The sequence below is a fragment of the Pollutimonas nitritireducens genome (genome assembly GCF_002849615.1).
GTDB classification, from domain to species: domain Bacteria; phylum Pseudomonadota; class Gammaproteobacteria; order Burkholderiales; family Burkholderiaceae_B; genus Pollutimonas; species Pollutimonas nitritireducens.
In genome coordinates this window covers 1-56319 of the sequence record NZ_PDNV01000014.1, presented here as the reverse complement: position 1 = coordinate 56319, position 56319 = coordinate 1, and the positions used below count along the sequence as shown (strand labels likewise).

General features: G+C 56.6%; 56 protein-coding genes and 1 pseudogene (1 of these 57 only partly in view). 25 read left to right on the top strand and 32 right to left on the bottom strand.

Going from position 1 to position 56319, the window contains the following annotated elements:
- Positions 1-219: the 3' end of a tripartite tricarboxylate transporter substrate binding protein gene (locus tag CR155_RS18820; protein ID WP_102071583.1), read on the top strand. 777 nt of this gene lie to the left of the window's left edge; only the last 219 of its 996 coding nucleotides appear in the window; its start codon lies beyond the left edge, outside the window; it ends in the stop codon at positions 217-219.
- Between the two features lie 148 nt (positions 220-367).
- On the opposite strand, the gene bdcA is transcribed toward CR155_RS18820, so the two are convergent.
- Positions 368-1081, bottom strand: coding sequence for an SDR family oxidoreductase (gene bdcA, locus CR155_RS18815; protein WP_102071582.1), 714 nt, complete (start codon positions 1079-1081; stop codon positions 368-370).
- A 77-nt stretch (positions 1082-1158) separates the two neighbouring features.
- On the opposite strand from bdcA, the gene CR155_RS18810 reads away from it, so the two are divergent.
- From CR155_RS18810 to groL, 3 genes are all read left to right on the top strand, one after another.
- On the top strand, positions 1159-1749 hold the full coding sequence (locus CR155_RS18810; RefSeq protein ID WP_102071581.1) for a TetR/AcrR family transcriptional regulator: 591 nt from the start codon (positions 1159-1161) through the stop codon (positions 1747-1749).
- A gap of 305 nt (positions 1750-2054) precedes the next feature.
- Positions 2055-2342 (top strand): co-chaperone GroES, encoded by a 288-nt coding sequence (locus tag CR155_RS18805; protein WP_102071580.1) that lies wholly within the window; start codon positions 2055-2057, stop codon positions 2340-2342.
- Between the two features lie 30 nt (positions 2343-2372).
- Positions 2373-4022, top strand: coding sequence for a chaperonin GroEL (gene groL / locus CR155_RS18800; RefSeq protein WP_102071579.1), 1650 nt, complete (start codon positions 2373-2375; stop codon positions 4020-4022).
- Positions 4023-4316: 294 nt separating this feature from the next.
- Here groL and CR155_RS18795 read toward each other — a convergent pair whose 3' ends face one another.
- Both CR155_RS18795 and CR155_RS18790 read right to left on the bottom strand, forming a co-directional pair.
- Positions 4317-5282 (bottom strand): Bug family tripartite tricarboxylate transporter substrate binding protein, encoded by a 966-nt coding sequence (locus CR155_RS18795; protein WP_102071578.1) that lies wholly within the window; start codon positions 5280-5282, stop codon positions 4317-4319.
- Positions 5283-5390: 108 nt separating this feature from the next.
- The gene (locus CR155_RS18790) at positions 5391-6407 is read right to left on the bottom strand and encodes a LacI family DNA-binding transcriptional regulator (protein WP_102071577.1); all 1017 of its coding nucleotides are present in this window, start codon (positions 6405-6407) and stop codon (positions 5391-5393) included.
- 93 nt (positions 6408-6500) lie between these two features.
- On the opposite strand from CR155_RS18790, the gene CR155_RS18785 reads away from it, so the two are divergent.
- Both CR155_RS18785 and pyrF read left to right on the top strand, forming a co-directional pair.
- Positions 6501-6905, top strand: coding sequence for a diacylglycerol kinase (locus tag CR155_RS18785; RefSeq protein WP_102071576.1), 405 nt, complete (start codon positions 6501-6503; stop codon positions 6903-6905).
- 29 nt (positions 6906-6934) lie between these two features.
- Positions 6935-7750, top strand: a complete 816-nt coding sequence (gene pyrF / locus CR155_RS18780; RefSeq protein WP_102071575.1) for an orotidine-5'-phosphate decarboxylase — start codon at positions 6935-6937, stop codon at positions 7748-7750.
- Here pyrF and CR155_RS18775 read toward each other — a convergent pair.
- The 6 genes from CR155_RS18775 to ribBA are packed head-to-tail and all read right to left on the bottom strand — an operon-like array spanning position 7734 to position 12012.
- Positions 7734-8240 (bottom strand): CinA family protein, encoded by a 507-nt coding sequence (locus CR155_RS18775; RefSeq protein ID WP_102071574.1) that lies wholly within the window; start codon positions 8238-8240, stop codon positions 7734-7736. The genes pyrF and CR155_RS18775 overlap by 17 nt on opposite strands.
- Entirely contained in the window at positions 8237-8761 is a 525-nt protein-coding gene (locus CR155_RS18770) for a phosphatidylglycerophosphatase A family protein (RefSeq protein WP_102071573.1), read from the bottom strand. Before CR155_RS18770 ends, CR155_RS18775 begins: the two co-directional genes overlap by 4 nt.
- A 30-nt stretch (positions 8762-8791) precedes the next feature.
- Entirely contained in the window at positions 8792-9751 is a 960-nt protein-coding gene (gene thiL / locus CR155_RS18765) for a thiamine-phosphate kinase (protein WP_233214417.1), read from the bottom strand.
- A gap of 31 nt (positions 9752-9782) precedes the next feature.
- Entirely contained in the window at positions 9783-10277 is a 495-nt protein-coding gene (gene nusB / locus CR155_RS18760; protein ID WP_439650465.1) for a transcription antitermination factor NusB, read from the bottom strand.
- Complete coding sequence (gene ribH, locus CR155_RS18755) at positions 10270-10827, bottom strand: 6,7-dimethyl-8-ribityllumazine synthase (protein WP_102071570.1); 558 nt, start codon at positions 10825-10827, stop codon at positions 10270-10272. The genes nusB and ribH overlap by 8 nt, the downstream gene beginning before the upstream one ends.
- 15 nt (positions 10828-10842) lie before the next feature.
- Entirely contained in the window at positions 10843-12012 is a 1170-nt protein-coding gene (gene ribBA, locus CR155_RS18750) for a bifunctional 3,4-dihydroxy-2-butanone-4-phosphate synthase/GTP cyclohydrolase II (RefSeq protein ID WP_102071569.1), read from the bottom strand.
- Between the two features lie 99 nt (positions 12013-12111).
- Between ribBA and CR155_RS18745 the strand changes: the two genes are divergently transcribed.
- From CR155_RS18745 to CR155_RS18720, 6 genes are all read left to right on the top strand, one after another.
- Positions 12112-12930 (top strand): IclR family transcriptional regulator, encoded by an 819-nt coding sequence (locus CR155_RS18745; RefSeq protein WP_102071568.1) that lies wholly within the window; start codon positions 12112-12114, stop codon positions 12928-12930.
- A gap of 115 nt (positions 12931-13045) precedes the next feature.
- Complete coding sequence (gene phnD / locus CR155_RS18740) at positions 13046-14041, top strand: phosphate/phosphite/phosphonate ABC transporter substrate-binding protein (protein ID WP_102071567.1); 996 nt, start codon at positions 13046-13048, stop codon at positions 14039-14041.
- A 5-nt stretch (positions 14042-14046) separates the two neighbouring features.
- A complete protein-coding gene (phnC, locus tag CR155_RS18735) occupies positions 14047-14817 on the top strand; it encodes a phosphonate ABC transporter ATP-binding protein (protein ID WP_102071566.1) in 771 nt (256 codons plus the stop codon).
- The gene (gene phnE / locus CR155_RS18730; protein ID WP_102071565.1) at positions 14805-15683 is read left to right on the top strand and encodes a phosphonate ABC transporter, permease protein PhnE; all 879 of its coding nucleotides are present in this window, start codon (positions 14805-14807) and stop codon (positions 15681-15683) included. Before phnC ends, phnE (CR155_RS18730) begins: the two co-directional genes overlap by 13 nt.
- A complete protein-coding gene (phnE, locus tag CR155_RS18725; RefSeq protein WP_102071564.1) occupies positions 15680-16498 on the top strand; it encodes a phosphonate ABC transporter, permease protein PhnE in 819 nt (272 codons plus the stop codon). The genes phnE (CR155_RS18730) and phnE (CR155_RS18725) overlap by 4 nt, the downstream gene beginning before the upstream one ends.
- A gap of 112 nt (positions 16499-16610) precedes the next feature.
- Positions 16611-18131, top strand: a complete 1521-nt coding sequence (locus CR155_RS18720; protein ID WP_102071563.1) for a CYTH and CHAD domain-containing protein — start codon at positions 16611-16613, stop codon at positions 18129-18131.
- A gap of 12 nt (positions 18132-18143) precedes the next feature.
- On the opposite strand, the gene ftsY is transcribed toward CR155_RS18720, so the two are convergent.
- Positions 18144-19460, bottom strand: coding sequence for a signal recognition particle-docking protein FtsY (gene ftsY / locus CR155_RS18715; protein WP_102071631.1), 1317 nt, complete (start codon positions 19458-19460; stop codon positions 18144-18146).
- 58 nt (positions 19461-19518) lie between these two features.
- Between ftsY and rsmD the strand changes: the two genes are divergently transcribed.
- From rsmD to CR155_RS18700, 3 genes are all read left to right on the top strand, one after another.
- Positions 19519-20181: a 16S rRNA (guanine(966)-N(2))-methyltransferase RsmD gene (gene rsmD, locus CR155_RS18710; protein ID WP_102071562.1), complete on the top strand. Its 663-nt coding sequence runs from the start codon at positions 19519-19521 to the stop codon at positions 20179-20181.
- Positions 20178-20690, top strand: coding sequence for a pantetheine-phosphate adenylyltransferase (gene coaD, locus CR155_RS18705; protein ID WP_102071561.1), 513 nt, complete (start codon positions 20178-20180; stop codon positions 20688-20690). Before rsmD ends, coaD begins: the two co-directional genes overlap by 4 nt.
- A gap of 99 nt (positions 20691-20789) precedes the next feature.
- Complete coding sequence (locus CR155_RS18700) at positions 20790-21041, top strand: YfhL family 4Fe-4S dicluster ferredoxin (RefSeq protein ID WP_102071560.1); 252 nt, start codon at positions 20790-20792, stop codon at positions 21039-21041.
- A 21-nt stretch (positions 21042-21062) separates the two neighbouring features.
- Here CR155_RS18700 and CR155_RS18695 read toward each other — a convergent pair whose 3' ends face one another.
- Positions 21063-21452, bottom strand: a complete 390-nt coding sequence (locus CR155_RS18695) for an MOSC N-terminal beta barrel domain-containing protein (RefSeq protein WP_102071559.1) — start codon at positions 21450-21452, stop codon at positions 21063-21065.
- Entirely contained in the window at positions 21449-24085 is a 2637-nt protein-coding gene (locus CR155_RS18690) for an AsmA family protein (RefSeq protein WP_102071558.1), read from the bottom strand. The genes CR155_RS18695 and CR155_RS18690 overlap by 4 nt, the downstream gene beginning before the upstream one ends.
- A gap of 259 nt (positions 24086-24344) precedes the next feature.
- Between CR155_RS18690 and CR155_RS18685 the strand changes: the two genes are divergently transcribed.
- On the top strand, positions 24345-25622 hold the full coding sequence (locus tag CR155_RS18685; protein WP_102071557.1) for a bifunctional O-acetylhomoserine aminocarboxypropyltransferase/cysteine synthase: 1278 nt from the start codon (positions 24345-24347) through the stop codon (positions 25620-25622).
- 41 nt (positions 25623-25663) lie between these two features.
- Here CR155_RS18685 and CR155_RS18680 read toward each other — a convergent pair whose 3' ends face one another.
- Complete coding sequence (locus CR155_RS18680; RefSeq protein WP_102071556.1) at positions 25664-26077, bottom strand: YidB family protein; 414 nt, start codon at positions 26075-26077, stop codon at positions 25664-25666.
- Between the two features lie 128 nt (positions 26078-26205).
- Here CR155_RS18680 and CR155_RS18675 point away from each other — a divergent pair, with 128 nt between their 5' ends.
- The 3 genes from CR155_RS18675 to CR155_RS18665 are packed head-to-tail and all read left to right on the top strand — an operon-like array spanning position 26206 to position 29068.
- Positions 26206-27324: a Re/Si-specific NAD(P)(+) transhydrogenase subunit alpha gene (locus CR155_RS18675; RefSeq protein ID WP_102071555.1), complete on the top strand. Its 1119-nt coding sequence runs from the start codon at positions 26206-26208 to the stop codon at positions 27322-27324.
- Entirely contained in the window at positions 27324-27635 is a 312-nt protein-coding gene (locus tag CR155_RS18670; RefSeq protein ID WP_102071554.1) for an NAD(P) transhydrogenase subunit alpha part 2, read from the top strand. The genes CR155_RS18675 and CR155_RS18670 overlap by 1 nt, the downstream gene beginning before the upstream one ends.
- Positions 27632-29068, top strand: coding sequence for an NAD(P)(+) transhydrogenase (Re/Si-specific) subunit beta (locus tag CR155_RS18665; RefSeq protein WP_102071553.1), 1437 nt, complete (start codon positions 27632-27634; stop codon positions 29066-29068). Before CR155_RS18670 ends, CR155_RS18665 begins: the two co-directional genes overlap by 4 nt.
- Before the next feature lie 18 nt (positions 29069-29086).
- Here the strand turns inward: CR155_RS18665 and amaB are convergent, their stop codons facing one another.
- Positions 29087-30592 (bottom strand): L-piperidine-6-carboxylate dehydrogenase, encoded by a 1506-nt coding sequence (gene amaB / locus CR155_RS18660; RefSeq protein ID WP_102071552.1) that lies wholly within the window; start codon positions 30590-30592, stop codon positions 29087-29089.
- Between the two features lie 116 nt (positions 30593-30708).
- Here amaB and lhpI point away from each other — a divergent pair, with 116 nt between their 5' ends.
- From lhpI to CR155_RS18640, 4 genes are all read left to right on the top strand, one after another.
- Positions 30709-31626 carry a bifunctional Delta(1)-pyrroline-2-carboxylate/Delta(1)-piperideine-2-carboxylate reductase gene (lhpI, locus tag CR155_RS18655; protein ID WP_102071551.1) on the top strand — a complete coding sequence of 306 codons (918 nt, stop codon included), beginning with the start codon at positions 30709-30711 and terminating at the stop codon, positions 31624-31626.
- A 77-nt stretch (positions 31627-31703) separates the two neighbouring features.
- Entirely contained in the window at positions 31704-32465 is a 762-nt protein-coding gene (locus CR155_RS18650; RefSeq protein WP_102071550.1) for a flagellar brake protein, read from the top strand.
- Between the two features lie 203 nt (positions 32466-32668).
- Positions 32669-34672, top strand: a complete 2004-nt coding sequence (ftsH, locus tag CR155_RS18645) for an ATP-dependent zinc metalloprotease FtsH (protein ID WP_102071549.1) — start codon at positions 32669-32671, stop codon at positions 34670-34672.
- A 123-nt stretch (positions 34673-34795) separates the two neighbouring features.
- On the top strand, positions 34796-35287 hold the full coding sequence (locus CR155_RS18640; RefSeq protein WP_102071548.1) for a DUF2703 domain-containing protein: 492 nt from the start codon (positions 34796-34798) through the stop codon (positions 35285-35287).
- Between the two features lie 675 nt (positions 35288-35962).
- Here CR155_RS18640 and CR155_RS18635 read toward each other — a convergent pair.
- The 18 genes and pseudogenes from CR155_RS18635 to CR155_RS18550 form a co-directional block, all read right to left on the bottom strand.
- Positions 35963-36679: a TetR/AcrR family transcriptional regulator gene (locus tag CR155_RS18635; RefSeq protein ID WP_102071547.1), complete on the bottom strand. Its 717-nt coding sequence runs from the start codon at positions 36677-36679 to the stop codon at positions 35963-35965.
- A gap of 27 nt (positions 36680-36706) precedes the next feature.
- Positions 36707-38107, bottom strand: a complete 1401-nt coding sequence (gene lpdA / locus CR155_RS18630) for a dihydrolipoyl dehydrogenase (protein WP_102071546.1) — start codon at positions 38105-38107, stop codon at positions 36707-36709.
- Entirely contained in the window at positions 38100-39482 is a 1383-nt protein-coding gene (locus CR155_RS18625; protein WP_102071545.1) for an MmgE/PrpD family protein, read from the bottom strand. The genes lpdA and CR155_RS18625 overlap by 8 nt, the downstream gene beginning before the upstream one ends.
- 28 nt (positions 39483-39510) lie before the next feature.
- Entirely contained in the window at positions 39511-41004 is a 1494-nt protein-coding gene (locus tag CR155_RS18620) for an AMP-binding protein (RefSeq protein ID WP_102071544.1), read from the bottom strand.
- 73 nt (positions 41005-41077) lie between these two features.
- Positions 41078-42250, bottom strand: a complete 1173-nt coding sequence (locus CR155_RS18615; protein ID WP_102071543.1) for an acyl-CoA dehydrogenase family protein — start codon at positions 42248-42250, stop codon at positions 41078-41080.
- Between the two features lie 20 nt (positions 42251-42270).
- The gene (locus CR155_RS18610; RefSeq protein ID WP_102071542.1) at positions 42271-43509 is read right to left on the bottom strand and encodes a dihydrolipoamide acetyltransferase family protein; all 1239 of its coding nucleotides are present in this window, start codon (positions 43507-43509) and stop codon (positions 42271-42273) included.
- Between the two features lie 3 nt (positions 43510-43512).
- Positions 43513-44298 carry an enoyl-CoA hydratase/isomerase family protein gene (locus tag CR155_RS18605; protein WP_199171824.1) on the bottom strand — a complete coding sequence of 262 codons (786 nt, stop codon included), beginning with the start codon at positions 44296-44298 and terminating at the stop codon, positions 43513-43515.
- Positions 44299-44312: 14 nt separating this feature from the next.
- On the bottom strand, positions 44313-45284 hold the full coding sequence (locus tag CR155_RS18600) for an alpha-ketoacid dehydrogenase subunit beta (protein WP_102071540.1): 972 nt from the start codon (positions 45282-45284) through the stop codon (positions 44313-44315).
- Between the two features lie 5 nt (positions 45285-45289).
- Positions 45290-46261, bottom strand: coding sequence for a thiamine pyrophosphate-dependent dehydrogenase E1 component subunit alpha (locus CR155_RS18595; protein ID WP_102071539.1), 972 nt, complete (start codon positions 46259-46261; stop codon positions 45290-45292).
- 39 nt (positions 46262-46300) lie between these two features.
- Entirely contained in the window at positions 46301-47014 is a 714-nt protein-coding gene (locus tag CR155_RS18590) for an ABC transporter ATP-binding protein (protein WP_102071538.1), read from the bottom strand.
- Positions 47011-47766: an ABC transporter ATP-binding protein gene (locus CR155_RS18585; protein ID WP_102071537.1), complete on the bottom strand. Its 756-nt coding sequence runs from the start codon at positions 47764-47766 to the stop codon at positions 47011-47013. Before CR155_RS18585 ends, CR155_RS18590 begins: the two co-directional genes overlap by 4 nt.
- A gap of 13 nt (positions 47767-47779) precedes the next feature.
- A complete protein-coding gene (locus tag CR155_RS18580) occupies positions 47780-48586 on the bottom strand; it encodes an SDR family NAD(P)-dependent oxidoreductase (protein ID WP_102071536.1) in 807 nt (268 codons plus the stop codon).
- Entirely contained in the window at positions 48583-49596 is a 1014-nt protein-coding gene (locus CR155_RS18575) for a branched-chain amino acid ABC transporter permease (RefSeq protein WP_102071535.1), read from the bottom strand. The genes CR155_RS18580 and CR155_RS18575 overlap by 4 nt, the downstream gene beginning before the upstream one ends.
- A complete protein-coding gene (locus CR155_RS18570; protein ID WP_233214415.1) occupies positions 49593-50447 on the bottom strand; it encodes a branched-chain amino acid ABC transporter permease in 855 nt (284 codons plus the stop codon). Before CR155_RS18570 ends, CR155_RS18575 begins: the two co-directional genes overlap by 4 nt.
- 125 nt (positions 50448-50572) lie before the next feature.
- Positions 50573-51853: an ABC transporter substrate-binding protein gene (locus CR155_RS18565; RefSeq protein ID WP_102071533.1), complete on the bottom strand. Its 1281-nt coding sequence runs from the start codon at positions 51851-51853 to the stop codon at positions 50573-50575.
- A gap of 66 nt (positions 51854-51919) precedes the next feature.
- Positions 51920-52591: an EthD family reductase gene (locus tag CR155_RS18560; RefSeq protein ID WP_102071532.1), complete on the bottom strand. Its 672-nt coding sequence runs from the start codon at positions 52589-52591 to the stop codon at positions 51920-51922.
- Between the two features lie 110 nt (positions 52592-52701).
- Positions 52702-53877, bottom strand: coding sequence for an NADH:flavin oxidoreductase/NADH oxidase (locus CR155_RS18555; protein ID WP_102071531.1), 1176 nt, complete (start codon positions 53875-53877; stop codon positions 52702-52704).
- Between the two features lie 303 nt (positions 53878-54180).
- A pseudogene (locus CR155_RS18550) lies at positions 54181-54953 on the bottom strand (IclR family transcriptional regulator).
- An 89-nt stretch (positions 54954-55042) separates the two neighbouring features.
- Here CR155_RS18550 and CR155_RS18545 point away from each other — a divergent pair.
- Positions 55043-55387, top strand: a complete 345-nt coding sequence (locus tag CR155_RS18545) for a hypothetical protein (protein ID WP_143705217.1) — start codon at positions 55043-55045, stop codon at positions 55385-55387.
- Positions 55388-55556: 169 nt separating this feature from the next.
- Positions 55557-56117, top strand: a complete 561-nt coding sequence (locus CR155_RS18540; protein ID WP_102071529.1) for a hypothetical protein — start codon at positions 55557-55559, stop codon at positions 56115-56117.
- The last annotated feature ends 202 nt before the right edge of the window (positions 56118-56319 follow it).

Genomic DNA, 56319 nt, shown 5'->3' with positions numbered 1-56319 from the left:
TGGTCTGGTGTCTTTGTTCCAGCAGACGCTCCCCAATCAGTCGTCGATACCCTGAACAATAGCTTGAACAAGATAGCGGCCAACCCTGCTTTCGCGAAAACCATGCTCGGTATCGGTAGCCCGCTGGACTACTTGGACGCAGCAAAGTTCGATGCCTACTGGAAGCTGGACTCTACATCGATCGCTCAAGCCGTTAATAAAATGGGTAAGATCGAATAGCCAGGATGGTTCCACAGTCGTGAAGATCGGGATTGCGCGCTTCGTCGATGCAATCCCGATTTTGCTATTTGCGTGTGTGGAAATCAGCATATGGCATCACCGAACTTCCGCTACGCTTTACATAACGGCGAGCGCATTGGGTCATCCGTCAAGCTCCGAATCCCCCGTCTATCGTGTGCATCGCCCCAGTCACGAAGCCGGCCTCGGGACCCGCCAGCCATGCCACCATTGCCGCGACCTCTCCTGGCTGGCCGTGGCGCTTGATGGCCATGAATCCATGCAACAAGTCTTTCATCGGCCCATCGGCTGGATTAGCGTCCGTGTCGATGGGGCCCGGCTGAACGACGTTCACGGTGATGCCGCGCGGACCGAAGTCGCGCGCCAGGCCTCTGGCCAATCCCTGCAGAGCTGACTTGCTGAGTGCATACGCTGCCATGCCAGGCACGGGCATCCGGTCTCCGTTCACCGATCCGATGACGATGATTCGGCCACCTTGGGGCATACGGCGCGCCGCCTCGACAGACGCGTGATATGGCGCATGCACATTGATTTTGAACAGCCGATCCACGGCATCCGGATCAAGTTCGAGCGCGTCGCCGAACATTGCAATTCCGGCATTCACTACCAACACATCTAGTGGGCCGCTGTCGCGCACCTGTGCGATGACCGCGGCCCGGTCAGCGCTGTCCGTTTGGACTGCCTTGCTGGTCGTTTCAGCAGCAAGCTCCTCAGCCGCCGCCTGGGAGCCTGAGTAGGTGAACGTTACGTTTGCGCCATCCGCAACAAAGCGCCGCACAATTGCCGCTCCAATTCCACGGCTTCCGCCCAGCACCAGCACAGACTTCTTGTCGAACATAGCCATCAAACACCTCTGGATTAAATATGTAGGATTGACTACAATAAACGAATTGACGATGATGTCAATCTATTTTTATAGTGATGACTAAAAAACTAATTCGACCTCGAGGTCGCCCTCGCAAATTCGATGTTGATGAGGCCATCGCGACTGCTCAGCGCCTGTTCCATTCCCGGGGCTATGAAGCTGTCAGCGTGTCGGACGTGACCGACGCGCTGGGCATCAACACACCCAGTTTCTATTCGGCCTTCCAAAGCAAAGCCGGTCTTTATGAGCGCGTCATCAACCGGTATGCCGACCACGGAGCCATCCCGCTTGCAGATATCCTGCGCCCCGACCGCCCGGTAGTGGAGTGCATCACCGCAATGCTTGAAGAAGCGGCACGCCGATATGCCACCGACCCCGCCGCCACTGGATGCATAGTGCTGGAGGGATGCCGGTGCAGCGACGAAGAGGCCCGTGCTGTTGCACGCGCTGCGCATGTTGCTGCCGTCGAAGTCATTCGCACCTACATCGCTGCTCGACACTCCTTAGATGCACCGCAACTTACGGAGTACATCAGCACGCTGATGATTGGCCTTTCCGCACAGGCGCGCGCCGGAAAGGGACAGGACACCCTTCTTGAAACCGTACGCATAGCCAGCCTTGCCGTCGCATCCACCCTTCGCGCGTGACCCCCGCCGCCATCTCGGCTCAGTACCAGGAAGACCCAAACCGAGTCCAACTGTAGATTTGGAACGAGCCGTGTCTGTGGCGTCCGCTTTGGATCGGCTTTGGGCATTGACATTTGGCTTCGGAAGGCGAACGTTCCTGTCTTACTCTTGGTAAGACGACGACAATCGACATATATCTCGAAATGTAACAAACATACCAGCCCCCTTGAAGATATCCATATCGTCCTTATAATTAGCACTCGTAGCGGTGGAGTGCTAACACGCCACCCTAACCCGATTTTTATCAATAACACAGGAGTTCCTTCATGGCACTGCGTCCTTTGCACGATCGCGTGATCGTCAAACGTCTGGACAACGAGCGCACTACAGCCTCGGGTATTGTTATCCCTGAGAGCGCCGCTGAAAAGCCCGATCAGGGTGAAGTCATTGCAGTCGGTCCCGGTAAAAAAACCGAAGACGGCAAAATTCTTCCTGTTGACCTGAAAGCGGGCGACAAAGTTCTGTTTGGCAAATACGCCGGCCAGTCTGTCAAGATCGATGGCGAAGAATTGCTCGTCATCCGCGAGGATGAAATCCTCGCCGTGGTCCTGTAATTACAAACGAATCAAGTAAGGAATTCTACAATGGCTGCTAAGCAAGTTCTATTTGGTGATGACGCACGCGTACGTATCGTCCGTGGCGTCAACATTCTCGCCAATGCTGTTAAAACGACGTTGGGTCCCAAGGGCCGCAACGTTGTCCTCGATCGCTCCTTCGGCTCCCCAACCGTAACGAAAGACGGTGTGTCGGTTGCCAAAGAAATCGAACTCAAAGACAAATACGAAAACATTGGTGCGCAGCTGGTCAAGGAAGTCGCTTCCAAGACATCCGATGCCGCTGGCGACGGTACCACAACCGCAACGGTATTGGCTCAATCCATCGTTGAAGAAGGCCTCAAGTACGTTGCAGCCGGCATCAACCCAATGGACTTGAAGCGCGGTATCGACAAAGCGGTTGCCGTTGCTGTCGAAGAACTCAAGAAGTTGTCCAAGCCTTGCACCACCAGCAAGGAAATCGCTCAAGTCGGTTCCATTTCGGCTAACAGCGACGCTTCGATCGGGGAAATCATTGCCAACGCCATGGACAAGGTCGGCAAAGAAGGCGTTATTACCGTCGAAGACGGCAAGTCGCTGGAAAACGAACTCGACGTCGTCGAAGGCATGCAATTCGACCGCGGCTACCTGTCGCCTTACTTCATCAACAACCCCGACAAGCAAGTCTCGGTTCTTGAAGATCCGTATGTCCTGATATTCGACAAGAAAATCAGCAACATCCGCGACCTGCTTCCTATCCTGGAACAAGTTGCCAAATCCAGCCGTCCTCTGCTGATCGTTGCTGAAGATGTCGAAGGCGAAGCCTTGGCTACGCTGGTTGTCAACAACATCCGCGGCATCCTCAAGACGACCGCTGTCAAGGCACCTGGTTTCGGCGATCGTCGCAAAGCCATGCTGGAAGACATCGCCATCCTGACGGGCGGCACTGTTATTTCGGAAGAAACCGGCATGTCGCTTGAAAAAGCGACTCTGGAAGAGCTGGGTCAGGCAAAGCGCATCGAAGTGGCTAAAGAAAACACCACGATCATCGATGGCGGTGGCGACGGCAAATCCATCGAAGCGCGCGTCAAGCAGATCCGCGTCCAGATCGAAGAAGCCACTTCCGACTACGATCGCGAAAAACTGCAAGAACGCGTTGCCAAGCTGGCTGGCGGTGTAGCAGTGATTCGTGTCGGTGCTGCTACCGAAATCGAAATGAAAGAAAAGAAAGCACGCGTTGAAGATGCTCTGCATGCAACACGCGCCGCTGTTGAAGAAGGCATTGTTCCTGGCGGTGGTGTAGCCTTGATCCGTACACGTGCCGCTGTTGCTTTGGTCAAGGGCGACAACCCTGACCAGCAAGCCGGCATCAAGCTCGTTCTGCGCGCTATCGAATCGCCTTTGCGCACCATTGTGGCCAACGCTGGCGACGAGCCCAGCGTAGTCGTCAACAATGTGGCCAACGGCACAGGCAACTACGGTTACAACGCTGCAACTGGCGAGTACGGTGACCTGGTCGAGCAAGGCGTTCTGGACCCCACCAAGGTAACCCGCACTGCATTGCAAAATGCAGCATCGATTGCCAGCCTGTTGCTCACGACAGAGGTCGCAGTGGCCGAAATCGTCGAAGACAAACCTGCGGGTGGCGGTATGCCCGATATGGGTGGCATGGGCGGTATGGGCGGAATGGGCGGCTTCTAAGCCAGTTTATTCCCTACCTTCTGCCGGCCCGGGTCTTGTGCCCGGGTCGATCAGGCCGAGTTCTGTATTGCACAGAACCCGGCCTTTTTCATATGAGCCGAGGAGCTCGAACCAATCAGTGGTTCGCTGATGCCAGGGACGGCCCCGCATGCATTGTCACATTGGCTTCGACGATTGCCATGACGTTGAAGAAACTGAAAGACGCCGCGCTTTTTCATGAAAAAACCCCGGCATTGAACATCAACGCTGGGGCTATTCTTTGTAACCGGACTTGGTGCTGCCCGGAGCAGCGGATCAGTTCGCGGCGATACCGGCGGTATCGATCACCTTCTTCCAGCGGGCCAATTCTTGAGCCTGGAATTTCTCGAACTCTTCGGGCGTATTCCCTACGATTTCGAACCCGACACCCAGAAGATTGGGCTTGACCGCGGGGTCGTTCAGGGCCTCGACAATGCCATCGCGCAGCTTGTTACGGATATCCGTGGGCAGGCCTTTGGGGGCTGCCACCGCTTGCCAGGAATTCACCACCACGTTCTTGATGCCGGCTTCTTCCATCGTTGGTACATCCGGAAGCAATGGCGAACGTTTTTCGCTGGTGACCGCCAGCGCCTTCATCTTGCCGCCGCGAATGTGGCCGATGACCGCATTGATGTTTTGAAAGGAGTAGGCAACCTGCCCGCCCATCAGGTCGGCCTGGGCAGGCGCGCCGCCCTTGTATGGCACATTGACGCCTTTGGTGCCGGTTTCCTGCCAGAACAATTCTGCGGTCAGGTGATCCGATGACCCATTGCCCGACGTGGCGAACGTGACTTCGTCGGGGTGCTGCTTCATGTATTTGACGATATCCGCGACGGTGTCGCCGCCCTTGGCGGCCGGGCCGGCGACCAGGACGTTGGGGGCCTGAACCGCTACGGTGATCAGGTCGAGATCTTTCGTGGGATTATATTGCAGGGTCTTTTGCAGATGCGGGTTCACCACAAACACAGACAACGATGAAACCAGCAACGTGTACCCGTCGGGCGCGGCACGTGAAACTTGAGTAGCGCCGATCGCCCCTGTCGCGCCTGGCTTGTTTTCGATAGGAAAAGCTTGTCCGAACTTGGTGGCCAACTTTGCACCGATGATGCGGCCGATATTATCGGTGGAACCGCCCGGTGGGAATGGCACGACAATGGTCACGGGGCGCGCGGGATAATCAGCCGCCTGCGCAAAAGTCGTGACTGATAACAGTGCCGCAGCCACTATATATTTAAACTTCATCACCCTGTCTCCTCGACTGTTAACGTTAACATTTTTGCCATCATAACGTAAGGCTTGAACGCGGCACTAAAATATCAGATCGTGGTTTACCCGTATAGCACGAAGCAACTAGGTACTTTCCCGTTCCATGATCGAGAAGCCAATGTCAACAATACGTAGCCCCGGATCGAGACCGTTGGCACGCGCGATGATGAAATCCGCCGCTTTCGCACCTATTGCGCTGCCGTCGATACGCACCGTCGTCAACGCCGGGTACAGGCTGGCCGCGAAATCGAGGTCGCCAAACCCGACAACCGCCAATTGTTGAGGTACTCGCAGGCCTCGTGCCTGCGCCTCTGTCAATACGCCCAATGCAAGCATATCGGAGCTACAGAATACGCTGTCGACCTCCGGGAACTCTCGCATCAGTTGCGATAATCCGGACCGCCCGATGGCGAGTGTCGTGGGGGCGGGTAGTTTAAGGTGCCGCACAGGCTCCATGCCCAACTCGGTTGCCCGCTGTATAAAGGCCATGCTGCGTCGGGTCGCACGAACGTCCTGTGCGGAGAGCAGCGCGGGAAAACGAAAACCCCGCTGATGAAAAAACTCACACACCTTTATGCCGACTTGTTCGTGCGAGAATCCCACCAGCATGTCTATCGGCGCATTGCTGAGATCCCATGTTTCGACGACCGGGATGCCCGCTGCCCGCAAGCGCCTGCAACCCTGATCGGAATGCATTACACCGGTCAGCACGATGCCGTCGGGGCGTCGGCCTATCAAGGCATTCAACAAGGCGTCTTCCTGCAGTTCGCCGTCGTAGCCGCTTTGCCCGAGTATGAGTTGGTAGCCGTGAGTCGTAAGCGTTTGCGTCAGCGCCTGTATCGTTTCGGAAAAAACAGGACCGGAGAGCGTAGGGATCAATGCCGCGACCAACCTCGCGCTTTTCTTTGCATTCAGGCCCTTGGCCAACAGGTTAGGCACATATCCTGTCTGCTCCACCGCCTGCAAAACCCGGGCAAGTGTCGAGGCGGACAACTGGCCTGGATTATTCAATGCGCGTGATACCGTGATCGCCGAGACATTGGCGACGCGGGCCACATCGTGGACGGTCACGCTGTTCGAGCTTATGGAGTGTCGTGTCATCGAAGGGCCGGTAATGGTTTAGCAGGCATAATATCGATTGTACCGACCGGGGCACATTAGCCCCTGTGGCAGGCAGTATCTTTTCGTGGCGCCATGACTTCCAGCAATTCATCCTATAAAAGTAAAGGCGGCGTAGGCCGCCTTTTCAAGGCCTTGCGCTATTCCGTGCAGGGATTTGGTGCCGCCTTCAAGCACGAGGCCGCATTTCGACAAGAGCTGCTACTGATCGTGTTGCTGGCACCCGTGGCCTTATGGATCAGCCGCAGTGTGGGCGAAATGCTGCTTCTGATCGGGTCGATGTTGTTCGTCCTGATCATCGAGATTCTGAATTCCGCCCTGGAGGCGCTTGCCGACAGCATCACTGTAGAGCATCACCCGATGATAGGGAGGGCGAAAGACCTCGGCAGCGCAGCGGTTATGCTGTCAATCGGGCTGTGCATCCTGGTCTGGCTGTGCGTCATCGGCGCCCATATGTCTGGCGGCAGCCTCATATCCTAGTAATACTTACTAAAACTTGCGACGCATTCATGATCTTCACACAGAAACTCGAACACGCCTGGGCGACTTCCAACTCCATGCTGATGGTTGGACTCGACCCGGATCCACAGCGCTTTCCCGCTGAACTGCAAGGACACCCGAATGCCATTTTCGAGTTCTGTCGCGCCATCGTCGACGTAACCGCCCCGTATGCCTGTGGCATAAAACCGCAGATTGCCTACTTCTCGGCCACGCGCGCCGAAGCACAGCTGGAAGCACTCTGCGAATATATCCACGAAAACCATCCCGGCCTCCCTATTGTGCTTGACGCCAAACGGGGCGATATCGGGTCCACAGCCGAACAGTACGCTCGCGAGGCTTACGAGCGCTACCAGGCGGACGCCGTGACCGTCAGTCCCTATATGGGCTTCGACACGATACAGCCTTATCTGGCCTGGAACAGCAAAGGCGTCATCGTACTTTGCCGAACATCCAACAAAGGCGGTTCCGATCTCCAGTTCATCGAATCCAAGGACGACACTCCTTTATACCTTCATGTCGCCGGACTGGTTGCTGATCATTGGAATACCAACGGTCAATGTGCCCTGGTTGTCGGCGCCACATTCCCGGAAGAAATTGCGAGAGTCCGCGAGCGTGTGGGCGACATGCCCTTGCTCGTGCCCGGCATCGGTGCGCAGGGCGGCGACATCCCGTCTACCGTGAAGGCCGGCATCGATAGCAAGGGTACCGGTATGATGATCAACTCATCGCGGGCCATTTTGTATGCCAGTGGTGGCGACGACTGGCGCGAAGCAGCGGCACTGGCCGCCAAGAACACCCGGGATGCGATCAACGCTGCCCGATAAGGCCGATGGCGGTTTCCAGTGCGAAAGCGACCGACGCGTTGCGTATCTGCCTGCGGTCCCCTTCAAAAACCTTGGTCATGGCGCGCGTGACAATACCCTGGGACGTGCGCCGGGCGAATCCAAAACACACCATACCCACGGGCTTGCCCGGCGTGCCGCCATCGGGCCCGGCGATGCCAGTGGTCGAGATGGCAATATGTGCAGGCGTGGCAACCGTAAGCACGCCGGACGCCATCTCCATGGCGGTTTCTTCGCTGACCGCACCGAAACGCTCCAGCGTATCGACGCTGACCTGCAGTTCCTCGGCCTTGGCGGCATTGCTGTAGGTGACGAAGCCACGGTCAAACCATTGGCTGGACCCTGGTGTATCGGTCATCGCTGCCGCCAGCAATCCGCCAGTGCATGATTCAGCGCAAGCAAACATCAAGCCTTGATCGAGCAAGAGCTGCCCGAGAACGGGCGCATAGGACAACGTTTCGTGATTGCTCATGGGAAAACCTCAAGTCTGACGAGAATGGCAATTACCAGCAAACTGTAGACCGCCGCCACGATATCGTCCCACATCACGCCAAAGCCGTTCTTGAAATGGCGATCGAAGAAGCTGATGGGAGGCGGCTTGATGATATCGAAAAACCGAAACACGACAAAAGCCAGCATTTGAGCCATAAGGACGTCAGGCGTCAGCCATAATACAAGCCAGAAGGCCACCACTTCGTCCCATACCATGCCGCCGTCGTCCGCCTTACCCATTTCCTTGCCGACTCGATGACAGGTCCAGCAGCCCAATGCAAAAGCCGCTAGCAGCACGACAGCAATGTAGGTATCAGACAAGCGTGACACCCCCCCTACCCACAACAGCCAACCCAGCAACGTGCCCCACGTGCCCGGGGCGGGACGGATCAGTCCGCTGCCCAGCCCGAATGAAATGATGCGCGGAAAGGACCGGAACACCCAGGCGGCGCTGGGCTTGAAAGCAGGTTCAGCACGAGCATCAGTGTCGAAGGCCGGCATACGAAGGTCTAATAGAATCCGAAAGAAACGTCAGGAAAAATGATCGAAACCAGCCTGCTTCGTTACGATGAAGGTTGAACCCGGACCCTTGATGCGCAAGCCCGGCTGGGCCACGATCGAGCCGACGCGCGTGACCTGGATCGAGGCACCCTGCGCCAAGGCTTCGATACTCGCCCTGACATCTGTCGGAGCGGTGAAACATAGTTGATACACATCGCCGCCTGAGAGGACAGCATCTTGCACCAGCTCATCGTCCAGACCGTGCAGCGCCGCTGCGACGGGCAGCGCATTGTAGACGAGCTCCGCGCCGCAGTCACTAGCTTTCAGGATATGACCGAGGTCTTGCATTAGGCCGTCGGAGATATCCAGGGCGGCATGCGCGATGCCTGGCAGTTGCTGTGCAAAGTGCCAGGGCGGGAGCGGTCGTTCCAGGGCGTGCCGCGTCGCAGCCAGCAAAGAGGGATTGACCGGAAGCCGGTTCTGCAGCAGACGCAAGGCGATATCGGCGGCACCCAGCGTCCCCGTGATCCAGATATCGTCGCCCACCCGCGCAGCGCTTCTGCGCAAGGCAAGCTGCGGCTTGACCTGGCCCATGACAGTTACGCTGATAACAATGCCGGATAAACTTTTTACGGTGTCGCCGCCAACGAGGGGGCAGGCAGAAGCTTGCGCCAGCGCGTGAAACCCATCGGCAAAACGCTGCAACCAATTATCGTCGATCTTGGGAATGGACAGGCTTAGCAGGCAAGCCAGCGGCTGTGCGCCCATTGCGGCAAGATCGGACAGATTGACCGCCAGCGACTTGTGTCCCAGTGCAGCCGGGTCGACATCGGCAAAAAAATGCCGACCTTCTATCAAGAGGTCGGTGCTGGTGGCGAGATGGTGACCCGCCGCCACCGGAAGCAAGGCACAGTCATCGCCCACGCCAAGAAAACCCGGCGGCGCAGGCCGCGTGAAGTAACGTGCTATCAGGCCGAACTCGGAATTCAACACGCCCTCCAAGGCATTTAGCGGTGTCCGGCTAGCGCCGCGGAGCCGCCTGGACTTCAGCCGGGCGAACATCGGCGGCCATTCTGTCGAGCACGCCATTGACGAATTTGAATCCGTCTGTGCCACCAAAAGACTTGGCCAGTTCCACCGCTTCGTTGATCGCAACCTTGTAAGGTACTTCGGTATGATGGATAAGCTCGAAGCTGCCTATCAGCAGTATGCCGTGTTCGATAGGAGAAAGTTCAGCAAGTGGCCGGTCGATGTAAGGCTGGAAGCTTTCGCGCAAAGCCGGCGCCTCGCGCAACACGCCATGCAACAGAGTCTTGAACCATGTCGCATCGGCTTCCTGGAACTCCTCGTCGTCGCGAATGTGCGCATCGATGGCGCCCGCTTCCTGTAATCCGGTGTCGCCATGCAGCAGCCATGAGTAGACACCTTGCAGTGCAAACTCGCGCGCACGTCGCCGCGCGCTGCGACTATTGGCCCGGGGGGAAGCGCCTGACGACGCACCCGGCGTGTTATTTATCGTCAAAATCTTCGTCCTCGTCCTCGATATCGTCTTCGTCGTCCTCGTCGTCTTCGTCGTCTTCGTCGTCATCCAGGTCGTCTTCGGATTCGGGCTCGAGGGCCGCGACAAGGTTAGCCATCTCGACAGCGCTCCGCGCGCAATCACGCCCCTTTTCCGTTGCACGAGATTGTGCCTGCTCGTCGGTATCGGTCGTCAGCACGCCGTTGGCCACCGGGATGCCGGTTTCGAGCGCAACGCGGCTGATGGCTGCGGCGCTTTCATTGCTGACGATTTCAAAGTGATAGGTGTCGCCACGTATGACCGCACCCAAGGCGATCAGCGCATCGAATTCAAATGTTTCTGCCATTTGTGCCAGTGCGACACCGAGCTCGAGCGCGCCGGGCACCGAGACCAGCATGACATCGCGTTCGTCAACGCCCAATTCGGCCAGTTCGGCCAGGCAGGATTCAAGCTCGGCTTGCCCGACCGGCTCGTTGAAGCGAGCCCGCACAATGCCTATATGCAGACCCTCTCCATTCAGATCGGGAGACAAAGTATATGGGTTCATAGTCAGAAATTCCTGTTATTGGGTGGAAAGAGGTTCGCTATCGTAACCCGTTACGGCCAGGGAAAACCCTGCCATACTGGGCATTTTTCGGGGTCGGGCCAACAGGCGTGCACGGCCAACGTTCAGGTCGCGCATGATTTGAGCGCCGATGCCGTAAGTAAGCAGTCCGTAGCGACTTTCGCGATCGCCAGCGCGGCTTTCATGGTCAACAGGCTGATTCCAGGATTCGAACTGGCTGAAAAGCAGGTCTGGCGAGCCTTGGCAGTTCAACATGATAAGGACCCCCGAGGGCGAGGCGACGATGGCCTTGAGGGCCTGTTGCACGCTCCAGCTATGCGACGTTGCGCCTTCGAAGAGCACGTCAAGCATGGTCGAAGGCTCGTGTACGCGTACCAGCGTCTCGGTATCGCGTGTGATGGTGCCATGAACCAACGCCAGGTGCGGCGCGCCCGAGGACAAATCGCGATAGGCCACGGCCTGGAATTCGCCCCACGGTGTCTGCATACGACGGCTGGCCAGCCGTTCGATCATGGACTCGTGTTCGCTGCGGTACTGGATGAGGTCGGCGATGGTGCCAATTTTGAGGCCATGCTCGCGAGCGAATAGCTTCAGGTCGGGCAAGCGCGCCATCGTGCCGTCAGGTTTCAGGATCTCGCAGATGACCGCAGCCGGAGTAAGGCCGGCCAATGCGGTGAGGTCGCAACCGGCTTCGGTATGCCCGGCGCGCACCAATACGCCGCCACGTACTGCCTGCACGGGAAAAATATGACCAGGTTGGACGAGATCGGACGGCTTGGCGTCGCGCGCCACCGCCGTCTGGATGGTACGGGCTCGGTCGGCGGCCGAAATACCGGTATCGACACCTTCAGCGGCTTCGATGGACATTGTGAAATTCGTGCCGAACCGCGTGCCATTGCGACTGGCCATGAGTGGCAGATCGAGCTGTCGGCAGCGCTCTTCGGTCAGGGTCAGGCACACCAGTCCGCGCGCATGAGTGACCATGAAATTGATAGCCTCAGGCGTGACGAACTCGGCCGCCATGAGGAGATCGCCTTCATTTTCGCGATCTTCTTCATCCACCAATATGACTTGCCGGCCCGCGCGCAACTCGGCCACAATATCGGTAACGGGAGAGATATCGCAGGCCTCTATGGCGTTGATATCCAGATCGGAAGGCTTGCTCATGACATGTGCTCAGTAAAAAGTTGGGTCATTTTAACGCCTTCCGGGGTAAGGTCGCGCAAAGCCGGGTAATATCCGCTGAAACCATAACACGATTCAACCATGCGCGAAAAAATCACAGCGCCGCAACCCGGAAACGATGGTCGGCGCGGCATCCAGTCCGTCGAGACCGGCTTTCCTTTGCTCGCGGCTCTGGTCGATTCCGGCGCTGCACTCACGCTGCGGGACCTGGCAACGCGGGCAGGCATGACGTCGGCGAAAGCGCACCCCTACTTGGTCAGCTTCACTCGTGTCGGCCTGGTCCAGCAAGATCCATCCACCGGTCAATACGAGCTTGGGCCTTTTGCCTTGCAAATGGGGCTGGTCAGCCTGCAGCGCCTGGATCCGGTCCGGGTCGCCCTGCCGCAGGTCAACCTGCTGGCCGGCGAAATCGGACATACCCTGGCTATCGCCGTCCTGGGGTCGCACGGCCCGACCATGATCCACATCTCGGAGGCCAGTTACCCAGTACATGTCAACATGCGCAAAGGCACCGTGATGTCAATGCTGCACACTGCCACTGGCCACGTCTTCGCTGCGTGGCTGCCTCCCAAGATTGCACGCCACTATATTGAACGCGAGGCTGGCGACACCGCCGTGGTCACCAGCATCAGCCCGCTGCGACCCACGGCCGCAGCGCTGGAAACGCAACTGTCGCAGATCAGGTCAACAGGCATTGCACAGGCATTGGGCAATCCACTGCCCGGCATCGATGCCTTGTCTGTGCCGGTGTTCGACCATTCCGGGAATATCGTGCTGGCCTTGACGAGCTTGGGGCCGGCCACGCTGTTCGATGCGCGCGCGCAAGGTCCGATCGCCCTGGCGTTGAAAGAATGCGCGGCGGCCATCTCGGGGAAACTCGGATATCGGCCCGAACGATAAACCGCTAAACTGCGCCCTTATATTACAAAATTATTACAAGTTTTATGACGCGCCGGACCGGATCTCGGCAATTCTAAAAACCAACCAATAAACCGCCTAATCCCGGAGACAAAAAATGAAATCATCAAGCTTGCTCTTGACGAGCGCCTTTGTCGCGCTTCTTGGCGCATCCCAATTCGCTTACGCGCAAGACTCCTGCCCTGAACGCGGCGATCTCGACACGATGTATTGTGACGCCAACAAGGATCTCGTGGCCGACACCCCCACCGACCCCAGCAAACAGAAAACCCCCTCCACCATCGTGTTCACCTACACACCGGTCGAAGATCCCGCCGTATACGCCGAGATCTTCTCGCCGTTCACCAAACACCTGGCCCAGTGCATCGATCGCAAGGTCGTGTTCTATCAGGTCCAGAGCAACTCCGCTGAAATCGAGGCCATGCGTTCGAGCCGACTCCACGTGGGCGGGTTTTCTACCGGTCCGACAAATTTTGCCGTCAACCTTGCTGGTGCGGTGCCGTTCGCCGTCAAGGGCGATGCCAGCGGATTCCAGGGCTACAACCTGATCCTCATCGTCAAGAAAGACAGCCCCTACAAGACGGTTTCCGATTTGAAAGGTAAAAAGGTAGCCCACACCTCGCCATCGTCCAACTCCGGAAACATGGCTCCCATTGCCCTCTTCCCTAAAGAAGGCCTGGTGCCTGGAAAAGACTATGAATTTCTGTATTCGGGCAAGCACGACCAGTCCATCATGGGCGTGAATTCGGGCGACTACGACGCTGCCGCCGTCGCATCCGACGTTTTTCACCGCATGGCCGAGCGCGGGCAGGTCAAGGCGGACGATTTCCGCATCCTCTATACCAGCGAGAAATTCCCGACATCATCGTTCGCGTATGCCTACGACCTCGAACCGAAGTTCCGCGACAAAATGCTGAAGTGCTTCTACGACTACCGCTTCCCGGCCGAAATGAAAAAAGCATTTGACGGTGCCGACCGCTTCTACCCCGTCACTTACAAAAAAGATTGGGCAATTGTGCGCGATGTGGCCAAGGCGGGCGGCGAAAGTTTCACGCGCTCTGCCTATGACAAAGCAAGCAAAAAGGCTAATTGAGTTTTATGGGTGCGTCTCTGCAAATCAAGAACCTGGTCAAGGAATACCGGACTAATCAACCAGTATTGAAAGACATAAGCCTGGATCTTACCGGTGAGGGCCTCACCGCCATCATCGGGCCTTCCGGCACCGGCAAAAGCACGCTATTGCGCTGCATAAACCGGCTTATCGAACCCACACAAGGCACCATCCTGCTTGAAGATGGTGGCAGTGTGGTCGACCTCGCCCGGGTCCGCGGAGCGCAGCTCAGGTACGCGCGGCGTCGTATCGGCATGGTTTTCCAGGAATACAACCTGGTTGAACGACTTACTGTCATGGAGAACCTGCTGACCGGACGCCTGGGCTATACCTCGGCATTCAATGCCTGGCGGCGCCGCTTCGAGCCCGACGACATCCAGTATGCCTTCCAGCTGCTTGATACCGTCGGCCTGGCCGGCTTCGCCGACCAGCGCGCCGACGCGCTTTCAGGCGGACAACGCCAGAGGGTCGGCATTGCGCGCGCGCTGATGCAACGCCCGCAACTATTGCTTGCTGATGAGCCCACATCATCACTCGATCCGAAAACCTCGGTTGAAATCATGGAATTGCTCACCGAGCAAGGTCGCGCGTTCAACATTCCCGTCATCGTCAATATCCACGACGTTGAACTGGCCAGGCGATATGCCACGCGCATCATCGGCATGTCGGGAGGTAACGTGGTCTATGACGGCCAGGCCTCGGGCTTGAGCACTGAAGTATTAAAAACAATCTACGGAGGCGAGTCTTGGCTAGGCTAAACCCGCCCTCGGCAACGCGGTCCAGCAAACCCTTCGCCCTATCCTCGCGCGCCAGGTTCGCCCTCCTTCTCGTCATTGCCTATACGCTCTTCGCGTCCACACAACTCGGCTTCTCGTGGGACCGCTTCGAAGCAGGCCTGGAACATGGTGCCAAGTTTCTTGCCCGGATGTTCCCTCCCAATTTTGAACGTGGCGCCATGCTATGGAAAGGCATTGCCGAAAGCCTGGAAATTGCTGTCCTGGCCACGACACTGGGCATCATACTGGCGTTGCCGCTCAGTCTACTTGGCGCCCGAAACCTGATGCCGGCATGGGCCAGTTGGCCTGCGCGTGCACTCATCTCTCTTTGCCGAGCCCTGCATCCAGTCATCGTCGCCATCATCTTCGTCAAGGCGGTCGGCTTCGGCGCGCTGGCCGGCGTGCTGGCACTTACGGTCGCATCCATCGGTTTCATCGGAAAACTGTTCACCGAATCCATCGAGGAAATATCCCTGAAACAGGTCGAGGCGGTGCGGGCCACTGGTGCGTCGTTTTCCAATGTCATTATCTTTTCAGTGATGCCGCAGGTTTTTGCACGGTTCGTCGGGTTTTCAACCTATCAGCTCGACTCCAATCTACGCAATTCCACCATGGTTGGCATCGTCGGCGCCGGCGGTATCGGCGGGACGCTCTTCTCCGCGTTTCAACGTTTCGACTACGACTTCGTCTGCACCATTCTGCTTTCCATTATTGCAATCATCATGATCGGAGAAATCCTGGCCGGGGTCGTGCGCTCTATCCTGCTCGATAACGTCTCCCCCACAGAGCTCTTACGCGGCAAGGCGCACCGTCCCCGCATGGCAAGGTCCGTCGGGGGCGACACATGAACACCACTCATGCCCTGCCAAACCAGGAACCTCGACGCTGGATGCGCTATACGCCCGGCCAGCGCGTTCTGCGCTTCGTCCTGTACCTGCTCTTTGTCCTCGCCATCGTCCAGTCGATGCGTACGATCGATGTCATCCCGGAATTCCTTTACGACGCCCCCACCCAGATGGCCGACCTTCTCCATCGAATGTGGCCAGTGTCGTGGCAAAGCTTCCAAGGGTCCATCCAGAAGGCCTTGATCGAAACACTGCATATGGCCACGCTGGGAACCATACTTGCGGTGGTCCTGGCCGTGCCGGTCGGTCTGCTGGCAGCCGAAAAGCTCACCCGCAACAGGGCCGTCAATTTTCTGGCACGCCTTATCCTGGTGTCCAGCCGATCAATCAACTCCCTTGTCTGGGCGCTGCTGTTCATTGCCATCTTCGGCCCGGGACCGCTGGCCGGGACGATCGCCATCGCATTTCGGTCCATCGGCTTCATTGGCAAGCTGCTCGGGGAAGCGCTGGACGACGCGCAACCCGGACCCATCGAGGCGCTGACGGCAACCGGTGCCAGCACCGGGTCCATTATCGGCTATGGCTACTGGCCTCAAATCCGGCCTGCGTTCTGGTCTATCGTACTATTGCGATGGGATATCAATGTCCGCGAGTCCGCCGTATTGGGACTGGTTGGTGCCGGTGGCATAGGCATGGCATTGAACAGTGCCATGGATCTGTTCCAATGGGATAAAGTCGCGCTGATCCTTCTGCTGATCTTCAGTATTGTCATCGTCGCCGAAATCGTCATCACCCGGGCTCGCAAGGCCTTGCTGTAGACCCAGCTGCGTACCTCCAAACCCTGGCGCCGCTCGCGCCGGGGCTTGGCATGGATCATATCGAACGCCGTGGAACGCGGTAAGATGCGCGCATCATCAGCCAGGGGACATCATGCTCGAACGTGAACTCAAATTCTACGTACCCCCTCATAAGCGCGCCGCGCTGGAAAGGCGTTTGCGCAAAAACGGTGCGACAGATCTTCTCCTGCATGCCTGTTACTTTGACACCCCGGAACATGAACTCGCAAAGCGGAAGATCGCGCTGCGCGTGCGCAAGGAAGGCGAGCTATGGGTACAAACCATCAAGACGCCCGGCCCCGACGAACTATCCCGGATTGAAATAAATCACCCGCGGCCGGGTCCCACGCTCGACCTGGGTCTTTACAAGGGCACCTTGGTAGAAGACATGCTTGCCGGACTCGAGCATCCCTTGACACTGCTCTATGAAACCCAGGTGCACCGGCTCGTTTTCAAGATGGACTGCGACGACAACGAGGTGGAGCTGGCCTATGACCAAGGCGTTATTAAATCGGGCGCGTTGGAATTGCCATTGTGTGAACTGGAACTGGAACTGGTGCGTGGAGAGGTGGCAAGCTTGTTCAAACTGGCCGCACAATGGCTTAGAAAGTACGGCCTGATTCTGGACTTGCGCAGCAAAGCAGAACGTGGCGATGCGCTCGCCCGTATCGCCACGCCCACCGGCAGTACGAATCCGGCAGCGCAAGCTGCGCCGTGGCCGCAGTTGTTCAAGCCACGTCGCGCAGGTCCGATCGTGCTGACGTCCGACCTATCCATGCAGCAAGCGTACCAACGTTGCGCCACCGACTGCATGAACCAGATCATCAGGAATACGACCCTGCTGGCGACGACAGAAAACGTAGAAGCCATGGGAAGCCCACACGTCGAGTATGTGCACCAGATCCGGGTCGGAATACGGCGTATCCGGTCATGCTGGAGGTTTTTTGGAAAGTGGCTGGTGCTAAACGAATCCCAGTTGGGGAAGGAACTGCGCAACTACTTTTCGAAGTTCGGCCAGATACGCGATAGCGACATCATCCATCTGACGATCGCACCGCGCCTGGCTGCAGCGGGCATGCCTGATTCAACCCTGCCACCCCGCGCAGATGCCGACAGCACCTCGGCGCTTGCCGCCAGCCCGCAATTCCAGTCAGTATTGCTGACACTGCTTCAGCATCTTACCGACGCAAAGCTCGCGCTTCGAAAACCGGAGAAAACGGAAATCAAGCTGGGAAAAGCGCTGACCAAACGATTGAACAAGCGCATTCACGCGCTGGGTGAAAAAGGTGCGCATTTTTCGCAGTTTCCCATAGAAGAACAGCATCGCCTGCGCAAGCAGGTGAAAGGCTTGCGCTACAGCATGGAGTTTTCAGGCACCCTATTGGCGGAAAGACGGTTGGCGCGCCTGCGCGAAGCGCTGACGACCCTCCAGCACACCCTGGGCGACCTGAACGACTTGTACATTGCCGACGATTTCTACCAATCGCTTATTGCCACGCAGCCACAAGCCCATTTCGCGGTCGGTTGGTTGCGCGCCATGCAAGAGCAGAAGAAAGCCGAAGCGCAGGCCGATTTCATCCGTCTGCGAAACGTGGGCCATCTGAAAAAGGCCTGAAGCTGTGCCGGATCAATCGCCGATCAGCGCAGCCGCAAACTCTCGGGCCACGAAAGGCTGCAGGTCATTCAAGGCTTCCCCGACACCTATCCAATACACGGGCACGGGACGCACTCCCTGACTGCCCGCCGCAACGGCAGCCAGCGTACCCCCCTTTGCCGTGCCGTCCAACTTAGTTACGACAAGTCCCGTAAGCGTAATGGCCGCATCGAAAGCGCGGATTTGCGCAATGGCGTTCTGCCCGGTATTGCCATCGATGACCAGTAATACTTCATGAGGCGCGGCGCCATCGGCCTTGCCGATGACCCGTTTGATCTTCTTGAGTTCTTCCATCAGGTGCAATTGCGTCGGCAGCCTACCTGCCGTGTCCACCATGACCACGTTCGCCTGGCGCGCCCGGCCCGCATTCACCGCATCGAACGCTACCGCGGCGGGGTCGCCACCATCCTGTGCGATGACCGTCACGTTATTGCGCGCGCCCCACTCCATGAGTTGCTCACGGGCCGCCGCGCGGAACGTATCGCCAGCGGCCAGCAGCACTTTGGCACCCTGAGCCTGGAAAGCATACGCCAACTTACCTATGGAAGTAGTCTTGCCGGCGCCGTTCACGCCGGCGATCATGATGACCAACGGCGATGCACTGCCCAAAGGAAAAGGCTTTTCCAAGGGTGCGAGGTGGTCGGCCAATATATCGCGCAATGCTGCCTTCACCTGCCCGGCTTCTGCGATCTTTTCCTTGCGCACCCGCGCACGCAGGGAGGTGAGAAGCTTTTCGGTCGCCTCGACGCCGGCATCGGCCATGATAAGCGCGGTTTCCAGGTCTTCGAACAGCGATTCATCGACCTTTACACCGACGAACAGTCCGCCAATGTTCTGGCCGGTGCGTGACAACCCCTTTTTCAACCGTGTGAGCCACGTGCTTTTTTCTGTCTCGATAGGCGTATTCAGCGATCTCTCGGACGGCAGGTCTGGCAACGTCGCCGGAAGATCGGCTTGCAGCGCAGCGTCGTCCTGCCCGGCATCGGTGGCGACCTGTGCCGGGGGCGGAACCAGATCCACTACGCCCTGTGGCGCCTCGCTTTCAACCGCGAGCTTCGGAGTGGCGGCGTATTCTTGCGGCTGCTGCGGAGAATACGACGGCTCTATAGGGCTATCTGCAGTCCACTGTGATTCCGGCACAGGTTCCGGTTCCCGTTCTGGCTTCGGTTCGGGTCCCGGCTCCGGTTCTGGTTCCTGCTGGTCAGATAAGACGTCTTCCCCGGGCGCAGCCGAGTCCTGCTGATCGGTTTCGACAGCCGAAGGTTTCTTTCTTTTAAAAAAACTGAACATACGTTTTACACTACCCGAATATATTTGAATAACGCCACTGAATGACCCCAGACTGCGCATGAAAAAGCATGTAGTACGTATTGTAGGCGGTGATTACCGCCGGACTCCCATACCCGTGATCGACGCAGTGGGCCTGCGTCCCACGCCGGACCGAGTGCGCGAGACCTTGTTCAATTGGTTGCACCATCTTTGGAGCGGCGATTTCTCGCAAAAGAGAGTGCTTGACCTGTTTGCCGGGACTGGCGCCTTGGGTTTCGAAGCCGCATCGCGCGGTGTCGCGCATGTTCAGATGGTGGAAAACAATCCCGCCGCCGTGACGGCGCTTCGTGCGCTGCGCAGCCGATTGAATGCCGAATCGGTGCGCATACACGCTGGAAACGCGTTAAGCGTACTAGACCGCGTAAACGATACACCTTTCGATCTCGTCATGCTCGACCCTCCGTTTGATAGCGGATGGTTGGATCGTTTGTGGGTAAAAATGCCGTCCGTCCTCATGCCGGGCGGTCTGTTGTATATTGAATCGGAAAAGATGACCCTTGCGCCCGCGCAATTCGATGTTCTACGCCAGTCGCGTGCCGGCCATGTGCATTTCCAGCTGCTTCGATTTGCTGCATTGCAAAAAACAGTCAATAATCCTGAAATCGAAATTAATCGCATATCCACCGGCAGTCGAGACAGCTCACCGCTATCCACTCCCATTAACAATTCGGAATCTGCATGATCACTGCTGTCTATCCCGGAACGTTCGACCCCCTGACCCGTGGACACGAAGATCTGGTCCGGCGGGCTGCCGGCCTGTTCGACCATGTGGTGGTTGGCATCGCACACAGCCATGCCAAGAAACCGTATTTTTCCATCGAAGAACGGGTCGAGATAGCGCAAGAAGTCCTTGGCCACTATCCCAATGTCGATGTTAAAAGCTTCGACGGTCTGCTCAAGGATTTCGTACGAGAGCAAGATGGCCGGGTTATCGTGCGAGGCTTGCGCGCTGTTTCCGATTTCGAATATGAATTCCAGATGGCGGGCATGAATCGCCACTTGCTTCCCGAGGTCGAGACCTTGTTCATGACTCCGTCCGACCAGTATCAATTCATCTCGGGCACAATTGTTCGTGAAATTGCCATGTTCGGCGGAGATGTCAGCAAATTCGTTTTTCCTTCGGTGGAACGTTGGTTGCATAGCAAAGCCAAAGCGCGACGCGAAGAACAGGAACAATCCCGGAAGGGGTAATACGGCGCAATACCCCTATTGGGAATTACACTAACTTGTTGCCAGTCCAGGCCACGTGCTGCGATTTGGCCGTATTGGCCCGTTTTTGTAGGAAAAACCATGGCTCTGCGTATTACCGAAGAGTGCATCAATTGTGATGTTTGTGAACCGCAATGCCCAAACAATGCCATTTCGATGGGCCTCGAAATCTACGAAATAGAACCTTCGCAGTGCACCGAATGCGTGGGGCACTTCGACGAGCCCCAATGCCAGGTGGTGTGCCCGGTTGAATGCATCGTGTTCGATCTTGATCACTCCGAAAATAAAGAAATGCTTCTTTCGAAGTACCACCGGCTGACAGCCACGGCCTGATCGCCGCACGCCCTTCCCGGCCTATGCCGGCGGCCACAGCACAGGTGGTGCGTCCGGATGGACTTTCACCAGGCGACAGGGCCGTTCCAGGTACTTCGAGACCCAGGTGGCTACCAGTTCGCCTTCGTCCACCACGTCCACATGCTTGCCATCCACGATGGCCTGCCGACGCACACTGTCATCGTCCTCAATGACGTCCAGAGGGATGTCCAGGCGCAACATGCCTTCGGCCCGCATGACCAGGCAACCCATGCTGAGGTTGACCTGGATGGCAGCCAGTTTCGGGCATTGCTGTTGGCTTAGCCAATTATCGGCATCATCGATGATCAGCCATTTCCTGTCATACGCCGCAGCCTCGGGATCGGCTATACCTGCGCACGAAGCGATTGGATAATAGAATGTTGGAGTCATTTTCCTAGTAGTCCTTTTAACGCATCGCCTATGCTCTTTACAGGATCCATTGGCTTCTTCGGGGCAGGAGGCGTAGGCGAGTCGGGAAACAGAGGCTGATCAAGATTGCCGGCCTTGTTCGACAACAAGTCCAGCAGCCCGTCCTGCACGGCGTCCTTGATGGCCTGGTTGCTGATTTCTTTCCATTGCACCTGATAACCGAGTTTGTCGAACGGACCGGAAATACGGATGGGAATCGCGACATTCCTGAGGTCGGCAAGCTCTTTGCCGTCTTGTGTCGTAGCCGTATTGGCAACGCGCACATTGATGATCAGGTCGAGCTGATTATTCACAATGTCCAGCGACGCCGGCGTGCCTTGCGAGATGCGCAATACGGGTGAAATCAGGTTCAAGGTCTTCACGGTACCCTGCCCATGATTGAATTCGACATCGGCATTAAGGGAACTGAACTCGGTACTGCGCTCCCGATCGAACTGCGTCGCGACATCGGGCAGTTGGCCACTGAACATATTGCGTACGACCGCCCTTACTTCACGCAATGTCTGGCTCACGTTAATGCCACGAACCGAACCATCACGCAAGCGCACCTGGACGGTACCCATCAGCCCGGCTTTCAGGGCCGGCAAGGTAGAGCCCTCGGCAGCCACCTTGACCTTTACGGTTCCCAGCCCGGACAGACGACTTTGCTGATCCCATGCCTGTAGCAATGGCCCCATCGCAACGCTGGTCAGTGATAAATCGGCTTGCAGCGCATTCCTGGAATTCGCCGTCAATTTTCCATCCAGCTTGCCTTCGTACAGGTCGGCCTTCAATCCGCTGATCAAGAGATTGCCGTCTACGGCACGCAATGCGGCGGTAAATTGTTTGGCCACCAGTTCCCTGACTTTCACCTCGCCGACAGCAATGTTGCCGATAATATCGACCGAATCGAGAAATTCCAGGTCGATTGTAGTGGCGCGCGTCGGCGCCGCTTTTTCCGCGGCCTTGTCAGCAGCCGGTTTCGCTGCCGGCTCGGCAGGCTTTGCACCATCGGCTGGCGCAGCAGGTGGTGCCGGCTTTGCAGCCACAGGAGGAAATATGGTGTTGAAGTCCAACCGATCGGCGGTCAGATCGAAAGCGACCTTGGGATCCTTCAGTTGTGTCGCCTTGACACGAAAATCGAGCTTGCTGCTGCTGACCACGGCATTGATTTCGCTGACCAGCTCGTCCTTGACTAAGTCTGCCTGCAGGCTCCCTATGAAGGGAATCTCGAAGCTGCCGCCTGGCAATGCTGCATCCTCGATGCGGACATCGCCTTTCATCGCGGACAACGCGCCCTTGTCTTCGAAACGGTCCCAGTGTGCGGGCGACGTCATCTTCAATTGGACGAGACGATCGCCCTGCTTGAGTCCGCCGTCAATCTTCAGCTCGCGCAGTGACAGCCTTTTTGCGTCGCCCCCCAGACCACTCAAGGTCAGTGCCACTCCCAGAGTTTTATTGCTACCCCGAAGCTTGACCGTGCCGGACACCGGCTCTCCCTTGGCCGCTTCCGGAGACACTGAAAGACTGGGCGCATCGAATGCAATATCGAAACTTTCGTCGGGCAGATCGCCCTTGGCTCGATACGCGAGTTTTTCCACCTGAAGCTCTGCCTGGCTGCGGTCGATCTTCAACTGCGGTACGACCAGGCTCGTTTCCAGATTCTTTATCGGTCTGTCTCCGCCGAGCTCTCCTTGCACGAGAAACTCGACATTGCTTGCACTGAACATTTCGGAGTAGGCGCTATAGGCGAGATTGCCACGCAGGGAAGCGGACTTTGCCTGAAGGTCGCCGATACTGCCGTTCACCAGTACATTGATCTTCTGCGCCGAGTAGGTTTGCTGGTCAGGATTGAACTTGACCACCGCTTGTCCCTCGATCTTCGCATCGGCTACCGGAAAGTCGCCAAGGAGTTTTCCGGTCAGCGCCACGTCGAAGGCCTGGTCGAATGTCATCCGGCCAGTATTGACGTTGAGCTGGGTCACGCGTGCCACGGACCCCGTTATCTTATCGAAAAGATGAATCTCGCCGTTCTTGAGATCAAGTCCGGCAATATCGATCTGGAAGTCGGTACCCGTGGCGGTACGATTACCGAGTACCACCGGCATCTGCCTGGCTGCGACGGGCGGGACAGTTGGCTGTACCAACTGGGTAGTGGCGCTGTTTGCCGCCGACGCACCTGGCAAGGAAACCGCAACGTCTGCGGACGCTGGACGATGCTCGATAAGATCCCGGAAATTGTATTCACCGTTTTCGTCCCGGATGAGCCAGGCCTTGAACCCTGTGACGGCAACGTGATCGACCACGAACCGATCAAACATGAGCGGCCAGATAGCAACCGCGAAACGTGCGCTGTCGACGGACGCGAAGGTATCGGTGCTGTTGCGATCGGACAAGGAGACCCCTTGCAACGACAGGCCTATGCGTGGAAATAGCGACAACTCGATATCGCCCTTGATGGATAAAGTGCGCTGATAGCGGTTATAGACAATTTCCTCTAGCTTATTCTTGTAGGCATTCGGGTCGAAGGTCAGCAGGAAAATTGCAATGCCGACCAGGGCCACCAGGAATACCACGACGATACTGATCAGTATCCTCTTGAACCAAAATTTCATTTACGGCCTCTAAAACCACGGGAGAGCTCCCCGGCACGATACATGGTAAATACCTAGAATGCTAACCGAAGTCGACAGTCTTATTTTGAAACGCGGCCGGTAGTGGCGATGGAGCAAGTCAAAGCGTATAAATACGAGCAATTTCCGGCCATTAATTACTGTCGGCTATTTTAAAATCAGACAACGTTCTAGCGCCTGCCACGATAGCTGGGTACGATACCTGTGTTATTACATCTTCCACGAACCTATAAGAGAGAACATGAAATTCGAGACACTCGCCATCCACGCCGGATATCAGCCCGACCCGACCACCAAATCGGTCGCCGTTCCCATTTATCAGACGACGTCCTACGCCTTTGATAGCACGCAACACGGTGCCGACTTATTCGACCTGAAAGTGGCCGGAAATATTTACACCCGAATCATGAATCCGACCAACGCTGTGCTCGAAGAGCGCGTGGCGGCACTGGAAGGAGGCGTGGCGGCGCTGGCGGTCGCATCGGGAATGGCGGCAATTACCTATGCTATACAGACTATCGCTCAAGCCGGCGACAACATTGTATCGGTAAGTAAGCTGTATGGTGGAACGTACAATCTGTTCGCCCATACCTTTCCGCGCCAGGGAATTACCGTCAAATTCGCGCCTCACGACGACGTCGCCGCACTGGAGGCCCTGATCGATGACAACACCAAGGCCGTCTTCTGCGAAACCATAGGAAATCCGGCCGGCAACATCATCGATATCCAGGCTTTCGCCGATGCGGCCCACAGGCATGGTGTGCCATTGATCGTAGACAATACTGTGGCATCGCCGGCATTGTGCCGACCTTTCGAACACGGTGCCGACATCATCGTGCATGCGCTCACCAAATACATGGGCGGGCATGGCACGACCATTGCCGGCGCAGTCGTGGACTCGGGCAAATTTCCGTGGGCTGAAAACAAGAAGCGCTTTCCCATGCTCAATGAACCGGATCCCTCCTATCATGACGTGGTCTACACCGAGGCCTTCGGGCCGGCCGCATTCATTGGGCGCTGTCGGGTGGTGCCGCTGCGCAATACCGGCGCTGCGCTTTCGCCGTTCAATGCCTTCCTGATCCTGCAGGGGATTGAAACGCTCTCACTGCGCATGGAGCGCCACACCGCGAACGCGCTTAAAGTGGCGCAATTCCTTCGAGAGCACGATCAAGTTGCTTGGGTGCAGTATGCCGGCCTAAGCGATCATCCCGAACATGATCTCGCGCAAAAATACCTGGGCGGCAAACCGGCCAGCATCCTCTGCTTCGGCATCAAGGGCGGTAGCGCCGCCGGCGCCCGTTTCATCGATGCGCTCAACCTGATACTCAGGCTGGTCAACATCGGGGACGCCAAATCATTGGCCTGCCACCCGGCTTCCACGACCCATCGTCAATTGAATCCGCAAGAGCTGGCCGCGGCGGGCGTCGGTGAAGACATGGTGCGCCTGTCCATCGGTCTTGAACACATCGACGATATCCTGGCCGACCTGACACAGGCCCTGGACGCCAGCAAAGCCTGAGCAAAGGGCCGGCCAGGTAAACAGTTGCCAGCAGGCAAAGCCTACAGCCGGCCCAGCATCCCTGAAAGTGCTCCCAGTACGGAGCCACCGCCGGCTTGTACGTCCGGCACTGTCCCATCGGGCGTGGCCTGGTCGACAAGACTGGGAAGCATCACGCTAAGATGGTTCAACACTGAAGTCACATCCAGGCCTGATCGTTCAGAAAGGCCCTGGATGACGTCATCGCCCAGCACGCCACGCAGCTGCTCCGCAGACACCGGCTCGTTCGGACCCGTACCAACCCAGGACGCAATGAGGCCACCGAGGCCGCCTTGCTGGAATTTTTCCACGATGCCGGGCAGCCCATCCGGGTATTTGCTGACTTGCTCGATCAGCGCGGGCAACAGAGAGGCCTGAGCACGCAGCTGCGGATTTTCTGTGCTCATTGAGGCCACAATCGAGTCTAAAAGTCCCATGTTCGCTTCTCCTTCGTCATGACGGTGTGAGTCTATAGGATTTGTGTCCCGATGGATGTCAGCACGTGTCAAGAGTTCGAGTATAGTAGCCGTGGTCCAAAGTAAAAAAACAATGTTGGAGACGCTGCATGCACATAGGAATTCCAAGAGAGCGCCTGTCCGGCGAGGCGCGCGTGGCCGCGACGCCCGAAACGGTCAGGAAATATCTGGCGAACAAACACACGGTCGTGGTCGAACAAGGTGCGGGCATTGCCGCTCACTATCCTGATGCGGCCTATGCCGAAGCGGGCGCGCAACTGGGCGACGCTGCCCAGGCGCTCGGTGCCGACATCGTCCTCAAAGTACGGGCCCCGGACGCACAGGAACGCCAGCACATAAAGCCGGGCGCCCTCCTTGTCGGCATGCTTGATCCTTTCGACGCCGCCGGAATCGCCGCGCTCGCGCAGACTGGCGTGACCGCCTTCGCCCTCGAGGCCGCCCCGCGCATCACGCGCGCGCAGAGCCTGGACGTACTATCCTCACAAGCCAATCTCGCCGGGTATAAGGCGGTACTGCTGGCGGCAAACCAGTATGGACGCCTCATACCAATGATGATGACGGCAGCAGGCACCCTCAAGGCAGCCCGGGTCGTGGTGCTGGGCGCAGGCGTTGCGGGCCTGCAAGCCATCGCCACCGCCAAGCGCCTGGGCGCGGTGGTCGAAGCCTCCGATGTACGTCCTGCCGCCAAGGAACAGATCGAATCGCTCGGGGCCAAGTTCATCGACGTCCCCTTCGAAACGGATGAAGAGCGCGACATTGCACAAGGCATAGGCGGCTACGCCCGCCCCATGCCTGCAAGCTGGATGACGCGCCAGGCTCTTCTCGTGGCCGAGCGGTGCCGACAGGCCGATATCGTCATCAGCACCGCGCTTATCCCCGGTCGCCCCGCCCCGGTGTTGATCAGTGCTGAAACGGTGCAGGCCATGAAGCCAGGCTCCGTCATTGTCGACCTTGCGGTCGAACGCGGCGGCAACTGTCCGCTGTCGGAAAAGGATAAGGTTGTCGAAAAGCATGGCGTCACATTAATCGGCTACAGCAACCTGCCGGCCATGGTCGCCACCGATGCCTCCGCACTGTATGCGCGCAATGTACTGGACTTCATGAAGCTCATTGCCAACGCCGATGGCCAGCTTGCCATACAACAAGAAGACGAAATCATCACTGCCTGCCTCATGTGCGCGGACGGCAAAGTCATAAGGAGCGCCTGATGGAAGCCGTAAGCCCCACCCTGATCAACTTGATTATCTTTGTGCTCGCCATCTATGTGGGCTTCCATGTCGTGTGGAACGTCACGCCGGCCCTCCATACGCCGCTCATGGCGGTCACCAACGCCATCTCGGCCATCGTCATTGTGGGCGCCATGCTGGCCGCCGCACTGACTGAAAGCAGCCTGGCGCGCTACATGGGAGTGTTTGCCGTGGCGTTGGCGGCGGTGAATGTCTTCGGTGGTTTCCTGGTTACCCGTCGCATGCTTGAAATGTTCAAGAAGAAAGACAAGAAAGCGGGAGCCAAGGCATGATCTCCGTCAACCTGGTCACGATGTTCTACCTGATTGCGTCGGTGTGTTTCATCCAGGCACTCAAAGGCCTGTCCCACCCGACCACCTCGCGGCGCGGCAACGCCTTTGGCATGGCCGGCATGGCCATCGCCGTGCTGACTACCGCGGCTCTCATTGTCAGCCTGGCGACTGAAGGCAGAACCGGCATAGGGCTGGGCTGGGTGCTGCTCGGCCTCCTGGTGGGTGGCACCGTAGGCACCATCATGGCGCAGCGGGTCGAAATGACCAAAATGCCCGAACTTGTGGCCTTCATGCACAGCATGATAGGTTTGGCGGCCGTCGCCATTGCGGTGGCCATTGTCGCCGAGCCCCATGCCTTCAATATTACGGCACCCGATGCTCCCATTCCGGTCGGTAACCGTCTTGAACTGTTTATCGGCACGTTCGTCGGGGCCATCACGTTTTCCGGCTCCGTCATTGCCTTCGGCAAGTTATCGGGCAAGTACAAGTTCCGCCTTTTTCAGGGCGCACCCGTTGTGTTTTCCGGCCAGCATATGGTCAACCTTGCTCTCGCCCTGGCCATGCTGGGTTGCGGCCTGTGGTTCATGGCCACGCAGCTATGGCTGCCGTTCATCATCATGACCGTACTCGCGTTCGTGCTGGGCGTACTCATCATCATTCCAATCGGCGGCGCCGACATGCCTGTGGTGGTGTCCATGCTCAACAGCTACTCGGGCTGGGCGGCGGCCGGCATCGGTTTCTCGCTGAACAACCCCATGCTGATCATTGCCGGCTCCCTGGTCGGGTCGTCAGGCGCCATCCTGTCCTACATTATGTGCAAGGCCATGAACCGCTCGTTCTTCAACGTGATACTGGGCGGATTCGGTGCGGCGCCGGGTTCTGCCACGGCAGCTGACCAGACCCAGCGCAATGTCCGTTCGGGCAGTGCCGACGATGCCGCATTTCTTATGAGCAATGCGGAATCCGTCACCATTGTGCCCGGTTACGGTCTTGCCGTGGCGCGCGCACAGCATGCACTGAAAGAACTCGCCGAAAAGCTTACCGCCAACGGGGTTACCGTGAAATACGCCATCCATCCAGTCGCCGGTCGCATGCCCGGCCACATGAATGTGTTGTTGGCCGAAGCCGAGGTTCCCTATGACCAGGTCTTCGAAATGGACGACATCAATAGCGAATTCGGACAGACCGACGTTGTCCTGGTCCTGGGCGCCAATGACGTGGTCAACCCGGCCGCCAAGAACGACCCACACTCTCCCATTGCCGGCATGCCCATACTTGAAGCCTATAAGGCGCGCACCGTCATCGTGAACAAGCGGTCCATGGCGGCGGGCTACGCCGGCCTGGACAATGAGCTGTTCTACATGGACAAGACCATGATGGTGTTCGGCGACGCCAAGAAAGTGATTGAAGACATGGTCAAGGCAGTCGACTAGCCGGCAGGGCGCAAGGAATCAGGTGTCACTGCCAAACTTGATCCCTTGCGCCAGCGGCAGTTCCCGGGAGAAATTTACGGTATTGGTGGCGCGACGCATATACGCTTTCCATGCGTCGGAACCAGACTCGCGCCCGCCACCGGTTTCTTTTTCACCCCCAAACGCACCGCCGATCTCCGCTCCCGACGTCCCAATGTTGACATTGGCAATGCCGCAATCAGATCCGGCGGCCGACATAAACCATTCCGCCTCGCGCAGATCGTTGGTGAAAACTGCCGATGACAAGCCTTGCGGCACGCCATTCTGCATTTCGACGGCCTCGTCGAACGTCGTGTAGCGCATGACATACAGGATCGGAGCAAACGTCTCTTGGAGCACCACCTTGGTCTGCCCAGGCATCTCGACCAATGCTGGGCTTACATACCAGGCTTGAGGATACTGATCGGCCAGCCGACGCTCGCCCCCCACGACCTTGCCACCTTGCTGGCGCGCGCTTTCCAACGCCGCCTGCATTCCGTCGTAGGCAGCACGATCGATAAGCGGACCGACCAATGTGCCAGGTTCCAGCGGGCTGCCTATGCGCGCGCTCGAGTAAGCCCGCTTCAAGCGGCCAAGCAATTCATCCGCGACGCTCTCGTGCACAATGAGACGACGGGTGGTGGTGCACCGCTGGCCCGCGGTACCAACCGCTCCAAAGAGAATCCCACGCAAGGCCATATCAAGGTCGGCCGTCGGTCCCACGATGATGGCGTTATTACCGCCCAGCTCCAGCAGGCACCGACCAAAGCGTGCCGCGACGATGGGACTCAGTTCGCGTCCCATTCGCGTGGAACCGGTGGCGGACACCAGTGCCACACGGTAATGTGCAGCCAGTGCTTGTCCGATTTCCCGCCCGCCTATCAAGACTTGCGACAGGTTCGCCGGGGCATCACCGAACTTTTCCATCGCACGGTTAAAGAGCACCTGGCAGGCCAATGCGGTAAGCGGAGTCTTTTCGGACGGCTTCCATACCACGGCGTCACCACAGATGAGTGCAAGGGCAGCATTCCACGACCAGACCGCAACAGGAAAATTGAACGCTGAAATAACGCCCACTACGCCCAGTGGATGCCAGGTTTCCATCATGCGATGACCCGGGCGCTCCGAGGCTATCGTCAGGCCGTGCAACTGCCGCGACAAACCCACGGCGAAGTCGCAAATATCGATCATTTCCTGGACCTCGCCTGCTCCTTCAGCCAGAATCTTGCCCGCCTCGATGGACACCAGCCGTCCCAGCCCCTGTTTATGGGCCCGTAGCTCGTCGCCCAGCAAACGCACGAGTTCACCGCGACGTGGAGCGGGTACCATGCGCCATGCCATGAACGCCGTGTGGGCGGCATCAATGGCCAAGTGAGCATCCGCCGTCGAGTGCTCTGCCAGGCGAGCGACTTGCGTGCCGTCAATGGGTGAGCGAACCGACAAACTACCATTTTGCATGCGCGTAGCATCCAGTCCAAATTCCGCCAGCACGTCGTCAATATTCATTCTCGCCCTCTGAGTAATCCGTACACGTTGCATTCCAAGCACACTACTATAATCGTCGGGCCGGTACCGTGCCCGTCCGGGCCTCTGCCTTATCACCGCCACTATCGCGAGTCCCCATGTCCAAGCCAACCATCAGCGTCTTCAATGCCGAGCAAACGGCCGAGCTCCTCGGCTTCCCGAGCCTACTCGACGCACTGGCGGTCGCTGCAGGTGAATATGCCAATGGAGCTATCCAGTCGCCCGAAAGGCAAGTGCTGCCGCTTCCACAGGGCGGCGTCATGCTGTCCATGCCGGCGACAGCCCACGATATTGGCATTCACAAGCTCGTGAATGTGGTTCCAGGGAACCGCGTTCGCCATCTACCGACCATAAACGGGATTGTGTCTGTCTATGATGGCCAGACAGGACGCGCACTGTTCGTGCTCGATGGGCCAACCGTGACGGCAAGACGTACCGCGGCGGTATCCATGCTGGGCCTGAAGACGTTTTTGCCGAGCGCCCCCGAGCGTGTCGTGCTGATTGGTACAGGCATCCAGTCGGCCGGCCATGTCATGGCACTCGCGGCCATCTTCCCGGGCCTGCACGTCGTCGTCGTGGGTTCCAGTCGGGAAAAAGCACTGGCTTTTGTCGACGCACGTCGCCACATGCCGTTGGAAATGCTGGCTGCCACCGCCGTTCCCGACGATGTCGACGCCGTCATTACCCTGACAACAAGCGCTACCCCCGTTTACACGCGGACGGCCAAGGCCGGAATGCTCGTGATAGGCGTGGGAGCGTTCAAACCCGAACTCGCCGAAATCGGCGCGAACACCCTGAGGGACAGTCAAATCTATGTCGACGATCCAGCTGGTGCACGGCACGAGGCTGGCGACCTGATCCAGGCAAATGTGGATTGGAGCGGCGTGCAATCCTTGGCCGACGCACTGGCTGGCGGAGTCCGCTACGAAGAGCCGATTGTCTTCAAGACAGTGGGATGTGCAGCATGGGACTTGGCTAGCGCGCGCTGCGCATTGAGGGCCATCAAACCCCTCTGAACGCCTTGGATAATGAGGTAGACTATGCATCTGGCAACACATCCACCCCTCTCGTCATAACAATCTTGCTACAAAAAATGTCCATTGCTACTGCTGGTATTCATGATGATGAGGAAAATCCTTTCCTGGTCACCTCTCCTCTAGAGATTCATGCACTGTTGCGCTCCATTGCGGCAAAGGGCGCCCTGCTGCGAATGCACATAGAAGGCCGTAGCGTTGCGATCATCACGACGATACTCGCCGTCGATACCGATAACGCCACGTTCATCGTCGATAACTCAGCCGAAGAAGATTTCAATCGCCGGGTAGTAAGCGCCGACGCCGTCACGTTCGAGACGTCGCTCGACAAAGTCAGAATCGGGTTTTCCGTCGCCAAGGTGGACGCGTGCATGCAGGATGGCCGTCCCGCTCTGTGTGCCTCGTCGCCAACCAGTGTCACCCGCATCCAGCGTCGCGAATACTACCGTGTAGACATCCCGATAAGCAATCGGGCTACATGCACCCTGTCTACGCCCGGAAATAAGCAAGCAAAGCAGTTCAAGCTCGAGATAAGAGATATCAGCGCGGGCGGAATTTCGGTGATGGACAATGATCACGCCCTGGACAACACGCTGCACACGCTTTTCAAGGCGTGCCGGCTCGACCTCCCCGAAGCGGGCACTGTCATTACCGATCTGCAGATTGTTAGATCGCACGACGACTCACTACCCAATGGGAAGCCTTCACGCTTCCTGGGATTTGCATTCGTCAATCTCTCCAATCCCATGAACTTCATTGTCCAGCAATACATCACCAAGCTCGAACGCAAGCTGAACGCAAAGCGACGAGGATTCGAGTAAGCCAGCCCGAGTTTCACATTTACGATGCGACGCGGCGAATTATACGACTGAGCGGTAAACGGCCGGCGGCCAAATTCAATACCCTGACAGAGACTGTCATCGTCATCCATCAAAGCGCAACCGAAAGAGCAAATACCAGAAGCGGCACCAAGAGTCATAAGGTAAGATCCGACTATGCCTCTATTTACTCAATAGGACGGTGTATGCGCAAAGATCAACGCGGCAGCGGCGGGCCGCTCCCGCCCGCCAATACCAAGGCCGGCATGCCCGGTTCCTCCGGTCAACCCACGGTACCGCCCCGCAAGACCTGGTGGATCTTCGTCGCCGTGCTGTTGGTCAACTACTACCTCATGCGACTGTTGTCACCCGGTGCTGACCAGGCCGTGACGATACCTTACACAGTGTTCAAACAACAGGTCTCGCAAGGCAACGTAAAATCGATCTATAGCCAGGGACAGAACATCGAGGGGCAGTTCGTGACGCCCGTTGCCCTTCCCCCAGCCGAGGCTGCCGCGCCGGGGCAGAAGCCACCTGCCGGGCCTTCCGTCACGGCTACGACCTTCACCACCCTGCTTCCCGATTTTGTCGATCCCGGCTTCGAATCATTCCTGATAGACCATGAGGTCGAAATTCGCGCCGTTCCGATCAAAGCCCCAAGCCCTTGGGCCACGATGTTATTCGGCTTCGGCCCCGCGCTACTTATCATCGGCTTCTATGTATGGATGTATCGTCGTGCGGCGAGCCAGGCAGGCGGGATGGGCGGCGCCATATTTGGAATGGGGAAAAGCAAGGCGCGTCGCTATGACCAAGATCAGGAAAAGAAGGTTTCCTTCGATGATGTCGCGGGCATCGATGAAGCCGAAAACGAACTGGTAGAGATCGTCGATTTCCTGAGAAATCCGCAAAAGTACACCCGGCTGGGCGGTAGCGCACCCAAAGGCATTTTGCTCGTCGGTGCGCCGGGTACGGGAAAAACCCTGCTGGCCAAAGCGGTGGCCGGCGAGTCCAACGTTCCGTTTTTCTCCATGAGCGCATCGGAATTCGTCGAAATGATCGTGGGCGTGGGCGCCGCAAGGGTTCGTGATTTATTCAAGCAAGCACGCGAGCATGCACCGTCTATTATCTTCATCGACGAAATTGACTCTATCGGCCGCGCCCGAGGCCAGACTGTCTTGGGCGGCGCCAGCGAACAAGAACAAACCCTGAACCAGATCCTTACCGAGATGGATGGATTCTCGGGTAAGGAAGGGGTCATCGTCCTGGCTGCAACCAACCAGCCCGATGTGCTTGATAAGGCTTTATTGAGAGCGGGCCGCTTCGATCGGCGCGTGGTAGTGAACCTGCCCGACAAAGTGGGGCGCGAGGCAATCTTGAAGGTGCACACCCGCAAGGTGCCACTCGATGCCGGTGTACAGCTTGCCGAACTCGCCTCATCCACGCCCGGCCTATCGGGGGCCGATCTCAAGAATCTCGTCAACGAGGCGGCATTGCTCGCTGCACGCCGCGATCAGGAGGCGGTCCGTCAGAAAGACTTCCTGGATGCATTGGAAAAGCTCGTTCTGGGACCTGAACGACCCATTGTGTTGAGCCAGGCAGATCGGGAACGGATTGCGTACCATGAAAGCGGCCACGCGATTTTGGGGCTGCTTGTGCCTGGGGCCGATCCCGTCCATCGCGTTACGATCGTGCCGCGCGGGCAAGCGCTGGGCGTGACGTACCAGCGTCCCGCAACGGATCGGTATAACTACCCTGAAGCGTATCTGAGGGCCAGAATTGTCGGCATGCTCGGCGGTCGAGCGGCGGAAGAGGTTGTCTATGGAACACGCACCTCCGGTGCCGAAAGCGATATCGAACAGGCAACGCAGCTGGCAAGGAACATGGTGACCCGCTGGGGAATGAGCGACAAGCTTGGCATGGTGCAACTTGCTTCGCGGCAGAACCAGTTCCTGGGAGCCGGCCTGGGACGTGACGCGCAGATAAGCGAACACACCGCCGCGCTCATTGACGCGGAGGTTCAGAAAATCATCCATGACAGTCATGACCAAGCAAGGCAACTCCTGCATAATCATCGAAAACAACTCGATGCTCTAGTGGAAGCCCTGTTGTCGCGCGAGACGCTTGATGAGAAGGAAATTCTCGACGTCACGGGTCTGCCTCCGGCCCCGGCATTGAAAGACCTACCCAATGCCGCAAAGCTTCCCGAATAAAGCGCCCTGACTACGTTCGCACATGAAACGTGCAGCGCAAGTACACCCCGCATAACGGGCTCATGTTGAGCCTTGAGTTGATACTGCAATCGGCTGTCCACCAGGAATTTCAAGGAGATTGAGATGAAAGCGATGCCAATTTTGTGGAAGCGCCTCGTCATGGGCGGTGAGACGTGTACCCGGTGCGAGGATACCGGTCGCCAACTCGAAGCGGCGGTGGCCAAACTCGCGGCCGCACTGCAACCGCTGGGAATCGAGCCGGTGCTCGAAACACAGGAAATCGACGAACCCGCGTTCAAGGCCAATACCCCCGAATCCAACCGCGTGTGGATCGCGGGCAAACCCCTCGAAGAGTGGCTCGGCGCCGCCGTTGGCATGAGCCGCTGCTGTTCCGTGTGCGGCACCTCGGATTGCCGAACACTCGAAGTTGACGGGCGCACTTACGAGACAATTCCCGAAGAGCAATTCATCAGAGCGGGGCTGATCGCGGCCAGCCAGATGATCGCGTCGCCATCGTCGTCGAACTGGGGATCAACATCGTGCGGCAGCAGTAACGCAGGAACGGATCAGTGCTCGCCGGAGCCGGACAGACCTGAAGGCGGTTGCTGCGACTAAGTAGCCTGAAGCGAACGTGCACCTGCGGCTCTTTTGCGGACTGGACCCGCCATCGTCTACAGTATCAGGAAGAAGATGTGCCGTTAACCATAAACTGACCAGAAATAAAGCATAAACTGGCCAAAATCCCGGCGAAAACCTACTTAGTCTGGGCTAGATAAGCCTGATATTAAACGCTGATAAAGCATATCTTGGCCAAACGGGACGACATAAAGCATAAAGTGGCCAAAAAAATTTACCCTGAGAATACAGCCTATTTTGACTTTCCAAGTCGCGTAGTAAGCGCGTAAAAACAATTGGGGCACCAACCAGCACATTCCATCAGGGACAGAGGCTTACTCCTCAGCAAAAGTCCGAATCTACGGGTGCAATCCTTAAACCATTACGAATTGAAAGCTTGGCAAACTGGGAGCGTCCATGTAGGGAGGATTACCCTTGCACCCTTCAACCGTATATCGTTAATCAACACTGGTATCGAGTGATGTCTCGTAGTAGTCCCGGAACGCTTGACCGGCACGAAACTCTCGAAAGCAGGTCACATACCCACACGTCTCATGTGGTATTGAGGAACCAACAATAGCTCAACGATTATGTCTACCGATAAAAATTCTCAACACTCCATGATTCACAGACCCCGATTTCCTTGTATCGCCTGCGCACGCGCGACCGCGGAACTCATGGTGATTGCTTTTCCGATGATGGAGGAACGCCCTCAAGGCCGTAGCGCACGAACTTCATGTAGGTGGCTGCCACCGAATGGGGTAACTTGGCATGCGCGTCGTGTCCGTACACATAGCGGATTGCCAAGTAACTTCGTGCCGCCATCAGCATAAATACGACTGCTTCCAGCTCGTCGGCCTCGTAGGCGGGAAATTCGCCTTGCCGATACGAGCGCTGCAAAAAGTGCACATATTGCTGGGCCATCGCATCAAAGTGTGATTTATGCGCAGTTGGAGCAAAGCTTTCCGCTTCGTTCAATATGCGGAAAAAGTGCGGTTCCTGCTCGAGAAAATCAAAAAAACCAAGGAAACCGCGCTCTTCGAGCTCAGCAAAGTTGCGTCCTCCTAGCGCCTTGTGCCGGATATGATCAAGCATCCTGCTGCCCAAACTGGGCAATAACACGTCAAGAATGTCCTGGCGTGAATCGAAATAGTTGTAAAACGTGCCTTGGGCCACACCCGCTTTTTGGGTAATAAGGGTAATCGATGCTGCGGCATAACCGACCTCGCCAACCACCTCTGCCGCTGCCCATAACAAGTTATCGCGAACCAACTCAGATTTTTCACGCCGACTGCGTCCCGCCTGCCAATGGCTAGGCACCTGTTTATGAATCGACCGCTTTTTTGTCGCCCCCGGGGACTGACTGGGCCTATGTTTGGTAACTGCGCTCATCGTGGACTACCGTGAAGAAAACAATATTTATACATGCAGCGGCCTATCATATGCCTGCAACACCGATTCATGTATCGACTCAGACAACGTCGGATGCGGGAAGATGGTTTGTAGCAATTCTAATTCGGTGGTCTCCAGGGTATGGGCCAGCGACAACCCATGGATCAGTTCCGTAACATTGGGGCCAACCAGATGGGCGCCCAACAATTGCCCTGTCGCTTCGTCAAACAACAACTTTACCAAGCCATCAGCATCACCCATTGCAAGCGCCTTGCCGTTGGCCGAGAATGGGAAACGACCTACCTTCACGCGGTAGCCTGAGTCACGCGCCCGCGCCTCGGTCAGCCCGACACTGGCGACTTGTGGATGGCAATACGTGCATGTCGGTATCCAATCGCGATCCATAGACGCGCTTTCGCCCTTCTGTGCAATGTACTCAACACAAGCCACTGCCTCATGGCTGGCCTTGTGTGCCAGACACGGTCCACCGGCTACGTCCCCGATGGCATAAACATGGCTTAAACTGGTCGCACCGTGCTCGTCGGTCACAATGAAACCGGCCTGTGTCTGTACGCCAGCTTCCTGAAGCCCCAAGCCGTCGCTGTTGCCCTCGACGCCAATCGACACCAGCATGACGTCGAACGAAGCCTGCTTCAGGGTATCGTCTTTTGCGAAGTTCACCGTTACTCCGGATGCACTTTTCTTGATCTCTGTCAGCCTGGTACCCGTTTCAAAAGCGACGCCCTGGCGTTCGAACGCTTGGCGAACCATCGCGGAGATCTCAGCGTCTTCTGTGGGCAAAATATTTTCCTGCGTCTCCACTACAGTAACGCGGCTACCCATAGTGCTGTAAAAACTGGCAAATTCCATGCCGATCGCTCCGGCACCAACGATCAGCATGGAGCTTGGGCATAAAGGTGCTGACAAGGCATGGCGATAGTTCCACACACGGATTCCGTCGGCGGCATGCCCGGTGAGTTGGCGCGGGCGCGCACCGGTGGCAATCACCACGTGCTTGCATCGCAATAGCTGGCACTTCCCTTCATTGTCCGTTACCTGAACACTACGATCCGGCAATAGCGACCCCGTACCGCGGACGACGCTTACTTTATTTTTCCTCATCAAATATTGCACGCCCTGACTAAGCTGGTCAGCTACAAGACGTGAACGCTCGATTACTTTTGGAAAGTCTACGGACACTCCTTCGACCGACAACCCTAGTTGATCGGCATTCTGGACTTCCCGATATACCTCTGCGGTGTGCAAAAGTGCTTTGGTCGGAATACAGCCCCAATTCAAGCAAACACCGCCCAGATGCTCCTTCTCAACCACGGCCACTTTCATACCAAGTTGCGCCGCGCGAATGGCGGCTACATATCCGCCGGGCCCACCTCCAATTACGATTAGGTCGAATGACAATTCAGCCATTGTTCGCACTCCAAGCCGTTGACCCCGGTAGAGCGGAAAAGCAATTAATTACATCGGCAATTCTATGGTTCTCAGGTGCCAGCGTGAAGGCCTCAAGACCATCATATAAAGACCCCGGTAGATCGCTTTCAGCCCCGACGCGACGTATCAGTTCGGATACGCCGGCACGGTCGTACGCGTAATCGGCAAACTCCATTAGCTGTTGATGATCGATTACCTCGTCATTGGGGAGTTCGACCCGGATAGCACAGCATAATTTTTTAACGTTTTCGTCAGAGACCAAGTCAATGCGGGTCATCAGATCGTTAACCCTCGCATCGTCATACGCGGTCATGGCCTTCATGTCGGGGATGCCGTACAGCAACGTGTTCGCAATGCAAAACGGAATGCTCATCAACGTACCAGAGATACTGTTGAATGGTCCTTTTGAGTCCATACCTGCATAGCCTGTTTCGTACGGATTCATTCGAACAATAATACGACGTATGCTTTCCAGAGCATGTCCCTTCAGTTGCTCGCGCACCACTAGTCCCGCCGTTACCGGCGTTTGATTGAACGCACATACGGGAAAGGGCTTGAACGTGACCCTGTGCATGGCCCAGTCTTTTCCCAGTCGCGCGGCAAGCGCCTCGGCATCACATTTCTGGCCAGTAAACGCCTTGATAAAACCTGCATCGCCTTCGAAGGCGCCCGGCGCTGACACGGAACCTGCGCGTGCCAGCTGCGCGGCCGTATAGCCGGTCTGTCCGGCCACGCCAACCTGATAACGCCATTCGTCAGTTCCATCGGCAAATGATTGAAGCAGCCCTCCCGCAAACGACGCTGCGTTGGACAGCGCCGCAGCGGTCTGTTCCACGGGAAGATTCATAAGCTTGGCTGCCGCCGCCGCAGCGGCTACCGTGCCATACACTGCAGACGCTCGGAAGCCCGCCGGTGTGGTTATTCCGGCATAGGCCTGTTCCAGCAAGCCTCCCGCTTCATAACCCGCCAACAGCGACGGCAACAGGCGCTCAAGGGGATAAACGTCGGCCTCGATCATAGCGGTCAATAAGGGAATCAAAATGGCACCGAAGTGGGCAGCACCACAAGTGTCTTCCTGTGCGCGACCATGAAAAAGCGCGGAATTCGCCAGCGCAGCACCTGCCACCGAGGTGCGCCGGCCATCGCCCAACAAGGTAGCGCCGCCGTGCTTCCACTCGCCATTCATGGCCAACGCAGCGCGACGCGCCACGGGCGCGTAAGGTGTGTTGTGGCATCCCAAACCGATACCATAACCGTTCAACAAACATGTCTTGGCTTTTTCGAGGACATCCGAGGGAATATTAGAATGATCGAGCTGCGTGATGAACACAGCAATCGACTGGCTCAAAGTCATTTGGGTCTCCAGTTAAGCGAGGTGGACGTCAAGTGCAGATCTTGGCGCGCAAGACTCTTTTAAGAACCTTGCCGCTTGGATTGCGAGGCAGTTCATCAAGCAAGATTAGGCGCTTTGGCACCTTGAAACTGGCCAGATGCTTGCGGCAATGTGCGGCCAATTCATTAAGTTCCAGGGTATGCCCTGATAGCAGTACCGCCACCGCAGCCACCGATTCGCCCCAACGCTCATCGGCCAGCCCAATTACCGCCACATCGGCAATCTGCGGCAGCATGAAAATAACGCGCTCCACCTCTGACGACGCGACGTTCTCGCCACCGCTTATGATCATGTCTTTTTTGCGGTCTGTGAGAAACAGAAAACCGTCTTCATCCAGATAGCCGACATCCCCGGTACGGAACCAATCACCAAAGAAGCTGTTGCGCGTTTTCTCTTCTTGCTTCCAATAGCGTTTTGTCACCTTGGGCCCGCGAAGACAGATTTCTCCGCTCTGACCGGCAGGCAGCGACATACCATTATCATCGACTATGCTGATTTGCAGGTGAGGTACAGCGCGGCCAGTGGACCCGATTTTTTCTATTTCCCGACCTGGCTCCATGAACGTGTCCCCGCCGCAGGATTCGGTTAAGCCATACGCATCAATGTAACGACCGCAAGGAAATAGCATAGAAAATTCCTGGATACGATTCTCGGGCGTTTTCTCGCCACCGCCTATACACCACTTGAAACTGCGCAGGTCGTACTTGTCGCGGTCAGGTACTGACAGCAGACGTCCCGCCATAACCGGGGCCAGCCACGCGCAGGTGATTTTTTCGCGATCGATGGAAGCCAGCACTTCGTTTTCATCGAAATTTCGCTGCACGATCAGGGTGCCGCCCAAATAGAGTAGCGCCGTACCAGGAAGATCGAACGCGCCCACGTGATACAAGGGCCCAACGACCAAAAGGATATCGTCCCGCGTAAGCGACAGCGACGCGATATGGTCCAGGCACTTCCAATAGTAGTTCTGGTACGTGTGCATGACACCCTTGGGACGGTCGGTGGTACCAGACGTGTACATAAGGCGAAAAAGATCCTCGGGCACCTGCGGGAACATTCCCGGCTTGTCTGCATTCGCGGTGAGCTTACGCGTATCGTGCTGTGCCGCTTCATCAAGCAGTACCGTCGCGTCAAGAATTCCTTGGACCGACTCATGGAACTCCTCGTCGGCAATCAGTAGCTTGGCTTCGGCATCTTCGAGGATGTATGCCACCTCTGAATTCGACAGCCGGAAGTTGACCGGCAGAAAAACCCCCCCAATATGGCTGAGGGCATACGCAATCTCGAGAAAGGCCGTGCTGTTTTTCATCACGACCGCGACCACCTGGCCGGCCTCCACTCCCCGGCTTTGCAGATAGCCAGCCATACTCAGGACTCGGGTCGCAAACTCACCGTAGGTAATGCGTTCCGAGTCGTAAACGATGGCGAGTTTTTCGGGCGAACTGGCCGCATGATAGAGAATTTGCGCGCTGAGATTAACCATAACGTTTCGATAGATGATTAGGCGTTGAGACGTATCCGACCGGTCTGCAATAGCAGATCAACCAGCACTCGGATTAGTACGACTTGGGCATACCCAAGTCGTGAACCGCGATGAAATTCAATACCATCTCCTCGGCCACTGGGGCAAAACGGAACAAACGCGCATCCCGCCAAAGGCGTTCAACGTGATACTCCTTCGAGTAGCCCATGCCTCCCATGGCTTGCATTGATCGCTCGGTTGCATCGGCGGCGGCCTGAGCCGCTATCAGCTTGCCCACGTTCGCATCACTTCCATACGGCAGACCACGATCGCAATTGTTGGCAGCACGATAATTCATCAACCTTGCGCACTCCAGTTCGGCATAGGCCTGGGCCAAGGGAAACTGGACGCCTTGGTATGAACCCACAGGTCGTCCGCCGAACACCTTCCTATCGTTGGCATACTGAACAGCCAGCTGAATCGCCAACCGCCCGGCCCCTACCAGGCCCGCCGTGGTCACGATCCGCTCGGTATTCAGCACCTCCAGCAATTCGGGCCAACCGTTGTCGAGCGTCCCGAGCAGCTCGTCGGGTTCGACCCGAACGTTGTCAAAGAACACCGAGCTCGAAGGAAGCGTGGCCGTGCCGACTTTATCGATGGCGCTATGGCTCAGCCCTTCGCGATCCGTATCGACCATGAACATGCTAATGCCCTGAGTGCGCCGCGTCGTCTCCTCAATACGTTTCGTACGCGCTACTACCAGCATCTTCTGCGACGTCGGGACAGCGGTAATCCAGATCTTCTGGCCTCGCAATCGCCATCCATCCCCGTCGCGCTCCGCAAATGTTTTCATTTCCAGTGTATTGCTTCCCGCATCGGGTTCGGTCAACGCCATGCAAAAATTCAGCTCTCCAGTAATGAGCTTCGGTATCAATTCCTTGCATTGATGCGCGGTTCCAAACTTCGACAGCGACACGCCTCCGAAAATGGGGTTCACCATGAATAGCTGACCCAGCGTCGAGCCGCCCCCGCCTTGTGACAGTGCCTCGACAACCAGAGCCATATCCAGCATGCCCAAATTGCTACCACCATACTCCTCAGGCAAGGCCACGCCGCACAGGCCCGCATCGCAAATTGCCTGCCACAATTCTGTCGGAAAGGCCTTACGCCCATCAAGGTCGCGCCAATAGTTCAGACCAAACTCCGTGCCAATACGGCTCGCAGTCTCGACCATCATCTGCTGCTCTTCAGTTAAAGAAAAATCCACGTTTTGATCTCCGCAGCTGGTTAGTAACCGACTAACAGCCGCATAGGTTGCTCCAGGTAGCCGACTACCCGGTTAAGAAATACAAGTCCTGATACGCCGTCATGAATACGATGGTCCGCCGCCAAGACGAGCCCCAATTCTTGGCGCAGCACGGGTTGTCCCTGCTCATCGGGACGGAAAACCCGATTCACGCTCCCCACGCCAAGTATCATGCTTTGCCCGGGGTTGATAATGGGAGTAAGGTAGCGAACCCGGTGCATCCCGGCATTGGAAACAGTAATGGCTCCGCCATGGAAATCGTCGCCTGACAAAGAACCAGACTTGGCGCCTGACACGCTCGCCGTTGCTCGTCGGCTGAGTTCCATCAGAGACACGTGTCCCGCGCCTCGCACGATGGGCGCAAACAAACCGTTCTCGGTATTCACCGCCATACCGACGTCGGTATGGCTGAAGGCCACGATCTCGTTGTTGGACCAGACACGGTTGGCATCAGGTTCATCACGCAAGGCCCTACCTACGGCCGCCAGAATGAAATGCGTTACCGTGACGCGTTCAGGATGAGCCATATCGCTGACTTGTGTACGCATATCCAGCAGCGCCGATACGTCCGCATCCACTGAAAGGTAGAAATGAGGGACGGTTTGCTTGACGTCGGTCAGGCGGCGGGCAATGGCACTGCGTATTGAATTCGGCCTCGAGCGCACCCCGAGGTCAATGCCAACAGCCGCAGCCGGTTCGAGCCGCGTTGCAGGCGCAGGCGCTGCCACTCCCACTTCGGCATACGCCAAGGCTGCCTGAACGTCATCAGCTTTGACGCGTCCGCGCGGACCTGTCCCGCTGACGCGATTCAAGTCTATACCGGCTTGACGTGCCATGCGTCGCGCCAGCGGTGTGGCCAGCAAGCGCGCGCTTGTGCTGGCTGAAGACACGGACGGGACGGCTTCGTCGGGTGTTCCGGCTTTCTCGGCTTTCTCGGCTTTCTCGGCTTTCTCGGATGTTTCGGTGTTGCGTATGGCTTCGCCCGAGCGGACCCAGTGTCCTACTACCGTTCCGACAGCAACTGTCTCGCCCTGCTGTACCGAGATACTCGACAGTACGCCGTCGGATTCCGCCTGCACTTCGGTCGCTACCTTATCCGTTTCGACTACGAACAGGACATTTCCGATATTAAAAGAATCGCCCGCCTGAATCGACCATTCCGAAAGCGTTCCCTCGGTCATGGTGAGTCCCAGCTTCGGCATCAGCAACGGATTCGACATGCTTTAGTTTCCTTTGAAGCTAGGTGCCCGTTTATCCAGAAAGGCCTCGCAACCCTCGTGCGCGTCGTTTGAGTCGAGTACTAGACCGATCATGGCCTGCTCATGCGCCAACGCAGCGCCCAAAGGCATTTCGCTTCCGTGACGCAAGTTGCGCTTAAGTAGCTTGAGAACAAGAGGTGACTTGGTAGCGATACGGCGTGCCAACTCAGTCGCCTCGTTCCACAATTGATCGCGCGGCACCGCACGGTTACACAGGCCCAGCGATACGGCCTCGCCCGCCGTTATGTGGTCGCCCGTGAACATGAGCTCTTTGGCGCGGCACAAGGGAATCTGACGAATAATGCGCTGCGTGCCGCCCGCCCCCGGGAAGAGCCCTAGCGTAATTTCGGGCAACCCCAGTTTGGCTTCCTCAGCAACCAGGCGGATATCCAGCGCAAGCAGCAATTCGGTGCCACCGCCCAGTGCCCAGCCATTGATCACACCGATCGTAGGTTTATCGCACTCTTCGAATCGGCGGAAAACCCGATGCACGACTTCGGCAAACTCGTTGTAATGAGCAAGTCCTTTGCGGCTGTTTAAATCCGCGATATCGCCTCCGGCCACGAAGGCTTTGTCGCCCGCTCCGGTCACCAGAATGACTCGCACTTCGTTGTTGCGCTCGAACTCCGCCAGAGCGGCTTCGAGCTGTTCCAAGGTGGGCACATCAAGTGCATTTAACTGTTGGGGACGATTGATCGTGATAACACCCAGCGGTCCCTCGACTTTCGTCGTAACGTTTTCCATGTTCATGTTCTTTCCCATTGTCACGCAAGTGTTTTTCGGATGGCGGCGATCAAACGGTCGGTATTGACCGCATACTGTTTTTCCAAGGAGGTGGCGAACGGCACAGGCATGAATGGCGCACCAACGCGCACGACTGGCGCGTCGAGCTCGTCAAACGCCTCTTCGGATATCCAGGCCGCAATTTCAGCCCCAGCGCCAAAGGCTTGGACGGCCTCATGCGCGATCACGACACGGTGTGTACGAGCAACCGACTCAAAGACGGCCGCGTGATCCCAAGGCTGCAAAGAACGCAAATCAAGGACCTCGACCCGGATGTTCTCGCCTTCGAGTTGTTGGGCTGCCTCCAGAGCCAGATGCACGGTCGCCCCGTAAGTGACTAAGGTAACGTCGGTTCCGGAGCGGACGATGGACGCCTTGCCGATCTCTGCCAGCTGCTCAATGTCGACGCTGCCCTTGCGCCCATACATACCCTTGTGTTCGACAAAAACTACCGGATCCGGATCTTGTATGGCCGCCCGCAATAAGCTGTACGCGTCTTGGGCATTCGATGGGCACACGACCTTGAGCCCCGGCACGTGGGCCACCCAGGCCTCTAGGCATTGGGAGTGCTGCGGGCCGGCATTTAAACCGCCGCCGTGTGGCGTACGTAACACCATCGGCACGCTGCTACGTCCACCGAACATGAATCGTGCCTTGGCGGCTTGATTCACTAAACCGTCCATGGCAATGGCCATAAAGTCCATGAACATAATTTCAACAACCGGCTTAAGGCCGGACATAGCAGCCCCAACAGCAGCGGAAACAATACTGGCTTCCGAAATGGGCGTATCGCGCACGCGCGATGAACCGAAGGCATCCAGCAATCCGCGGGTTGCCTTGAATGAACCACCCGCGAGGGCAATATCTTCGCCAAATACAACGACCGATTCATCTGCTTGCATGGAGTCCATCAATGCTTGATTGACAGCTTGTACATAACGCAACTCAGCCATTGCTCTTATCCTTTTACTTTAAGTGTGTAGACATCGGACAAGGCTGCCGAGAACTCAGGCAGATCGTCAGCGCGTGCTACCTCGACCGCCGCCGCAACACGTTGGTCGATGTCGGACATAACGGCGTTCAATTCGTCCTGAGACACGCCCTGCTCTATCAAGCTACGCTCTGCACGTGCGAGCGGATCGATGTCGCTCAAGGAGTTGATTTCGTCCTCGGGACGATACTTCTGAGGATCTCCCTCGTAGTGACCACGAACGCGAAAGGTCTTGCACTCCAGCACTTGGGGTCCGTTGTTACGGGCTTCCTTGACAAGCGATTCGGCCGCCTGCGATACCTCCCATACATCATTGCCGTCAACCAGCGTATGTGGAATTTTGAAGGCGGCGGCCAGGTCACTCAACGCGGCTGCGAACTGATCTTTGGTCGGGGAAAACTCCGACCACCCATTGTTTTCACATACGAAAACCATAGGAAGCTTCCAGAGGGACGCCATGTTCAGGCTTTCGTGCAACACGCCCTCAGCCATGGCGCCATCACCGAAAAAAACAACAGCAACGCCTCCCGTGCCACGGACCTGGTGCGCGAGCGCACTTCCCATTGCGATCGGGATGCCCGCACCGACAATGCCGTTAGCACCCAATATGCCCAATTCCATATCGGCCACGTGCATGGAACCGCCGCGTCCACCGCAAATTCCACCCGCCTTGCCCATAATCTCCATGAAGAAGCGTTCCAGGTCGAGTCCCCGAGCGATGACATGCCCATGGCCGCGGTGGTTGGTGGCCATGGTATCTCGCTCATCAAGAGCGGTCATTACGCCGCTAGAGATGGCTTCCTGGCCGATGCTCAGATGAATGAAGCCGGGCACCTCGCTGTCTGCAAACAACTTGGAAAGCTGTGTTTCGACAATACGAACCAGCCGCATCGTCTTGTAGAGCCGAAGCTGTTTGTCCCGCTTGCGTTGACTAACCATATCGATTGATTCCTATAATTTCGCGCGCCCTGCCCGTCATCACACAGACAGGTACTTGGCCGTGACATCTTCGTTATCACGCAGATCCTGCGTCGTACCGGTGAAGACAATGCTGCCCTTGTCGATTACCGCAACGTGTGTAGAGATGTGCAGGCAGAAATGCATATTTTGCTCGGCCATCAAAATGGTCGCTCCGGCGTTTAGCAAGCCTGTTACGCAACGTGCAATTTGCTGCACAATGACTGGGGCCAGGCCTTCGCTAGGCTCGTCCAGCAACAACACACTGGGGTTGCCCATAAGGGCGCGCGCAATAACCAGCATTTGCTGTTCACCGCCCGAAAGCAGACCCGCTTCGCGCTGTTTCAGGGGCGTGAGCAAAGGAAACGTGTCATAGACGCGCTGGAGCGTCCAATCTGCCTGCCCGTTCACACCCAGCTTTTCTGCTACCAACAGATTTTCTTCGACGGTATGCTCGGGAAAGGCCTGACGGTCCTCTGGCACGAAGCCCAGGCCGTCACGTGCGATTCGATACGACTTGTCTTTGACAATATTGCGACCATTGAAAATGATCTGCCCGTTCGTAGCGGGATGTACGCCCGCGATGGCCTTCATTGTCGTCGACTTGCCTGCGCCATTTCGTCCTAACAATGTCAGGCATTGGCCCCGTTGCAGCTCGAAGTTGACTCCAAACAAAACCTGGCTGGCGCCGTAATGCACCTTAAGATCAACAACCTGCAGAATCGGATCGCTCACGCTACCTCCTCCTCGAAGCCGGCACCGAGATACGCGTCGATAACAGCCTGGTTGTTGCGTATTTCCGCCGGAGTCCCTTCCGCCAATAAGGCACCGTAATACAGCACACGAATGACTTGAGCATGGGCGAACACGATGTCCATGTCGTGTTCAATGAAAATGAGCGTGAGTTGTTCACGTTCCCACAGTTCGTGCACACGTTCGATCATCTGAAACCGCTCTTCGGGCCCCATGCCTGCCGTCGGTTCGTCAAGCAGTAGAAGTCGGGGTTCCAGCGCCAGTGCGAGGCCGATATCCAAAAGCTTCTGCTCTCCGTGCGGCAAATGTTTCGCCAAGGTGCGTGCCCGGCTTTCAAGGCCGACCATTTGCATAAGATGATGGGCACGGTCGCGCGATTCGGCCTGCGAAAACGGCCTTACGATGTCATTCATCTTGCGATGGCGCGCGAGAACAGCCGCTTCGAAGGAATCTTGTACGGAGAACGAAGGAAACAGGCTGGCAACCTGGAACGCCCGCGCAATTCCTTTGTGCACGATTTCGGTGGCAGGCAGACCCGAGATCTCTTCGTTGTTGAACACGATGCTGCCCGAATCTGGACGCAAGCGTCCGGCAATCAAGTTGAACAGCGTCGTTTTGCCTGCCCCATTCGGGCCGATGATTGCTGACAGGCTTCCGGGCGTAAAATCGATAGACAGGTCGTTCGTTGCCAGTACGCCACCGAACGACTTTTTCACATTGGTCAGTTTCAGCATGATTCGCGGCCCCTTACGTCGACGAAGACAAAACCGGGGCGAGCGCACTTTTGCGCAGGCCGCCGTAGGTATGCCATGGATTAGCTACCAGCCATCCGCAATCAACTGGCAGGTCGACACCCGTTATTGCCGCAGCACGGTCTGACAACAAGAACTCGACGGCCGAGCCGATTTCCGAGGGCCGCACTGCGCGTTGAAGCGCGGCATTACGTTCCAGAGCCGAAAGGTCGCGTTCGCCGCGTTCAATGGCGCCGACAAGCGCCGGCGTCAAGGTATACCCGGGCGCCACGGCGTTGACCCGAATTCCTGACGGCCCCCACTCTGCGGCCAGGCATTTGGTCATGCCCACAACGGCGAACTTCGAAGGACCATACCCGTGCAACGGCGTCGCGACTTGGTCAGTGATCGATGTAATGTTAACGATACTGCCTTGGCCACGAGCCAGCATGTTGCGGGCGAACGCCAACCCGGCAATGTAGGATCCTCGGTAATTCACTTGCTGGATTCGATCCCACACCGCCATATCCATCTCGTGGGGTGGTACGGGCTTTTGAATAATACCGGCCGAGTTCACCAACCCGTACACGGGGCCCACGGCTTCCTCGATCGTCGCGGCGGCGTCGTTCACACTTGCGTCATCAGCAACATCGATGCGCTGCGCCACGCCGCCAATTTCAGCAGCGACTTCACGTGCGTTTTCGAAATCGATATCAGCGACCACCACTTTCCATCCAGCCCGGGCCAATTCCGAAGCACAGGCTGCACCGATTCCGCTGGCTCCGCCCGTGACCACGACAATCCTTTGAGTAGTGTCATTCATTTGTATGTCTCGCTTTTCACTGCGCTGATTGGCAGTTCTGATGTTCGGAGTCGAGATTGTCTTACGCGCCACTTTCCAAGGACCATATCAAGCAAGCCCTGGCGGAGAACCAGCACATAGATCAAAATGATGGTCCCCAGTACCAGACCATAAAGCTCGGTGTAAGCCGTTATCCAGTGGTTAAGCAGAGTAAGAATCGCTGCGCCGACCAAGGGACCAAGGAAGGAATTCAGCCCCCCCAGCATGATCATGAAAATGGCCTCGCCAGACATGGTCCAGTAGCCGAAGTTGGGATAAGCCGCCGAAACGTATACGCACATCAGCGCGCCGGCCACACTGGCCGCGCTCGAGGCGATAACAAACGCGGCAAGACGGTAGCGATTCACATTCAGACCAAACGCTTCGACCCGGGTGGCATTGTCCCGTATCATGCGCAGCGTATAGCCGAACGGTGTTTTGGTGATATGCCACAACACGCCCAGCGAAACTATCGACACAAACAGGATGAACAGGAACAGGTGGTTCTGATTGCCCAGATCGATTCCCATGAAAGCCGGCTTGTCAAACCCACCGGTCAGCCCCTGGTCTCCACCGGTCAAATCCACCCAACTGAGCAAGCTGCTGTAGAAAAGCATTTGTATAGCCAGTGTGAGAAAGGCGAAATAAATTTCACGGGTTTTCAGGCAGATGTAGCCTACAACCAGTGAAATGGCCGCCGAAATCAACATGGACAAGACCAACGCAAAAGGTATAGAAAACCCGCCCGACTGCATCATCAGTCCAAAACCGTAAGCACCCGATGCAAAGAACATGGCATGGCCAAACGACACCAGTCCGGTGTATCCGACGAGAATGTTCAACGACACGGCAAATAAACCCAGGATCGACACGTGAATAATGATGTCAGCAACCATTCGCGAGCCAGTCAATGCGGTCAAGCCTCCTACTACGACAAAGCCGAACACAACCCAAAGTAGAGTTACTGCTGAATCTGGTAACTGCTTCATCATGTCCCCCTCTTGCCGAAAAGTCCGTTAGGCCAGATAACCAATACGACAGCCATCATCAGAAACACCAGACCGTCCACAAACAAGGGAAAACCCACGCTGCCGAAGGAGCGCACCAAGCCGATCAAAATGCCTGCAACCAGTGCACCGATGATGGATCCAAGACCGCCTATTACTGTCACAATGAACGATTCGATCAGGATCGAAAACCCCATGCCAGAGGTAAGGGATCGCACAGGTGCCGCCAATGCACCGGCAAAGCCGGCAAGGGCTGCACCCACGGCGAACACAATGGCGTACAAAGCCGTGGTGTTAATGCCCAATACCGACGTCATGGAACTGTTCGCAGCGGCAGCGCGCACCTTCCGACCGAACGCGCTTTTCTCCATGAAAAGCCAAACGCCGACTGCTACGGCGAAGCTGATCGTAATTAAAAAAATGTAAAAAGGCGGAACGGGTGTATCGAAGACGAAAACGGGTGGAACAGCAAAGGTTTCAGGCATTCCAAGCGACTGGAACTCAGCGCCGAAAACAATGGTCACGAAGTCATCAAGGATTAATATCCAGGCGTAGCACACCAACAACTGCATCAGGATGTCGCTTTTATATACGCGACTGATGAATAAACGTTCGAGCAGCACGCCGAACAGCGCTATAGCCGCAGTGCCACCGATAACTGCATAGAAATAGTTGTCGGTCAGACGATAAACATACAACGAGGCGAACGCACCCATCATATAAAGTGAGCCGTGCGTAAAATTGATTACTTTCAACACGCCAAATATCAGGGACAAACCGGACGCAACAAGAAACAGCAGCATGCCTACGATCAACCCGTTGGTCGTCTGGGCCATTACACATGAGGCCGACGATACACAGCCTAATAACTCACCAAGGTCCACGGTGTGGTCTCCAATAAAGAATCGTTGGCATCTGCACGAAGGCAGATGCTCCAACACGAGATACGCTAATCAAGCGATCAGATGTAGCCCATTTCCTTTTTCCACTCCGTCTCGAGTTCAGTAATCACATCCCAGTCAACGGCCGTCATATCGCTGATGTAAGGCGCTTTAGCGATGAGCGGACCCCAACCAATAGCGTAGTTGACCAAAGTGTGATCTTCCGCACGGATGGTGAGCTTGCCGTTGGCGCCAAACGGAGAATCCATGGTCATACCGATGAGCGCTTCGGACAGCTTCTTGCCGTCGACCGAATTGGTCTGTCGCATCGCTTGGATCAGATAGTCAGCACCCGCAGCCGACTGCCACGACCAATTGGTGGGCAGATCCTTGTAGAGTTTGGAGTACTCGTCGGCCCAAGCCTGGTTCTCGGGCGTATCCGGGAAGTTCGCCAGATAGCGATTACCAGAGTGCGCACCCACCGGCAGTTTGGTCAAGGCCGTGAGCGTGGTGTAGTCGCCCAGGTTGATGGCAAAAAGCTCGATGTTCTTGAACAGACCATATAGGTTGGCTTGGTCAATGAATGCCACTAAATCACCGCCCCACAACGCAGTGAACAGAGCGTCGGGCTTTTCCTTAAGCACACGTGTAATAACTTCGGTGTAGTCGGGCTGGAAGACTTTGGGCCAAATTTCGGCTTTGACCTCGGCTTGGTCGTTGAATTTTTTCAAGTACTTAACGAACTGCTGAACCATGTCGCGACCATACGCATAATCGGGAGACACGGTAGCCCAGGTCTTGAGCCCCTTGTCTTTGGCGACCTTGGCAGCATAGAAACCACCGGCGATCGTATCGTGAGCGCCTTGACGGCAAACCCGCACGGCATTGGGAATACGAAGTTTGGGATCAGCAGTCAGCGACGACGTTTCACTGTTCGTGTGAACGCAAGGCGTCCCGAGATCACGTACGACTTCATGGACGGCAAATGCCGTTGTCGAAGCTTCGGCATCAAGAATAATGTCGCATCCGTCCGTGTTGATCATGTCGCGTGCCAGGCGCGCGGCTTCTTCCGGTTTACCCTTTGAATCGCGGAAAATCAGTTCGACCTGGCGGCCATTAAGGCCACCGGCTTTGTTGAACTTGTCGAATGAAAGGTTAATGGCATTGCGAGATGAAATTCCCAGCTGCGCCACCCTTCCTGACAATATGGTTGGCACACCGATTTTGATCGCCTGATTGGTCTGCGCCCGCAAAATAGAGGGAAAGCCCAAGAGGGTAGTCGCGCCCAGTGCGGCGCCGCCTATCAGAAGCTGGCGTCGTGTCTGCTCAGCTTCGGTTTTCACTCCTACTTTCTTAGTCATGTTCTGTCTCCTGAATTCTTAGGGAAAAGATGCCGCCTTCAGGCGGTCAAAGGCTTGGAATGCACACTACGAAATTACAACGACTTCTTTGGTAATAATGATGGGAAGGTGGCCGTCCGGAAGAAAGTTGGGCTCGTCGGCTCGCGTAACTGCGTATTCGGGGGTGGTTGCGCCCTGGCGCATGGCTGCCGTCGAATCGAACCATGTAATCGCCAAGCCATCAAAACGAGGCCGAGAATCGCGCGCGTACTCCTCCAAACTAAGGTGGTTCTGCTCGTAGCGTTGCACTGCCTCGATTTTTGAAGCGATAGGTCCATGAATCTCGCGCCAATGATGACGGAACGCATCACGATCCATGCCAGGTCGCTGGTTCACAAACTCTATATTCTTAACTGCATCGGCGGGAATAGCCCCGTCCTTAATGACGTGTATATCTACGGGCATGATGACTGTGGCGTTTCTGTCCATGAAGTTACCTTGATCATGGGCCATTGCAACTGCGTCGGGCGAACCTAGCGCACCAAGGTAGGCTGGGTACGAGTCGAACCACATTTCGCTCATCCCGTCAAAGAGCAACTCGCCTTTCCTGTAGCCCTGCGCAAGCGGCAGCGATAAGGAGTATCGCTTCAAGCCGGGCAGCTGCGCCGCTATCGGTGCGTGTGTTTCCTGCCAATAACGCTGGAATTCTGCAACCGACAGTCCGGCTTGGCGTTTGACCAACGACACGATCTTGTTCATTTAGCTGATCCCTTCTTCCGTTCAAGAACCAAAGGGCCGACGGTGTCTCTGTCGTCTTCCCCATTTACTAGTGACGCACGCTAGCGCGCCAGCCCGCCGTGCGTAGTTAACTAGCGCCGCGCCAGCTGACGTGCACGACGTTTCAACCACCAACCAAAAACTTCCGGCCAGTCATCCCAACCTGATTCACCTTTAAGGTCCACTGCTGCCTGCGCCGCCCAGTTGGGGTTTGCAAGCATTTCTCGACCAAGAGCGACCAAATCGGCTTTCCCCTGTTTTACGATTTCGTTCGCTTGTTGCGCGCTTAATAGCATGCCGACTGCAACAGTAGGAATGCCTGCCTTGTTCCGCAGTTCATTGGCAAACGGCACCTGGAATCCAGGGTTGCGCGAGACGAGCACCTGACCTCTCTCCAGCCGTACGCCACCCGACGAACAGGCGATTGCATCAGCACCATGGTCGGCCAACTCGGCGGCGAATTTGATGGAATCTTCGATCGACCAACCGACATCGATACCGTCAACGGCCGAGATACGGACCATGACGGGCAGCTCGGAAGGAAAGGCTGCCCGGACGGCGTCGAAAACCCGCAAGGGAAAGCGCATGCGATTCTGGAGGGATCCTCCATATTCATCATCGCGAGTATTCACCAATGGGGACAAGAACGAATGCAGGAGATAACCGTGAGCGCAGTGAAGCTCGATAACTTGGAAACCTGCCTTGGCGGCGCGACTTGCCGCCGCGCGGAAGTCCTCGACCAGTGCGTCCATATCCGCTGCTGACAACGCGGCAGGCACTTGCCATCCTTGGTCAAATGGCTGATCTGTTGATGAAACCAGAGCCCACGGAAGCTCGCCGCGCAAACTCGCGTCGCTTTCATCGATCGTTCCAAAACCGTGCCACGGCCGCTGCGATGCCCCCTTGGGACCGCTATGGCCTAACTGGATGCCCGCCACACTGCCGTGTGTACGCAAAAATTCCGTTATACGTTTCAGGCCGGGAAGCTGTTCGTCCGTCCATATGCCCGTGCAACCATGAGTTCCCCGCCCGGTTTCCGTAACAGCCGTGGCTTCCATCATGACCATGGCGGCACCGCCGAGAGCGAAACGGCCCAAGTGCACAAGATGGAAATCCCTAACGCAACCGTTCTCCGTGCTGTACATGGACATGGGCGAAACCATGATCCGGTTCTTCAGTACAACACTGCGCATTGTGAACGGTTGGAGCAAGGCTGGCTTTTCGGCGGTATCGACTGTTTTTGAATCAGAGTCTTTGAGCACTAACATAAGCGGATATTGTCTCGTTCATTTGTGTGCCGCAAAGATCGAAGCGAGGCACATTTATTATGAATTACGAATCATGAAGCACGGTTCATATTTATACTAGAACCTAGCCGTTGGCATGTCAAACAAATTACCTGAAAATTTTTGTGTACTAGGGTAATCCTTTAGCCGTGACGGCCTCAGGTGCTTTGTCCTGAATAGCCTGATTGACGATGAACCGGTCGAGGAGAACAGACAGCCAGATCGTCCGCAAGGTGACGCACTGAGGGGAGGCGTTATTTCAAGGTGGTGTCATATGCGAGCGAATCAGGATCGCCCTCCAGACAGAGCCTGGGTCACTTCGGCCGCCCGGTCGCGCAGGTCTTCACCCAGCGCGAGGAGCGCGGGCCCCGTGAATTGAGCGCTAAAACCGACGGCGCTGATCGCCATGACCGGTTGCCCGAATTCATTTCGCACGGCGGCGGAAACCGTACTGACGCCCTTGACGTAGTTTCCGGAGTCCGTGGCATAGCCTTTTTTCGCCGCCTCCTCCACACCGACCATGTATTCTTCGAATGATGGCTTGTCATCCCACCGCAGTTCCTCAAACCTCTTTTTCAGTTCGTTCTTTGAGAGCCCTGAGTTGGCAGCCATACAACGACCCAGCGCTGCAATATACATGGGCAATCGCTGTCCCACGCTCATGTGCACGCGTATGGAGCTATCGTTGTCGGCGCGATCCACCAGTACGACTCTTTCGCTTCGCGTCCGTTGCCACAAGGTCGCGGTGACGCGGTGACGTTGGGCGATTCCTTCCAGCAGCGGATGAACCAGCCTCACATACGACGCCTGCTCAAGCACCCTCTTGGCCAATTCAACCAGGCCAAGGGCGACGGTGTAGGTTTTAGTCCCTCGTCGAAATTGACGTAACCTTCGTGCACGAGAGTCTTCAACAGGTTGTAACAAGTGCTGGAATTCAACTGGAGATCGCGAGCCACCCTCGTCACGCCAACCGGCGCTACCGACGCGCTCAGATAACGAAGCACACGAAGGCCACCCACCAGCGCCCCAACAAGTTTTTCCGACGGTTCGGTTGTCATTCTGTTCAATGCCACATGGTTAAATCTGATTTGACACCCAGGCGCTCGAGATGGGCTCCCGTCGGCCCATCCGACGGGTAACACATTACATGAGGCAACAGTTCATCATCGGTAGCAAATATGATGAGTCAATGCGTGAGTGGGAACTGATTGCCGCAATCAATTCATTACGAAATGAACTCGCCCACAAGCTTGAGTCGCCGGAGCGCGAAAAGAAACTAAGAAGAGTCAAAGAGCTCTATTTCCGTGAGGCGGCTGGACTAGAGGGCATTGAGAACATCAAGAACGAATCTGACACCACAATCTTATGTTGCGCTTGCGGTCATTGCGGCGGCTTCCTTGCCAAGTTCGAGGCCGACTCAAAGGCATTGCGCCACATGGTCCATACGATGGATCGGCAGATAAACCCCGATCTTCGAGCATTTGAATTGTGATTGAGAAGCCCGTAACCACTAATTCCACCGGACCGGTGAAGCTCCACTTGCCCGGTCGGTGAATTCAACATTAAGGACCACGTGGCTTTCGCTACATTCGGCCAGAAGCGGCCTTCGCGCAAGAAGTAGGCTCTAATGAGAGTATGTCATGACACATGGTGGAAGATATATGGCGCCGAACACTGCGAAATTTGGCCTCGCGACTGCTCGTGATTTATTCGGCAAACTGGAACATGATCGCGATCTGCTGCTCAGGCAACGCCCAGAGAATACGGAAGAGCAGCGACTTGAGGAATACGAAGCATTTAACTTCTTTGTGACGGCATGGCATTTACATCACGACTGGCTAGGCAACAACGCTATAGAAAAACCTAATCATTCACTACGTAAAATTGCCGACGCTCACTCTCATCTAAAGGAAGTGAGACACGCCATTCGCGGTATCGCAAACGGTAGCAAGCATTTTTCACCGCGTGAAAAGCTAAAGGTATCCGTCGGGCCGCGTGAAATAAGCTCATATTATTCATATTTTTTTGGCCCGCAATACGCTATAGACACCAAGTCATTCCATTTTTTAATGTACGAATTAGTCGTAATTGTTATGGAATACTTTGACTGGATCTTTGACGATGAGAGTCCCAGTTCAGTTCCAGTAGCACTGTTGGAAAAACTGGAGAAGGCAAAGGAACTTCGCATCGCACGTGAAAACCACCGGAACAACAGCTTTTAGGAACGGACACTTTCGTGATCATTCGCCGCGAAGCCAGTGTCCGCTTAGGGTCGTAAGCGGAACGCGACCACAGCGGGCTCTTCATCATTAACGGGGGACGCCGACATTCATTAGACTTGTTTTTGCGACGAAACACGTTTAATGGAAGCAATGCCGATGTCCCCAGTAAATTCTATCTTAGGAATCAGAGATTTATTAATTG

Excerpts from the sequence above, each read along its gene's own strand:
- bdcA (WP_102071582.1), bottom strand. The coding sequence starts at position 1,081 with ATGGCTATGTTCGACAAGAAGTCTGTGCTGGTGCTGGGCGGAAGCCGT.
- CR155_RS18810 (WP_102071581.1), top strand. The coding sequence starts at position 1,159 with ATGACTAAAAAACTAATTCGACCTCGAGGTCGCCCTCGCAAATTCGAT.
- CR155_RS18805 (WP_102071580.1), top strand. The coding sequence starts at position 2,055 with ATGGCACTGCGTCCTTTGCACGATCGCGTGATCGTCAAACGTCTGGAC.
- groL (WP_102071579.1), top strand. The coding sequence starts at position 2,373 with ATGGCTGCTAAGCAAGTTCTATTTGGTGATGACGCACGCGTACGTATC.
- CR155_RS18795 (WP_102071578.1), bottom strand. The coding sequence starts at position 5,282 with ATGAAGTTTAAATATATAGTGGCTGCGGCACTGTTATCAGTCACGACT.
- CR155_RS18790 (WP_102071577.1), bottom strand. The coding sequence starts at position 6,407 with ATGACACGACACTCCATAAGCTCGAACAGCGTGACCGTCCACGATGTG.
- CR155_RS18785 (WP_102071576.1), top strand. The coding sequence starts at position 6,501 with ATGACTTCCAGCAATTCATCCTATAAAAGTAAAGGCGGCGTAGGCCGC.
- pyrF (WP_102071575.1), top strand. The coding sequence starts at position 6,935 with ATGATCTTCACACAGAAACTCGAACACGCCTGGGCGACTTCCAACTCC.
- CR155_RS18775 (WP_102071574.1), bottom strand. The coding sequence starts at position 8,240 with ATGAGCAATCACGAAACGTTGTCCTATGCGCCCGTTCTCGGGCAGCTC.
- CR155_RS18770 (WP_102071573.1), bottom strand. The coding sequence starts at position 8,761 with ATGCCGGCCTTCGACACTGATGCTCGTGCTGAACCTGCTTTCAAGCCC.
- ribH (WP_102071570.1), bottom strand. The coding sequence starts at position 10,827 with ATGAACCCATATACTTTGTCTCCCGATCTGAATGGAGAGGGTCTGCAT.
- ribBA (WP_102071569.1), bottom strand. The coding sequence starts at position 12,012 with ATGAGCAAGCCTTCCGATCTGGATATCAACGCCATAGAGGCCTGCGAT.
- CR155_RS18745 (WP_102071568.1), top strand. The coding sequence starts at position 12,112 with ATGCGCGAAAAAATCACAGCGCCGCAACCCGGAAACGATGGTCGGCGC.
- phnD (WP_102071567.1), top strand. The coding sequence starts at position 13,046 with ATGAAATCATCAAGCTTGCTCTTGACGAGCGCCTTTGTCGCGCTTCTT.
- phnC (WP_102071566.1), top strand. The coding sequence starts at position 14,047 with ATGGGTGCGTCTCTGCAAATCAAGAACCTGGTCAAGGAATACCGGACT.
- phnE (WP_102071564.1), top strand. The coding sequence starts at position 15,680 with ATGAACACCACTCATGCCCTGCCAAACCAGGAACCTCGACGCTGGATG.
- CR155_RS18720 (WP_102071563.1), top strand. The coding sequence starts at position 16,611 with ATGCTCGAACGTGAACTCAAATTCTACGTACCCCCTCATAAGCGCGCC.
- ftsY (WP_102071631.1), bottom strand. The coding sequence starts at position 19,460 with ATGTTCAGTTTTTTTAAAAGAAAGAAACCTTCGGCTGTCGAAACCGAT.
- rsmD (WP_102071562.1), top strand. The coding sequence starts at position 19,519 with ATGAAAAAGCATGTAGTACGTATTGTAGGCGGTGATTACCGCCGGACT.
- coaD (WP_102071561.1), top strand. The coding sequence starts at position 20,178 with ATGATCACTGCTGTCTATCCCGGAACGTTCGACCCCCTGACCCGTGGA.
- CR155_RS18700 (WP_102071560.1), top strand. The coding sequence starts at position 20,790 with ATGGCTCTGCGTATTACCGAAGAGTGCATCAATTGTGATGTTTGTGAA.
- CR155_RS18695 (WP_102071559.1), bottom strand. The coding sequence starts at position 21,452 with ATGACTCCAACATTCTATTATCCAATCGCTTCGTGCGCAGGTATAGCC.
- CR155_RS18690 (WP_102071558.1), bottom strand. The coding sequence starts at position 24,085 with ATGAAATTTTGGTTCAAGAGGATACTGATCAGTATCGTCGTGGTATTC.
- CR155_RS18685 (WP_102071557.1), top strand. The coding sequence starts at position 24,345 with ATGAAATTCGAGACACTCGCCATCCACGCCGGATATCAGCCCGACCCG.
- CR155_RS18680 (WP_102071556.1), bottom strand. The coding sequence starts at position 26,077 with ATGGGACTTTTAGACTCGATTGTGGCCTCAATGAGCACAGAAAATCCG.
- CR155_RS18675 (WP_102071555.1), top strand. The coding sequence starts at position 26,206 with ATGCACATAGGAATTCCAAGAGAGCGCCTGTCCGGCGAGGCGCGCGTG.
- CR155_RS18670 (WP_102071554.1), top strand. The coding sequence starts at position 27,324 with ATGGAAGCCGTAAGCCCCACCCTGATCAACTTGATTATCTTTGTGCTC.
- CR155_RS18665 (WP_102071553.1), top strand. The coding sequence starts at position 27,632 with ATGATCTCCGTCAACCTGGTCACGATGTTCTACCTGATTGCGTCGGTG.
- amaB (WP_102071552.1), bottom strand. The coding sequence starts at position 30,592 with ATGAATATTGACGACGTGCTGGCGGAATTTGGACTGGATGCTACGCGC.
- lhpI (WP_102071551.1), top strand. The coding sequence starts at position 30,709 with ATGTCCAAGCCAACCATCAGCGTCTTCAATGCCGAGCAAACGGCCGAG.
- CR155_RS18650 (WP_102071550.1), top strand. The coding sequence starts at position 31,704 with ATGTCCATTGCTACTGCTGGTATTCATGATGATGAGGAAAATCCTTTC.
- ftsH (WP_102071549.1), top strand. The coding sequence starts at position 32,669 with ATGCGCAAAGATCAACGCGGCAGCGGCGGGCCGCTCCCGCCCGCCAAT.
- CR155_RS18640 (WP_102071548.1), top strand. The coding sequence starts at position 34,796 with ATGAAAGCGATGCCAATTTTGTGGAAGCGCCTCGTCATGGGCGGTGAG.
- CR155_RS18635 (WP_102071547.1), bottom strand. The coding sequence starts at position 36,679 with ATGAGCGCAGTTACCAAACATAGGCCCAGTCAGTCCCCGGGGGCGACA.
- lpdA (WP_102071546.1), bottom strand. The coding sequence starts at position 38,107 with ATGGCTGAATTGTCATTCGACCTAATCGTAATTGGAGGTGGGCCCGGC.
- CR155_RS18625 (WP_102071545.1), bottom strand. The coding sequence starts at position 39,482 with ATGACTTTGAGCCAGTCGATTGCTGTGTTCATCACGCAGCTCGATCAT.
- CR155_RS18620 (WP_102071544.1), bottom strand. The coding sequence starts at position 41,004 with ATGGTTAATCTCAGCGCGCAAATTCTCTATCATGCGGCCAGTTCGCCC.
- CR155_RS18610 (WP_102071542.1), bottom strand. The coding sequence starts at position 43,509 with ATGTCGAATCCGTTGCTGATGCCGAAGCTGGGACTCACCATGACCGAG.
- CR155_RS18605 (WP_199171824.1), bottom strand. The coding sequence starts at position 44,298 with ATGAACATGGAAAACGTTACGACGAAAGTCGAGGGACCGCTGGGTGTT.
- CR155_RS18600 (WP_102071540.1), bottom strand. The coding sequence starts at position 45,284 with ATGGCTGAGTTGCGTTATGTACAAGCTGTCAATCAAGCATTGATGGAC.
- CR155_RS18595 (WP_102071539.1), bottom strand. The coding sequence starts at position 46,261 with ATGGTTAGTCAACGCAAGCGGGACAAACAGCTTCGGCTCTACAAGACG.
- CR155_RS18585 (WP_102071537.1), bottom strand. The coding sequence starts at position 47,766 with ATGCTGAAACTGACCAATGTGAAAAAGTCGTTCGGTGGCGTACTGGCA.
- CR155_RS18580 (WP_102071536.1), bottom strand. The coding sequence starts at position 48,586 with ATGAATGACACTACTCAAAGGATTGTCGTGGTCACGGGCGGAGCCAGC.
- CR155_RS18575 (WP_102071535.1), bottom strand. The coding sequence starts at position 49,596 with ATGATGAAGCAGTTACCAGATTCAGCAGTAACTCTACTTTGGGTTGTG.
- CR155_RS18570 (WP_233214415.1), bottom strand. The coding sequence starts at position 50,447 with ATGGCCCAGACGACCAACGGGTTGATCGTAGGCATGCTGCTGTTTCTT.
- CR155_RS18565 (WP_102071533.1), bottom strand. The coding sequence starts at position 51,853 with ATGACTAAGAAAGTAGGAGTGAAAACCGAAGCTGAGCAGACACGACGC.
- CR155_RS18560 (WP_102071532.1), bottom strand. The coding sequence starts at position 52,591 with ATGAACAAGATCGTGTCGTTGGTCAAACGCCAAGCCGGACTGTCGGTT.
- CR155_RS18555 (WP_102071531.1), bottom strand. The coding sequence starts at position 53,877 with ATGTTAGTGCTCAAAGACTCTGATTCAAAAACAGTCGATACCGCCGAA.
- CR155_RS18545 (WP_143705217.1), top strand. The coding sequence starts at position 55,043 with ATGAGGCAACAGTTCATCATCGGTAGCAAATATGATGAGTCAATGCGT.
- CR155_RS18540 (WP_102071529.1), top strand. The coding sequence starts at position 55,557 with ATGGCGCCGAACACTGCGAAATTTGGCCTCGCGACTGCTCGTGATTTA.